The sequence below is a fragment of the Thioclava sp. F36-7 genome, from assembly GCF_002020075.1.
In the GTDB taxonomy this organism is placed as follows: Bacteria; Pseudomonadota; Alphaproteobacteria; order Rhodobacterales; family Rhodobacteraceae; genus Thioclava; species Thioclava sediminum.
Genome location: NZ_MPZR01000004.1, coordinates 389,082 through 443,016, shown reverse-complemented (window position 1 = coordinate 443,016; position 53,935 = coordinate 389,082). Strand labels below are relative to the sequence as shown.

59 protein-coding genes and 1 tRNA gene (2 of these 60 only partly in view) are annotated in these 53,935 nt (G+C 63.7%); 34 read left to right on the top strand and 26 right to left on the bottom strand.

From position 1 onward, the window contains the following. A protein-coding gene (gene msrP, locus BMI89_RS10190) for a protein-methionine-sulfoxide reductase catalytic subunit MsrP (RefSeq protein ID WP_078570823.1) crosses the window boundary here: on the bottom strand, positions 1–314 show its 5' end (the start). Its footprint begins 616 nt before the window's first position; only the first 314 of its 930 coding nucleotides appear in the window; its start codon is at positions 312–314; its stop codon lies off the left edge, out of view. A 166-nt stretch (positions 315–480) separates the two neighbouring features. On the opposite strand from msrP, the gene BMI89_RS10185 reads away from it, so the two are divergent. After that, positions 481–933 carry a hypothetical protein gene (locus BMI89_RS10185; protein ID WP_078541740.1) on the top strand — a complete coding sequence of 151 codons (453 nt, stop codon included), beginning with the start codon at positions 481–483 and terminating at the stop codon, positions 931–933. A gap of 46 nt (positions 934–979) precedes the next feature. Here the strand turns inward: BMI89_RS10185 and BMI89_RS10180 are convergent, their stop codons facing one another. Next, positions 980–1,429: an ion channel gene (locus BMI89_RS10180; protein ID WP_078541739.1), complete on the bottom strand. Its 450-nt coding sequence runs from the start codon at positions 1,427–1,429 to the stop codon at positions 980–982. Positions 1,430–1,532: 103 nt separating this feature from the next. Here BMI89_RS10180 and smpB point away from each other — a divergent pair, with 103 nt between their 5' ends. From smpB to BMI89_RS10150, 6 genes are all read left to right on the top strand, one after another. Further along, positions 1,533–2,006, top strand: a complete 474-nt coding sequence (gene smpB, locus BMI89_RS10175) for an SsrA-binding protein SmpB (protein WP_078522393.1) — start codon at positions 1,533–1,535, stop codon at positions 2,004–2,006. Between the two features lie 83 nt (positions 2,007–2,089). Beyond that, entirely contained in the window at positions 2,090–2,947 is an 858-nt protein-coding gene (gene sseA, locus BMI89_RS10170; protein ID WP_143593878.1) for a 3-mercaptopyruvate sulfurtransferase, read from the top strand. Then, positions 2,947–4,128, top strand: a complete 1,182-nt coding sequence (locus tag BMI89_RS10165; RefSeq protein WP_078570822.1) for an amino acid aminotransferase — start codon at positions 2,947–2,949, stop codon at positions 4,126–4,128. The genes sseA and BMI89_RS10165 overlap by 1 nt, the downstream gene beginning before the upstream one ends. A 141-nt stretch (positions 4,129–4,269) precedes the next feature. Continuing rightward, a complete protein-coding gene (locus BMI89_RS10160) occupies positions 4,270–4,722 on the top strand; it encodes a MarR family transcriptional regulator (protein WP_078570821.1) in 453 nt (150 codons plus the stop codon). After that, positions 4,715–5,845: an HlyD family secretion protein gene (locus BMI89_RS10155; protein WP_078570820.1), complete on the top strand. Its 1,131-nt coding sequence runs from the start codon at positions 4,715–4,717 to the stop codon at positions 5,843–5,845. The genes BMI89_RS10160 and BMI89_RS10155 overlap by 8 nt, the downstream gene beginning before the upstream one ends. A 3-nt stretch (positions 5,846–5,848) precedes the next feature. After that, a complete protein-coding gene (locus BMI89_RS10150; RefSeq protein ID WP_078570819.1) occupies positions 5,849–7,411 on the top strand; it encodes a DHA2 family efflux MFS transporter permease subunit in 1,563 nt (520 codons plus the stop codon). Positions 7,412–7,483: 72 nt separating this feature from the next. Here the strand turns inward: BMI89_RS10150 and BMI89_RS10145 are convergent, their stop codons facing one another. Then, complete coding sequence (locus tag BMI89_RS10145; RefSeq protein ID WP_143593877.1) at positions 7,484–8,821, bottom strand: ammonium transporter; 1,338 nt, start codon at positions 8,819–8,821, stop codon at positions 7,484–7,486. A 25-nt stretch (positions 8,822–8,846) separates the two neighbouring features. After that, entirely contained in the window at positions 8,847–9,185 is a 339-nt protein-coding gene (locus BMI89_RS10140) for a P-II family nitrogen regulator (RefSeq protein WP_078522388.1), read from the bottom strand. A 270-nt stretch (positions 9,186–9,455) separates the two neighbouring features. Between BMI89_RS10140 and BMI89_RS10135 the strand changes: the two genes are divergently transcribed. Further along, positions 9,456–11,675, top strand: coding sequence for a transglycosylase domain-containing protein (locus tag BMI89_RS10135; protein WP_078570817.1), 2,220 nt, complete (start codon positions 9,456–9,458; stop codon positions 11,673–11,675). Positions 11,676–11,766: 91 nt separating this feature from the next. On the opposite strand, the gene BMI89_RS10130 is transcribed toward BMI89_RS10135, so the two are convergent. Together BMI89_RS10130 and BMI89_RS10125 are read right to left on the bottom strand one after the other, a co-directional pair. Continuing rightward, positions 11,767–12,390, bottom strand: a complete 624-nt coding sequence (locus BMI89_RS10130; RefSeq protein ID WP_078570816.1) for an ABC transporter substrate-binding protein — start codon at positions 12,388–12,390, stop codon at positions 11,767–11,769. Continuing rightward, a complete protein-coding gene (locus tag BMI89_RS10125; RefSeq protein WP_078570848.1) occupies positions 12,353–13,066 on the bottom strand; it encodes a VacJ family lipoprotein in 714 nt (237 codons plus the stop codon). Before BMI89_RS10125 ends, BMI89_RS10130 begins: the two co-directional genes overlap by 38 nt. A gap of 280 nt (positions 13,067–13,346) precedes the next feature. Here BMI89_RS10125 and BMI89_RS10120 point away from each other — a divergent pair, with 280 nt between their 5' ends. Continuing rightward, positions 13,347–15,110 (top strand): type I secretion system permease/ATPase, encoded by a 1,764-nt coding sequence (locus BMI89_RS10120; protein WP_078570815.1) that lies wholly within the window; start codon positions 13,347–13,349, stop codon positions 15,108–15,110. Next, positions 15,107–16,441 carry an HlyD family type I secretion periplasmic adaptor subunit gene (locus BMI89_RS10115; protein WP_078570814.1) on the top strand — a complete coding sequence of 445 codons (1,335 nt, stop codon included), beginning with the start codon at positions 15,107–15,109 and terminating at the stop codon, positions 16,439–16,441. Before BMI89_RS10120 ends, BMI89_RS10115 begins: the two co-directional genes overlap by 4 nt. Positions 16,442–16,459: 18 nt before the next feature. On the opposite strand, the gene BMI89_RS10110 is transcribed toward BMI89_RS10115, so the two are convergent. Then, positions 16,460–17,638 carry a lytic murein transglycosylase gene (locus BMI89_RS10110; protein WP_078570813.1) on the bottom strand — a complete coding sequence of 393 codons (1,179 nt, stop codon included), beginning with the start codon at positions 17,636–17,638 and terminating at the stop codon, positions 16,460–16,462. A gap of 195 nt (positions 17,639–17,833) precedes the next feature. Between BMI89_RS10110 and BMI89_RS10105 the strand changes: the two genes are divergently transcribed. Then, complete coding sequence (locus BMI89_RS10105) at positions 17,834–18,181, top strand: hypothetical protein (protein ID WP_078570812.1); 348 nt, start codon at positions 17,834–17,836, stop codon at positions 18,179–18,181. Between the two features lie 46 nt (positions 18,182–18,227). On the opposite strand, the gene BMI89_RS10100 is transcribed toward BMI89_RS10105, so the two are convergent. Further along, complete coding sequence (locus tag BMI89_RS10100) at positions 18,228–19,403, bottom strand: MalY/PatB family protein (RefSeq protein ID WP_078570811.1); 1,176 nt, start codon at positions 19,401–19,403, stop codon at positions 18,228–18,230. A gap of 129 nt (positions 19,404–19,532) precedes the next feature. Between BMI89_RS10100 and def (BMI89_RS10095) the strand changes: the two genes are divergently transcribed. The 8 genes from def (BMI89_RS10095) to BMI89_RS10065 all read left to right on the top strand — a co-directional run bounded on the left by def (BMI89_RS10095) (position 19,533) and on the right by BMI89_RS10065 (position 23,727). Beyond that, positions 19,533–20,078: a peptide deformylase gene (gene def / locus BMI89_RS10095; protein WP_075775430.1), complete on the top strand. Its 546-nt coding sequence runs from the start codon at positions 19,533–19,535 to the stop codon at positions 20,076–20,078. After that, a complete protein-coding gene (gene def / locus BMI89_RS10090) occupies positions 20,078–20,578 on the top strand; it encodes a peptide deformylase (protein WP_078570810.1) in 501 nt (166 codons plus the stop codon). Before def (BMI89_RS10095) ends, def (BMI89_RS10090) begins: the two co-directional genes overlap by 1 nt. Positions 20,579–20,581: 3 nt before the next feature. Next, positions 20,582–21,478: a methionyl-tRNA formyltransferase gene (gene fmt, locus BMI89_RS10085; RefSeq protein ID WP_078570809.1), complete on the top strand. Its 897-nt coding sequence runs from the start codon at positions 20,582–20,584 to the stop codon at positions 21,476–21,478. Positions 21,479–21,573: 95 nt separating this feature from the next. Further along, on the top strand, positions 21,574–21,732 hold the full coding sequence (locus BMI89_RS20845) for a hypothetical protein (protein WP_168175220.1): 159 nt from the start codon (positions 21,574–21,576) through the stop codon (positions 21,730–21,732). A gap of 21 nt (positions 21,733–21,753) precedes the next feature. Next, on the top strand, positions 21,754–22,635 hold the full coding sequence (locus BMI89_RS10080; RefSeq protein WP_078541726.1) for an SPFH domain-containing protein: 882 nt from the start codon (positions 21,754–21,756) through the stop codon (positions 22,633–22,635). Continuing rightward, on the top strand, positions 22,635–22,910 hold the full coding sequence (locus BMI89_RS10075; protein ID WP_078570808.1) for a hypothetical protein: 276 nt from the start codon (positions 22,635–22,637) through the stop codon (positions 22,908–22,910). The genes BMI89_RS10080 and BMI89_RS10075 overlap by 1 nt, the downstream gene beginning before the upstream one ends. 112 nt (positions 22,911–23,022) lie before the next feature. Further along, the gene (locus BMI89_RS10070; protein ID WP_078522375.1) at positions 23,023–23,331 is read left to right on the top strand and encodes a hypothetical protein; all 309 of its coding nucleotides are present in this window, start codon (positions 23,023–23,025) and stop codon (positions 23,329–23,331) included. Between the two features lie 156 nt (positions 23,332–23,487). Next, positions 23,488–23,727: a hypothetical protein gene (locus BMI89_RS10065; RefSeq protein WP_078541725.1), complete on the top strand. Its 240-nt coding sequence runs from the start codon at positions 23,488–23,490 to the stop codon at positions 23,725–23,727. 10 nt (positions 23,728–23,737) lie between these two features. Here the strand turns inward: BMI89_RS10065 and pyrF are convergent, their stop codons facing one another. Together pyrF and BMI89_RS10055 are read right to left on the bottom strand one after the other, a co-directional pair. Beyond that, a complete protein-coding gene (gene pyrF / locus BMI89_RS10060) occupies positions 23,738–24,439 on the bottom strand; it encodes an orotidine-5'-phosphate decarboxylase (protein ID WP_078570847.1) in 702 nt (233 codons plus the stop codon). Between the two features lie 81 nt (positions 24,440–24,520). Further along, a complete protein-coding gene (locus BMI89_RS10055; RefSeq protein WP_078570807.1) occupies positions 24,521–24,730 on the bottom strand; it encodes a hypothetical protein in 210 nt (69 codons plus the stop codon). Between the two features lie 197 nt (positions 24,731–24,927). Between BMI89_RS10055 and clpB the strand changes: the two genes are divergently transcribed. Continuing rightward, positions 24,928–27,549, top strand: a complete 2,622-nt coding sequence (gene clpB, locus BMI89_RS10050; protein ID WP_078570806.1) for an ATP-dependent chaperone ClpB — start codon at positions 24,928–24,930, stop codon at positions 27,547–27,549. 156 nt (positions 27,550–27,705) lie between these two features. Then, the gene (locus tag BMI89_RS10045; RefSeq protein ID WP_078570805.1) at positions 27,706–28,968 is read left to right on the top strand and encodes a DNA polymerase IV; all 1,263 of its coding nucleotides are present in this window, start codon (positions 27,706–27,708) and stop codon (positions 28,966–28,968) included. Position 28,969: 1 nt separating this feature from the next. Here the strand turns inward: BMI89_RS10045 and BMI89_RS10040 are convergent, their stop codons facing one another. Then, positions 28,970–29,836 (bottom strand): N-formylglutamate amidohydrolase, encoded by an 867-nt coding sequence (locus BMI89_RS10040; RefSeq protein WP_143593876.1) that lies wholly within the window; start codon positions 29,834–29,836, stop codon positions 28,970–28,972. A 180-nt stretch (positions 29,837–30,016) separates the two neighbouring features. Between BMI89_RS10040 and BMI89_RS10035 the strand changes: the two genes are divergently transcribed. Together BMI89_RS10035 and ykgO are read left to right on the top strand one after the other, a co-directional pair. Further along, positions 30,017–30,091 (top strand) — tRNA-Val (locus tag BMI89_RS10035). A gap of 81 nt (positions 30,092–30,172) precedes the next feature. Next, positions 30,173–30,298, top strand: a complete 126-nt coding sequence (gene ykgO / locus BMI89_RS10030; RefSeq protein WP_038074920.1) for a type B 50S ribosomal protein L36 — start codon at positions 30,173–30,175, stop codon at positions 30,296–30,298. Positions 30,299–30,393: 95 nt separating this feature from the next. On the opposite strand, the gene BMI89_RS10025 is transcribed toward ykgO, so the two are convergent. From BMI89_RS10025 to BMI89_RS09985, 9 genes are all read right to left on the bottom strand, one after another. Further along, on the bottom strand, positions 30,394–32,043 hold the full coding sequence (locus BMI89_RS10025; RefSeq protein ID WP_168176788.1) for a peptidoglycan-binding protein: 1,650 nt from the start codon (positions 32,041–32,043) through the stop codon (positions 30,394–30,396). Between the two features lie 52 nt (positions 32,044–32,095). Then, positions 32,096–33,316, bottom strand: coding sequence for an AMP-binding protein (locus tag BMI89_RS10020; RefSeq protein ID WP_078570803.1), 1,221 nt, complete (start codon positions 33,314–33,316; stop codon positions 32,096–32,098). An 89-nt stretch (positions 33,317–33,405) separates the two neighbouring features. After that, positions 33,406–34,230: an ABC transporter ATP-binding protein gene (locus tag BMI89_RS10015; RefSeq protein ID WP_078550806.1), complete on the bottom strand. Its 825-nt coding sequence runs from the start codon at positions 34,228–34,230 to the stop codon at positions 33,406–33,408. A gap of 58 nt (positions 34,231–34,288) precedes the next feature. After that, positions 34,289–35,575, bottom strand: coding sequence for an ABC transporter substrate-binding protein (locus tag BMI89_RS10010; RefSeq protein WP_078570802.1), 1,287 nt, complete (start codon positions 35,573–35,575; stop codon positions 34,289–34,291). Positions 35,576–35,648: 73 nt separating this feature from the next. Then, a complete protein-coding gene (locus BMI89_RS10005; RefSeq protein ID WP_078541718.1) occupies positions 35,649–36,725 on the bottom strand; it encodes a branched-chain amino acid ABC transporter permease in 1,077 nt (358 codons plus the stop codon). A 40-nt stretch (positions 36,726–36,765) separates the two neighbouring features. Next, the gene (locus tag BMI89_RS10000) at positions 36,766–36,948 is read right to left on the bottom strand and encodes a hypothetical protein (protein WP_078541717.1); all 183 of its coding nucleotides are present in this window, start codon (positions 36,946–36,948) and stop codon (positions 36,766–36,768) included. A 148-nt stretch (positions 36,949–37,096) separates the two neighbouring features. Continuing rightward, positions 37,097–38,086 carry a branched-chain amino acid ABC transporter permease gene (locus BMI89_RS09995; protein ID WP_078570801.1) on the bottom strand — a complete coding sequence of 330 codons (990 nt, stop codon included), beginning with the start codon at positions 38,084–38,086 and terminating at the stop codon, positions 37,097–37,099. A 38-nt stretch (positions 38,087–38,124) separates the two neighbouring features. Next, on the bottom strand, positions 38,125–38,946 hold the full coding sequence (locus tag BMI89_RS09990) for an ABC transporter ATP-binding protein (RefSeq protein WP_078522363.1): 822 nt from the start codon (positions 38,944–38,946) through the stop codon (positions 38,125–38,127). Further along, positions 38,943–40,919, bottom strand: a complete 1,977-nt coding sequence (locus tag BMI89_RS09985; protein WP_078570800.1) for a long-chain fatty acid--CoA ligase — start codon at positions 40,917–40,919, stop codon at positions 38,943–38,945. The genes BMI89_RS09990 and BMI89_RS09985 overlap by 4 nt, the downstream gene beginning before the upstream one ends. Positions 40,920–41,130: 211 nt before the next feature. Between BMI89_RS09985 and BMI89_RS09980 the strand changes: the two genes are divergently transcribed. The 3 genes from BMI89_RS09980 (at position 41,131) to BMI89_RS09970 (ending at position 44,092) form a co-directional block, all read left to right on the top strand. Continuing rightward, complete coding sequence (locus BMI89_RS09980) at positions 41,131–43,035, top strand: PAS-domain containing protein (RefSeq protein ID WP_078570799.1); 1,905 nt, start codon at positions 41,131–41,133, stop codon at positions 43,033–43,035. Beyond that, positions 43,032–43,742 (top strand): response regulator transcription factor, encoded by a 711-nt coding sequence (locus BMI89_RS09975; protein WP_078570798.1) that lies wholly within the window; start codon positions 43,032–43,034, stop codon positions 43,740–43,742. Before BMI89_RS09980 ends, BMI89_RS09975 begins: the two co-directional genes overlap by 4 nt. Before the next feature lie 104 nt (positions 43,743–43,846). Continuing rightward, on the top strand, positions 43,847–44,092 hold the full coding sequence (locus BMI89_RS09970; protein ID WP_078541711.1) for a WGR domain-containing protein: 246 nt from the start codon (positions 43,847–43,849) through the stop codon (positions 44,090–44,092). Positions 44,093–44,099: 7 nt separating this feature from the next. Here BMI89_RS09970 and BMI89_RS09965 read toward each other — a convergent pair whose 3' ends face one another. From BMI89_RS09965 to folK, 4 genes are all read right to left on the bottom strand, one after another. Further along, complete coding sequence (locus BMI89_RS09965; protein WP_078570797.1) at positions 44,100–44,774, bottom strand: DUF2062 domain-containing protein; 675 nt, start codon at positions 44,772–44,774, stop codon at positions 44,100–44,102. Between the two features lie 34 nt (positions 44,775–44,808). Next, positions 44,809–46,941, bottom strand: coding sequence for a bifunctional (p)ppGpp synthetase/guanosine-3',5'-bis(diphosphate) 3'-pyrophosphohydrolase (locus tag BMI89_RS09960; protein WP_078570796.1), 2,133 nt, complete (start codon positions 46,939–46,941; stop codon positions 44,809–44,811). 27 nt (positions 46,942–46,968) lie between these two features. Next, the gene (gene rpoZ / locus BMI89_RS09955) at positions 46,969–47,325 is read right to left on the bottom strand and encodes a DNA-directed RNA polymerase subunit omega (RefSeq protein ID WP_078522357.1); all 357 of its coding nucleotides are present in this window, start codon (positions 47,323–47,325) and stop codon (positions 46,969–46,971) included. A gap of 98 nt (positions 47,326–47,423) precedes the next feature. After that, positions 47,424–47,969, bottom strand: a complete 546-nt coding sequence (folK, locus tag BMI89_RS09950; RefSeq protein WP_246832008.1) for a 2-amino-4-hydroxy-6-hydroxymethyldihydropteridine diphosphokinase — start codon at positions 47,967–47,969, stop codon at positions 47,424–47,426. Between the two features lie 165 nt (positions 47,970–48,134). Here folK and BMI89_RS09945 point away from each other — a divergent pair, with 165 nt between their 5' ends. The 7 genes from BMI89_RS09945 (at position 48,135) to BMI89_RS09915 (ending at position 52,384) form a co-directional block, all read left to right on the top strand. Next, complete coding sequence (locus tag BMI89_RS09945) at positions 48,135–48,698, top strand: NYN domain-containing protein (RefSeq protein ID WP_078541707.1); 564 nt, start codon at positions 48,135–48,137, stop codon at positions 48,696–48,698. An 83-nt stretch (positions 48,699–48,781) separates the two neighbouring features. Then, the gene (locus BMI89_RS09940; RefSeq protein WP_078570794.1) at positions 48,782–49,228 is read left to right on the top strand and encodes a YqaA family protein; all 447 of its coding nucleotides are present in this window, start codon (positions 48,782–48,784) and stop codon (positions 49,226–49,228) included. A gap of 60 nt (positions 49,229–49,288) precedes the next feature. Continuing rightward, entirely contained in the window at positions 49,289–50,236 is a 948-nt protein-coding gene (gene ispH / locus BMI89_RS09935; protein WP_078570793.1) for a 4-hydroxy-3-methylbut-2-enyl diphosphate reductase, read from the top strand. Further along, entirely contained in the window at positions 50,236–50,664 is a 429-nt protein-coding gene (locus BMI89_RS09930; RefSeq protein WP_078570792.1) for a DUF3429 domain-containing protein, read from the top strand. Before ispH ends, BMI89_RS09930 begins: the two co-directional genes overlap by 1 nt. A gap of 4 nt (positions 50,665–50,668) precedes the next feature. After that, positions 50,669–51,274: a glutathione S-transferase family protein gene (locus BMI89_RS09925; protein WP_078550827.1), complete on the top strand. Its 606-nt coding sequence runs from the start codon at positions 50,669–50,671 to the stop codon at positions 51,272–51,274. Further along, on the top strand, positions 51,267–51,731 hold the full coding sequence (gene rnhA / locus BMI89_RS09920) for a ribonuclease HI (protein ID WP_078570845.1): 465 nt from the start codon (positions 51,267–51,269) through the stop codon (positions 51,729–51,731). The genes BMI89_RS09925 and rnhA overlap by 8 nt, the downstream gene beginning before the upstream one ends. After that, positions 51,728–52,384 carry a trimeric intracellular cation channel family protein gene (locus BMI89_RS09915; protein ID WP_078522350.1) on the top strand — a complete coding sequence of 219 codons (657 nt, stop codon included), beginning with the start codon at positions 51,728–51,730 and terminating at the stop codon, positions 52,382–52,384. The genes rnhA and BMI89_RS09915 overlap by 4 nt, the downstream gene beginning before the upstream one ends. 10 nt (positions 52,385–52,394) lie before the next feature. On the opposite strand, the gene BMI89_RS09910 is transcribed toward BMI89_RS09915, so the two are convergent. Both BMI89_RS09910 and BMI89_RS09905 read right to left on the bottom strand, forming a co-directional pair. Continuing rightward, a complete protein-coding gene (locus BMI89_RS09910) occupies positions 52,395–53,111 on the bottom strand; it encodes an LrgB family protein (protein WP_078522349.1) in 717 nt (238 codons plus the stop codon). Beyond that, on the bottom strand, positions 53,104–53,460 hold the full coding sequence (locus BMI89_RS09905) for a CidA/LrgA family protein (RefSeq protein ID WP_078570791.1): 357 nt from the start codon (positions 53,458–53,460) through the stop codon (positions 53,104–53,106). Before BMI89_RS09905 ends, BMI89_RS09910 begins: the two co-directional genes overlap by 8 nt. A gap of 238 nt (positions 53,461–53,698) precedes the next feature. Here BMI89_RS09905 and smc point away from each other — a divergent pair, with 238 nt between their 5' ends. Further along, positions 53,699–53,935 carry the start of a chromosome segregation protein SMC gene (gene smc / locus BMI89_RS09900; protein WP_078570790.1) on the top strand. The gene runs 3,222 nt beyond the window's last position, so only the first 237 of its 3,459 coding nucleotides appear in the window; it begins with the start codon at positions 53,699–53,701; its stop codon lies beyond the right edge, outside the window.

The window sequence follows — 53,935 nt, the reverse complement described above, 5'->3', positions numbered from 1 at the left end:
CCGGGCTTGTCGACCATACCGTCGATCTCGATCGACCACGGGTCGGTCACCAGCTGATCGGCATATTTCGCCGGGTCGGACTTGTCCCAGCCGAACTCATAGAAGTTGTTGTAGGAGGTGATCTCCTTGAGCGTGTTCGGCTTGGCCTCGGTCGAGAATTTCGAGGGCTTGGCGTCGATGCTGGCAAAGCTGGGCCCGGCAATCGAGCCAAGCGCCATGGCCCCCGCGCCTGCCATGATTTGGCGGCGGTTCAGGAAGTCGGCCTTCGGCGTCACATCGGCCCAGCTCGGATCGTTCGGTCTTATGTTGCGCATGGAATTCTCCTCTCTGCCCCTACATATGGGGCGGTGCCCGTCGCTTACACTTCGGAGCTTACAGCGACATTGTTACCTCTAGGCACGTATAAAAATACGCGCCAGTATCGAGACTGGATCAACGGACGGCGCAAAGTCGTCTGATCGGGAGACAAGGGAGAGAGAGATGAAACGCTTCATCGGCGCCGCACTCGCGGCGGTCATCACAGTGGGGGCGAGCGCGGCAACGGCCGGGGACGCCCATACCTGGACCACCGAAGACACCTTCGACAACGTCACCTTCGCAGTGCAGAACGCAATCATCGGCGCGGGGCTCGTGGTGGATCACGTCAGCCATACCGGTGACATGCTGGAGCGCACGAAAGACGCGGTCGGCAGCACCAAGACGCTGTTCACCGGCGCGGACGTATTCTCCTTCTGCTCGGCGCAGACGTCGCGCGAGGTGATGGAGGCGGATATCACCAACTTCCAGTACTGCCCCTACACGATCTTCGTCTACCAGACGCCCGAGGACACGGATCACGTGACGGTGGGCTTCCGCTCCTATGACGAAGAGTCGATGCAGCCGGTCACCGATATGCTGACCGGGATCGTCAAAGACGCACTGATGCTCGACTGACGGATATATAGCTCGCGTGCGCACCCGCGCGCGCGAGCACAGCAGCTCAGCTCGCGCCGCGCTCGGCCCGGGCCTCCAGCTGGCTCTTGCGCACATGGCGGATCACCTCGACCAGCAGCGCGGTCAGAAGCCCCACATTCAGCAGCCCGTTCGCCGCCGCCATCCCGCCAAGGATGCGCCATTGATGCGAAAGCAGGATGTCGCCGTATCCCAGCGTGGTGAAGCTCACGAGCGAGAAGTAGACGGACTGCTCCATCGTGTTGAACACGCCCAGGATGCGGAAGCAGAACGCCCAGAGCCAGACGCCCGCCGTAACCATCGCCAAGGCCCAGAGGGCGGCGACGACAACCATCAGCATCAGTTTCGGACGGTGCGGCTCACGCAGCATCCACCAATGCAGCCGCGAGAACGTCGCCTCGATCGCCCAGGCGCTGAGCGCGGCGATGCACACAGTCAAAAGCATCATCACCGAACCGATGGCGATCTGAATGATCATGGGCGTTCCTCCTGCCCTAGCTATTTCGCGCCACCGCACGGGCGTCAAGCGTAGCGGTGCCGCACTGGACAGAGCCGCTTGCCTGCCCTATCTCGATGCGACTATGGCAAAGCATTCAGACCCCAATTCCAAGCTGATCGCCGAGAACCGGCAGGCCCGTTATCACTACGCCGTCGAGGACACCCTCGAGGCGGGCATCGTGCTGCAAGGCTCCGAGGTGAAATCGATGCGCGTCGGGCAGACGAACATCGCCGAGAGCTACGCCTCGGTCGAGGATGCCGAATTGTGGCTGATCAACTCCTATATCGCGAGCCTGAACCAAGCCTCGCATTTCGGCCATGAGGAGCGGCGCAAGCGCAAGCTTCTGGTGTCCAAGCGAGAGCTGGCGCGCCTGTGGAACGCCACCCAGCGCGAGGGTATGACCATCGTGCCGCTGAAGATGTACTTCAACGAGAAGGGCATCGCGAAGGTTCTGATCGGGATCGCCAAGGGCAAGAAGCAGGCCGATAAGCGCGAAACAGAGGCGAAACGTGACTGGAACCGCCAGAAACAGCGCCTTCTGAAGCAGAATTACTAGGGGCACGGGGCGGATTTACCCGCCCTGCCCTTGCGTCTTGCGCGCCGCTGAGTCTAAGCAATCCCGACCGGCAAAAGAGGCGCATGACGATGGATGACCCGAAAACGCTCGTATCGACGGATTGGCTTGCTGCCCATCTGAAGGACCCCGACCTGCGCATTCTGGACGCTTCGTGGTTCCTGCCGCAGATGGAGCGGGATGCGAAGGCGACCTATGACGCCAAGCACATCCCCGGTGCGCGCTTCTTCGACATCGACGATATCGCCGACAATCGCTCGGATCTGCCGCACATGGCGCCACCGCCCGAGAAGTTCATCTCTCGCATGCGCGCAATGGGCGTCGGCGACGGCCACCAGGTCGTGATCTACGATCAGCATTCGATCTTCTCCGCGCCGCGCGTCTGGTGGACCTTCCGCCTCATGGGCAAGACGGATGTGGCGGTGCTCGATGGCGGTCTGCCGAAATGGGAGGCCGAGGGCCGCCCGCTCGAAGACATGCCGCCGATGGTGCGCGACCGTCACATGACGGTGCAGCGCCACCCCGGTCTAGTGAAAGACGTCACGCAGGTCGCCCATGCCAGCAAGCTCGGCGATCACGAAATCATCGACGCGCGCCCGAACGAGCGCTTCCTCGGCAACGGCACGGAGCCGCGCCCGGGGCTGCGTTCGGGTCATATCCCCGGCTCGCGCAACCTGCCCTTCGGCGAGCTGCTGACCCCCGAGGGCACCTTCAAATCCCCAGAAGAGATCAAGGCCCTGTTCGAAGCCGCCGGCGTCGACCTGTCGAAGCCCGCGATCACGACCTGCGGCTCCGGTGTCAGCGCCGCGATCCTGTCGCTCGCGCTCGAGCTGATCGGCAAGTCCGACTGGTCGCTCTATGACGGGTCTTGGTCGGAATGGGGCATGTATAACGACCTCAAGGTCGCAACGGGAGAAGCATGATGCTGAACAATCTCAAGCCGCAGGCGCCAGACAAAATCCTTGCGCTGATGGAAGAATACCGCGCCGATGAGCGCGACCAGAAGGTCGATCTCGGCGTCGGCGTCTACAAGAACGCCGAAGGCGAAACCCCGATCATGCGCGCCATCCACAAGGCGGAAAAGCAGGTCTGGGACAATGAGACCACGAAGAAATACGCGGGCCTCGCCGGCCAGCCGGAATTCCACGCGGCGATGGCCGAGATGGTTCTGGGCAAGGGCTACCCGGCCGATCGTCTGGCCTGCCTCTCGACCGTGGGCGGCACCGGCGCCTGCCGCATGGGCTTCGAGCTTGCCCGCATGGCGAACCCCGGCACCAAGATCTGGGTCTCCGATCCGACCTGGCCGAACCACCTCTCGATCCTGAAATTCATGGATCAGGACTTCACAACCTATCGCTATTTCGATGCCGAGACCCGGTCGGTCGATTTCGACGCGATGATGGAAGACCTAAAGGGGGCCGCGGAAGGCGACATCGTGCTGCTGCACGGCTGCTGCCACAACCCGACCGGCGCGAACCTGACGCTCGAGCAGTGGGGCAAGGTTGCGGACCTTCTGAAAGAGACCGGCGCCGTGCCGATGATCGACCTCGCCTACCAGGGCTTTGGGGACGGTCTTGAAGCCGATGCGGCAGGCACCCGCCTGATCGCCGAGCGTCTGCCGGAAGTGCTGATCGCGGCGTCCTGCTCGAAGAACTTCGGCATCTATCGCGAGCGCACCGGCTGCCTGATGGTTCTGGGTTCGGAAGAGACCAAGAAAACCGTTCAGGGCAACCTCGCCTATCTCAACCGCCAGACCTACTCCTTCCCGCCCTATCACGGGCAGGCGCTGGTCACCCGCGTGCTCACCGATCCCGAGCTGCGCGCCGATTGGGAAGCCGAACTGGAAGAGGTTCGCACCGGCATGCTGGAATTGCGTCAGCAACTCGCCGACGAGCTGCGCAAGCTGTCCAACTCCGACCGCTTCGACTTCGTGGCAGAGCACCGCGGCATGTTCTCGCGCCTTGGCGCCACGCCCGAGCAGGTCGCTGCGATGAAGGAAGGCAACGCGATCTATATGGTCGGCGACTCGCGTATCAACATCGCGGGCCTCAACAAAAACAGCGTGCCGCTGCTGGCCCGCGCGCTGATCGACGCTGGCGTCTAAACCATTCCGACAACAAGTGAATTCAGAACGGCGGTCCATTCGGGCCGCCGTTTTTCATGGCGGATTTTTCCGCGTTGCGCCCTTGAAATAATAAGCAGGCTCATAATATAGAGGCTTACTTTAATTTCAACGGAGCCACGGATGCCCGATCAGAGCCTAGGTTTTCTCCTGCATGACGCGACGCGGTTGATCCGCCGTCGCTTCGAGGCACGCGCCAACGAGTTCGGCCTGACGACCGCGCAATGGCGGCTGCTCGTCTACCTCAAGAAGGAGGGCGCGCTGGCGCAGGCCCGGCTGGCCGAGCTGCTCGAAATCGAACCGATTTCGGTCTCGCGCCTCGTCGACCGCATGGAAGAAGCCGACTGGGTCTGCCGCAAACCTGATCCGAACGATCGACGCGTCAAGCTCGTGCATCCCTCGGCCAAGGCGCGCAACGCCTTCGAGAATGCGCGCTCCATCGCGGATGACATCTACGAACAGGCGCTGGCCGGACTGAGCGATGACGAAGTCGCGACCGCACTGAACACCCTGCGGGCGATCATCCGTAACCTCTCCGAAGACACCTCCTCCACGTCAGAGACAAATCATGAGTGACCAGAACCCGACCGCGGACAGCGCGGCAAACCAACCGAAACAGAAACAGAAGAAGGGGCCGAAATTCTGGCTCCTTATTCTCGTGCCCGCCCTCATCGTACTGGGCGGCGCGTGGTACTGGCTGAGCGCCGGTGGCTCGCAAAGCACCGAGAACGCCAACTATCAGATGGCGCGGATTCCCGTGGCCTCGCAAATCTCGGGCCGCGTGACCGAGGTGTTCGTGCATGACAACGAGCACGTAAAAAAAGGCACACCGCTGTTCGAGCTCGACAAGAAGCCCTACGAATTGGCGCTGGCCAAGGCAGAGGCCGCACTGTCGCAGGCCCGCCTGCAGGTCGAACAGCTTCGCGCCTCCTACAAGGCTGCGCTCGCCGACGAGAAACAGGCGGCGGATAACGCGGCTTATCAGGAGAAACAGCTGAACCGTCAGGAAAAGCTGATCAAATCCGGCACCACGACGCAGCAGGCGCTCGACCAGCAGCGCACGGCGACGCAAGCCGCGCAGAACACGCTGGCCGCCGCGAAGCAGAAAGTGGCGTCGGCGAAAGTCGCCCTCGACGGCAATCCCGAGATTCAGGTCGATGAACACCCCTCGGTGAAATCGGCAATCGTGGCGGTCAACGACGCCAAGTACAATCTCTCGCAGACCGAGGTCGATGCGCCCACTGACGGCATCATCTATCAGGCCTCCTCGTTCAAACCGGGCGAGATGGTCGGTGCAGGCGCCAGCCTCTTCACGCTGGTCGATACCAGCGACGTCTGGGTGATCGCGAACTTCAAGGAAACCGCGCTGACCCATATGCAAGAGGGCCAGTCGGCCACCGTCGAATTCGACGCCTTCCCGGATCGCGAATATCACGCGACGGTTGAAGCGGTCGGCGCAGGTACGGGGGCCGAGTTCTCGATCCTTCCGGCGCAGAACGCGACCGGCAACTGGGTGAAAGTAACCCAGCGTGTTCCGGTGCGCCTGCGTCTCGACGAAGGCGCGAACCTCGACGGCCTGCGCGCAGGTCTCTCGGCCAGCGTCACCGTCGATACCGCCTCGCAGCCGCGTTACAAGCGCATCCTCGACAAGGCCAACAGCTCGGCCGCGGTGGCGGGCACGACCCAACAGGGGCAGTAAGTCATGGCCGAGGCCGCAGAGAAACAACCCAAGGGGATCGATCCGCATAACGTGCCGCATCGCGCGCTGATCATGGCGTCGCTGATGCTGGCCGTGATCATGCAGGTGCTCGATACCACCATCGCGAACGTGGCCCTGCCCGACATGCGCGCCGACCTCGGCGCGTCGCGCGATACGATCAACTGGGTGCTGACTTCCTATATCGTGGCCGCGGCCATCGTGACGCCGCTGTCGGGGTGGCTCGCCAACCGTTTCGGGCGGCGCGAGATCTTCATGGTCGCGGTGATCGGCTTCGTCGTCTTCTCGATGCTTTGCGGGATCGCGTGGTCGCTCGACGTGATGGTGATCTTCCGCCTCATGCAGGGCGTGTTCGGCGCGGCCATCGTGCCGCTCGCGCAGAACTTCATGCTCGACATCAACCCGCGCGAGAAGCACGGGCAGGCGATGGCGATGTTCGGTGCCGGCATCATGCTTGGCCCGATCATCGGCCCGACGCTGGGCGGCTATCTGACCGAGGTGATCAACTGGCGCTGGGTGTTCTACATCAACGTGCCGCTCGGGATGATCGCGATCGCGGGCTCCGCCTTCTTCCTGCCCGAGACGCCCAAGAAGAAGATCGGCTTCGACTTCTTCGGCTTCGCGGCGCTGGCGGTGGCCATCGGGTCGTTGCAGATGATGCTCGATCGTGGGTCCGATCTCGACTGGTTCGCCTCGCGCGAGATCTGGATCGAGGCCGCGCTCGCGATCAGCGGGTTCTGGGTCTTCCTCGTGTGGATTTTCAGCGCGAAAAAGCCTTTCCTCGAGCCGAAGATGTTCCTCGACCGCAACCTCTCGATGGGGCTGCTGTTCATCTTCGTGATCGGGATCATCCTGCTCGCCTCGCTGGCACTGCTGCCGCCGATGCTGTCGAACATCTTCAGTTATCCGACGCTGACGACGGGCCTCGTGATGTCACCGCGCGGCGTGGGAGCGATGATCATGATGCTGCTGATCGGGCGATTGGTGAAGGTCATAGACCTGCGCATCCTCGTGGTGGTCGGGCTGTCCTTAACCGCCTATTCGCTGCACATCATGTCGACCTTCTCGCCGCAGATGGGGCCGAAATGGATCATCATCTCGGGCGTGATTCAGGGCTTCGGGTTGGGCTCGGTCTTCGTGCCGATCTCGACGCTGGCCTTCGCCACGCTCGCCCCGGAATATCGCGGCGACGGCACGGCGCTGTTCTCGCTTCTGCGCAATATCGGCTCGTCCATCGGGATCTCGATCGTGACCGCGCTGCTCACCCACAATATCGCGGTGAACCATTCCGAGATCGTCTCTGCGATCAATCCGCAGAACCTGTCGGGCGTGATGAACGGCGCGAGCGGCATGTCGCGGGAGGCGGCCCTGACGGTGCTCAACAACCTCGCGACGCAGCAGGCGGCGATGATCTCTTACGTGGACGATTTCAAGTTCATGATGTGGGTCACGCTGGCGGCCATCCCGCTCGTCTTCTTCCTGCGCAAGCCGGATTACCAGAACAGCGGCGGCGGCCAGAAGCCGCAAGGCGCTCCGGTCACCGAGTAAGCCGACACCAGACGCAATGAAAAAGGCCCGGGATCGCTCCCGGGCCTTTCGCTTTGTCTTGGATGCGGCGCCTTAGTTGACGAACTCCGGATAGGCTTCCATGCCCAGTTCCGCCTTGTCGAGGCCCATCATCTCGTCCTCGGCCGGGGCGCGGATGCCCATGACGGCTTTGAGGATGAACCAGATGATTGCCGAGACCGCGAAGACGAAGATACCGACGATGATGATCGAGACGATCTGACCGTAGAAGGTGCCGTCGGGGTTGGTGATCGGAACAGCCAGCGTGCCCCAGATACCAGCGCCGAGGTGGACCGGGATAGCGCCCACGACGTCGTCGATCTTCAGCTTGTCGAGCATCGGAACCAGCAGGACCACGATGATACCGCCGATCGCGCCGATGATGGTCGCTGCACCGAGGCTCGGGGTCAGCGGCTCAGCCGTGATCGACACGAGGCCAGCCAGAGCGCCGTTGAGAACCATGGTCAGATCCGGCTTCTTGTAGAGGATCTGGGTCAGGATCAGCGCTGCGATCGCGCCACCGGCAGCTGCCGTGTTGGTGTTGGCGAAGATGCGCGAGATATCGGCGACGTTGCCTACGGTGTTCATGTAGAGCTGCGAACCGCCGTTGAAGCCGAACCAGCCGAGCCACAGGATGAAGGTACCGAGCGTGGCGAGCGTCAGGTTCGAACCCGGCATAGCCTGGACCTTGCCGTCCTTATACTTGCCGATACGCGGGCCGAGGATCAGAGCGCCTGCGAGAGCTGCCCAGCCACCGACCGAGTGCACGACGGTCGAACCAGCGAAGTCGAGGAAACCGAAATCGGCGTCCAGGAAGCCGCCGCCCCATTTCCACGAAGCCTGGATCGGGTAGATGAAGCCCGTCAGGATCACGGTGAAGATCAGGAACGGCCACAGCTTGATGCGCTCGGCCAGGGTGCCCGAAACGATCGACGCGGTGGTGGCGCAGAACATCAGCTGGAAGAAGAAGTCCGAACCGACCGAAGCGTAGGTCAGGTCGACCGAATCCGCGCCGACGCCAACGGGCTCGAGCGAGGTGGTCGAGAAGGCACCGAGCACGCCGTTGATCGACCAGCCGTCGCCCGGGTACATCAGGTTGTAGCCGATGAGGTAGTACATGATCGCCGCGATCGCGAAGAGCGCGATGTTCTTGAGCGACTGCATGGTCACGTTCTTCGAACGCACGAGGCCAGCCTCGAGCATCGAGAAGCCCGCGCCCATCCACATCACCAGGAAGCCGGTGACGAGGAACATGAAGGTGTTCAGGATGAAGCCGATCTCATTGGCCGGCGGATCCATCGCCGCGGGCGCGGCGGCATCCTGCGCCAGCGCCGGCAGAGCCACCGCGGTCAGAGCGACCGCAAGGCCGGTGATTTTCGAAAGCTTGTTCATTTTCCTACTTTCCCCCTGTCGCGCCTTAAAGCGCGTCGTCATTGGATTCGCCGGTGCGCACGCGAACCGCCTGCCCGACATCGAGAACGAAGATTTTGCCGTCGCCGATCTTGTCGGTTTTCGCGGCTTTCATGATCGTGTCGACAACCTCGTCGGCGAGGCCGTCCGCGACGACGATCTCCAGCTTGACCTTCGGCACGAAGTTCACGGCGTATTCGGCGCCACGATAGATTTCCGTGTGACCCGACTGGGCACCGAAGCCTTTGATCTCGGTCACCATCATTCCGCGCACGCCGATGGTGGTGAGCGCCTCGCGCACCTCCTCCAGCTTGAACGGCTTGATTGCTGCAATGATGAGTTTCACCTGACATCCCTTCCTTGTTCAGCCCTTTCGATGCCCGCTTGGTGACATCGCACGGTGTTAAAAGGCCCGCTGTGCCCCTTTCGCACAAGGAAACGAGGTTCCGCCCGAGTAGCAGCCTCAGCGGATTCTGGCTCAAATTTGCACAATTTGTGCGCTTTGCCGCTTTTTTAATCACATTGCAAATCTGAAACGTGATTTTTCGCGGGTGCACATCTCGGGTCGGCCCGTGTAGATTGCGCGCAATTAAAACGCAGGCAGCGGAACAGGCAGATGACTCAGAAAGGCGGAGGGCGCGGGCGCCTCGTGGCCGACAAGCGCTATTCCTCGTCGAAGCAGCCTCCCAAGGCATCGAAACCCACCAAGCCGCGCAAGAATGCGCGCCGGGGTGGCGGTAACGGCGGAGGTGGCGGTGGCGGCCGAGGCAAGCCGCCGCGGCGCAACGGGCCGATCACCGGTCTGATCATCGGCCTCGCTCGGTTGATCTGGCGGGTCGTCTGGGGCGTCGGCTGGCGCCTCGCGATGATCGTCGCCCTCGTGGTGGGCGCAGCGACGCTGTATTTCTACTCGACCCTGCCTGACTACACGAAGCTGCTCGACGGCCGCACCCGCGGCTCGGTGACGATGCTCGACGATCAGGGCAAGGTTTTCGCCTGGCGCGGCGAGACCTTCGGCGGCCAGATCGATGCGAAAAACGTCTCGCCCTATCTGCGCGACGCCGTGGTCGCGACCGAAGATCGCCGCTTCTACCACCACTTCGGCATCTCGCCGCGCGGCATCGCCTCGGCGATGGCAATCAACATGCGCGAGGGGCGCGGACCGTTCGACGGCAACGGCGGTTCGACCATCACGCAGCAGACCGCGAAGCTCCTGTGCCTCGGCGTGAAGTTCGACCCGAAGAAATGGAAGAACGAAGCCGCCTATGAGAATGACTGCCGTTCGGGCGGTCTGCGCCGCAAGATCAAGGAAGTGCCCTACGCCTTCGCGCTGGAACTGAAATACTCGAAAGATGAAATCCTTTCGATCTACCTCAACCGCGCCTATCTCGGTGCGGGTGCGCGCGGCTTCGAGGCCGCGTCGGAGCGTTATTTCGGCATCTCGGCGGCCAATGTCGATCCGCAGCAGGCCGCGATGCTGGCCGGTCTTCTGAAAGCCCCTAGCTATTACGCCCCGACTTCGAGCCTCGAGCGTTCGCAGGAACGGGCCGCGACCGTGCTCAGCCTCATGCATGAGCAAAATTACCTGACGGACCGGCAGTATCTCGACGCGAAGAACAACCCCGCCACGCTGAGCCAGGCGGCACAGAAACGCGCGGGCGGCTATTTCGCGGACTGGGTGATGGACACGATCCCGGACTTCCTGTCACGCGACACGACCGAGGATGTGGTCATCAACACAACGCTCGATCAGCGCATCCAGTCGGCGGCCGAAGACGCGATGAAGTCGGTCTACGACAACAAGGTCTCCAAAGGCTCGAAGGCCGAATCCGCGATCGTCGTGATGAGCGCAGATGGCGCCGTGCGCGGCATGGTTGGCGGTCGGGCCACGAAGGTCTCGGGTGCGTTCAACCACGCGACCATGGCGCAGCGGCAGACCGGCTCGACCTTCAAGCCCTTCGTCTACGCGACCGCGCTAGATCTGGGCTACACCCCGGATTCGATGGTGGATGACGCGCCGGTCACGGTGAAGATGCCCGGCTCGCCCGATTGGAGCCCGCGCAACTACGAGCGCAGCTACATGGGGCCGATCACACTGACGACCGCGCTGGAGCATTCGGTGAACGTCGCCACCGTGCGCGTTTCCGAAGCGGTGGGACGCGAGAATGTCATCAAGGTCGCGGAAGGGTTCGGCTTTGCGCAGGACCTGCCGAACCTCCCCTCGGTGGCGCTTGGCGTTGGGGAATCGGACCTGCTCGACATGACAGGGGCCTATGCGGGCATCCTCAATGGCGGCTCTTCGGTGCAGCCCTATGGCCTGACCTCGCTGACGCTGAAAGGCGACGACCAGCCGCTCTTCGGCAAGCCCGGCGGCATCGGCGAGCGCGTGATCTCGAAGAAAGCGGCGCAGGAACTGACCTACATGATGCGTCAGGTGGTGCTGCACGGCACCGGCCGCCGCGCCAACATCGACGGCTACGAGATCGCAGGCAAGACCGGCACCACGCAGAGCGCGCGCGATGCTTGGTTCGTAGGCTTCACCTCGGATTACGTCGTCGGCGTCTGGATGGGCAATGACGACAACACGCCGCTGAAAGGCACGACCGGGGGTGGCCTGCCCGCCGAGATCTTCCACGAGACGATGAAGCGTGTGCTCAACGGTGAAGATCCCAAGCCGCTCCCGATGGCCCATCCGGGCGACTGGCAGGTGCCGGCTCAGCAGTCTCAGGGTCAAAGCCAGAGCGCGGGTCAAGCGCCCGCCCAGCCCCAGCGGCAGCGGCGCGATCCGTCGCAGTCGATCCTCAACGAGTTGCTCAACATCTTCGGCAGCAACTGAGCGACCGACCCGAAACGAAAGAAACGCCCGGACCACTGGCCCGGGCGTTTTCATTTGGTGCGGTGTCTTGCCAGGCCGAAGCCCGCGCCGGTTACCCCGCCCGTTTCAGATCCTCGATCATCGCGTTGATATTGCCGCGCCGACGGTCGAGCATCGCGCCGATCTCGGCCCGTTCGGAGGCGAGCATGTTCACGCCCTCGACGATCAGGTTGAAGAACTTGTCGCTGCCCGAGCGATCCGAGACCTGCCACAGCACCTCGAACGGCGCCTGCCCCGGCAGGGTCGCGAGCGTCTTCACCTCGTAGAAGGTTTTGATCGGGCGGGCGCCCTGAATCTGGAACTTCGCGCCCTGGAACTCACGGAACCGCTTACCGTATTTGCGCGAGAGGTAGCCCTGGAACGCCTTGGTGAAGGCCGCGAGCTGCGCCGGGCTCGCCTGCCGCGCCGCCACGCCCAACGCCGAACGCGCGATGACGTTCACATCCGCATATCGCGCGAAAATCCGTTCGAACATCGCATAGAGCGCGGGCCCGGTGCGCCCCGAGGCGATGGCTGCGTTGACCTCGTTCACCGCTTTCTGGATGAGCGCGCGCGCCTGCGCATCCGTCAGCGCATATGCCGACCCCGGCACCATCGCCGCCACCAGACCCGCCGCGCCGAGGCCCAGAACCTGCCGCCTATTGCGGCAGAAGGTCTTCGTAGGGATCGTAGGCATTCGCATCGGTGGCCTCCTCGCCATTGAGTTCGTAGCGTCGGTTCTGCAGATACAGAAGCCGGCTTTGAGCATAGCTGTCGGCACTGTCGTACAGGATCGAATCGACAGTGGTGCCATACATGTTGCGCTTCGCGACATTGCCGCCGAAGCGTAGCGCCCCTGCGGCGATGCGCTCCTTGTCGGGCAGCGCGCCCAGCGGGTCGATCACGAAATCGACGACCATCCCGACTGTATCACGCGTCGTGGACGGCCCGAAGACCGGCAATTCCTGATAATTACCCTCGCCCACGCCCCAGACATGCAGCGTCTCGCCGAAATCGGTATCCGTCTCGGGCAACGAGAAATCCGTCCCTGCCGGATCGAAAATCCCTCCCAGCCCGATCGTCGAGTTGATGAAGAATCGGAAGGTGTTCTTCACGGCCGGCTCGGGTCGTCCTTGCAGCAGAGAGTTGAGCACCTTCCCCGGAAGGCTGAGATTGCTGCCGACATTGTAGAGCGTTTTCGTCACCGGCCCGGGGCCACTGCCATCGGTCGAATCGGAGCGGAAGAAGGCCGAGTCGAGCTTCTTGTTGAACTCATGCGTCTTGCGATTTGCCGCCTCGTAAGGGTCCTGAATGCCGGTCGCGGGCGGCGCAGGCGCGCAGGCGGCCAACCCCAGCGCAAGCGCCGTCATCATAGCCACCGCAGACCACCGCACACCGATGCGCGCCGAGGCCTTCTGTTCTAATTCCTGCGCCAAAGTCGCTCCCCCCTGCGTTGCGGCTTAGGTCCTGAAATAGATAGGGCGCATCCGGTCTTGCCGCAACGCGAGTCGCTCAGAACTCCGGAGTTCCGGAAGAAATGGATCGAATTGACGGGAAAAGGCGCGGGGAAATTAACGCCCCGTTCAGCGCCCTCGCACCACCCTTGCCTAGCGCGGCGCTCCGATCAGTGCCCGTCATCGCGGGGAGAGCACGATGCCATATTCCAACACCGATCAAGCCATCATCAAACGCAACATCGTCAAAGGACGACGGGAGATGGCCCGGCTGCTGGGCCGGGTACGAAGGCAATTCGTGCTGGTCGCAATATTTGCGGCCTTCATCAATCTGCTCGTTCTCGCGGGGCCGCTGTTCATGCTGCAGGTCTATGACCGCGTGCTGCCCGCGCGGTCCTTGCCGACGCTGATCAACCTGTTTCTGCTGGTGGCCTTTCTCTTCACGATGATGGGCGTCATTGATTGGGCTCGAGGTCGCCTGCTAGCCCGAATCGGGGCGGATCATCAGCGCGGTCTCGAGCGGCGCGTGTTCGACGCCGCCATCATCGACGCCACCATCAACACGCAGGAGCGGTCCTCCAACAACGCCCTGCGCGACCTGGAAATCGTCCAGCGCTATTATGCCTCCCCGGTCGCGGCAGCGGTGTTCGATCTACCCTGGACGCCGCTCTATCTCGGAGTGCTGTTTGTGTTCCACCCGTGGCTCGGCGCTCTGGCCTTCGCCGGAGGGGCCACGTTGATCCTGCTGTCTCTCGCTACGCAATTCGTCACGCGCGGGCGAATGGAAGAGACCACGCAGCTCGAAAACAAAGCCCGGTATCTCGGAAACGATTTTCTCCGCCAGATCGAAACGGTCGTTTCGCTCGGAATGCGCGAAAGCGGCTTCAAACGCTGGCAGGCGGCACGACATGAATCGATGAACAACGCGATTCGGGCCACCGATCTCAGCGGCAGCTTCCATGCCTCGATGCGTGCGCTGCGGATGCTGCTGCAAACCTCGATGCTGGCGCTTGGCGCCTATCTCGTCCTGCAAGGCGAGTTGAGCGCGGGGGCGATGATCGCCGCCTCGATCCTGATGGGTCGATCGCTCGCGCCGGTCGAGCTTGCCGTGGGTGGGTGGACGCAATGGCAGCGCGCCACCGTCGCCCGCGACCGGCTCGCGGCCCTGCTCGGCGCTCACCCGGCCGCGCAAAAGGGCACTGAGTGGGTGAGCCCGAAGGCGCGCCTCGCCGTCGAAGACATCACCGTCCGGCCCGCCAATTCCGACCGAGCGGCGATCGAGATGATCAGCTTCTCGCTCGAACCCGGGGAGGCGCTCGGGGTGATCGGCCCGCTCGGCGCAGGCAAATCCGTTCTCGCGCGCAGCCTGTGCAACTTCGCCCATCCAAGCTCAGGCACGATCCGCCTCAACGAGGTGCCGCTGGATCAATACGGCCGCGACAATTTGGGGCGGCTGATCGGCTACCTTCCGCAATCGGTCACCTTTTTCCCCGGCACCGTGGCCGAGAATATCGCCCGGCTCGACCTCGCGCCCGACATGGACCGGGTCATCGCCGCAGCCGAACGCGCCGGCGCGCATCAGATGATTCTCAAAATGCCCGCGGGCTACGACACGCCGATCGAGTTCGAGGGGGCTTCGCTCTCCGATCGCCAGCGTCAGCTCGTCGCGCTTTCGCGGGCGCTCTATCACGATCCGATCCTCCTCATTCTCGATGAGCCAAACCTCTTACTCAGTGGAGATGGCGGCGCGTGTCTGCACACGATGCTGAGCGATCTGAAGGCGCGCGGCGGCGCGGCGATCGTGATGACCAACAGCCCCGGCGCGCTCGCCGAATGCGAACGCATCCTCGTACTCGATCACGGGGCGCAGCGCGCACTCGGCGCGCGTGACGACGTCCTCAAGCGCATGATCGCCTCGGCCACGAAGGCCCGCGTGGTTCCACGCGCGGACAACGCCGCGTGAGCGACGCCTGCATCCATTCCGGGCAAGGGGGCACCTGCTGCACCCCTTCGCAACATGGCGTCCCGATCAGCTTCGGCCTCGCGGCGATCGTCGCCCTCTTCATCGGATCCGCCCTTTGGCTCACCGTCACGCGGCTCGCCGGATCGATCCAGGCCTCAGGACGGATCGAAGTCGACAGCTCCCGCCATGTGATCGAGCATCCGACCGGCGGGACCATCGAACAGATTTATGTCAAAAGCGGCGATCACGTCACCCGTGGCCAAGTGCTGATGCGCCTTGCCTCGGACGACATCCGGACCGAGCTGGCCATCGTCGAAGCCTCGGATTTCGCCCTGCAGGCGCAGCGCGCGCGGCTGCAAGCCGAACGGGACGGCGCGAACACGGTCCCTTATCCGAGGCAGCTTTTGGAGGCGGCCAAGCTCCGCGCGGATGTCACCGATCTGGTCGAGGGGCAGAATTCCCTGTTCGAAGCCCGCAAACAGTCCTTCGCTCAGCAACGCGCCGAAATGGCGCGGCAGCTGCAGCAAATCCGCGCGCAGCGCGACGGGCTCGATGCGCAGGTCACGGCGCTGGAACGCGAAGAGCGGTTGATCGAAAAGGAACTCGCGCTCCGCGAACGGCTGAAGGATCGCGGCCTCGCCACATCGGCGCAAATCCTCGCCCTCACCCGCGAACAGGTCTCGCTGGAGCGACAACTCGGCGCGTTAAGCGCCCAAAAAACGCAGCTCACGGTGCAAAGCGGCGGCGTGGTGCTCACCGCGTCGCGGCTGCAATGGCAACGCCGGGAGGAAATCGAATCGCAACTCGAATCCAGCAATGCCCGCGCCAACGAGCTCTCTGCCCGCACCACACATCTGCGCCACGAATTGGCGCGGCGCACCCTACGCGCGCCAGTCAGCGGCACGGTGCACGATGTGCGCTTGCGCGGCGCACACGCGGTGCTGCGCCCGGCGGAGATGGCGATGGCAATCGTCGAGACGGGGAGGCCGCTCATCATCAATGCGCAGGTCGATCCGACCAATATCGACGGCGTGGCGGCAGGCCAAACTGCGATCCTCCGCTTTCCGGGACTGTCACGGCGAATCTCGAGCGACGTGACAGGCACGATCACGCGTATCTCCCCGGACACGCTGACCGATCCGGCGACCGGCGCAAGCTATTACAAAGTGCGGATCACCTTCGATATGGGCGAGCTCGACGCGGAGGAACGCAGGCTTCTCGTGCCCGGTATGCCCGCCGAGGTTTTCCTGCAGACCGCGCCGGTCTCTCCGATCCGCTACCTGCTCAGCCCGTTTCTCGATTTCTTCGCACTTGGCGGCGCAGCGGGGTGACCGCCCGCCCCGACGCGGTCACAACCGATCGAGCAAGGCGCGCGTCGGCCAACCATCCGCGGACAGTCCGAACCTCTCTTGCGCGCTCTGGACAGCGTTGCGGGTGTTGGCGCCGAGGATGCCGTCGACCGCACCCACGTCATAGCCCTTTGCGACCAGCTTCTCCTGCAACCGCTTCATCTGCGACACGCTCAGCCCCGGTTCGGGCGCGCCGGGATCGAGGCGCGGCGCCCCTTCGAGGCGCGTGGCGAAATAGGCCGCGCTTGTGACGTAGACGAAGCTCTTGTTCCATTCGAACAGCACGCGGAAATTCGGATAGACGAGAAAGGCTGGCCCCTTGCGCCCCATCGGCAAAAGGAGCGATCCGCGCAGATTGCGCGCAAGCTGCCCCTGCCGCGCACGCACGCCGCGCGCCGCCCATTCGGAGACCGGCAATTCGGTGGTGAGCCCGGTCTGGGACCAATCGAGATTGTTGGGCACAGTCACTTCCTGCATCCACGGCTCGTTCGGGCGCCACCCCAGATCGCGCAGCATCTTCGCCCCCGACATCAGCGCATCGGGCGCCGAGGTCTTCAGGCGCACATGCCCGTCGCCATCGCCATCGACCCCGTTGTGCAGGATGTCCTCGGGCAGCATCTGCACCTGCCCGATTTCCCCGGCCCAGGCACCGGTGGTTCGCTTGGGATCGAAATCGCCGCGCCGGAACAGCTCGCCCGCGGCAATCACCTGCGGGCGGAACAGCTCGGGTCGGCGGCAATCATGGGCCAGCGTCAGCAGCGCATCGCGCGTGTTGAAATCGCCCTGCACCGCGCCGTAATCGGTCTCGAGCGCCCAGAAGGCCAGCAGAACCCCGCGCGAGACGCCGTAGGTCTGCTCCATCCGTTCGAAGGTTTTCGCATAGCGCTTGGCGTTTTTCGCCCCGTTGACCATCCGGTTCTTGCTGATCACCGCGCTCGCGAATTCGAGAAAGGTCTTGCGAAACACCCCCTGCGCCCGGTCCGCCCGCAACACGGCCTGATTCTGCCGCGCACCGGCGAGGAACGCGTCGGCCTGCTGCGCGTTCAATCCAGCCGCCTGCAGATCGCTGCGAATCCCGGACAGGAAACCGGACCAGCTACCGCCGCACTCGGCTTGTGCCAAACCGGGGGAGAGTACGGGCGAGAGAGCGAGGGTCAGGGTGAGCAGAGCTTTACGCATGAGAGCCTCCGGGTTGCGCGGTCACCCTCGACGCTATCTCGCGCGGCCCAGCGCGACAACCCGATGCGGCGGCCATGCAAGCCGTTGCAATTTCAGCACTCTTTGCAGCCGCAGAATCGGATCGTCTGAATGGTTAACTTGCTTTTTACATTGAGGTGATCAGCATGGATCACGGGGAAGCTGTTGGAGGATGTCATGGAATTCCTGCCTAAGGAGGTCCTTGAAGGACTGCGCGCCGCGCAGAAACGCGATGCGGCGAAAAAGGCACGCCTGCGTGTTCTCGCAGGCGGTCAGATCTGGCCGGTGCTGCGCCGGGTGCCGGGTGGCTTCGCGTTGGATGCCGACGAGGTCTCGCATCTACGCGGCCATGTCGATCTCTATGACGGACCCAAGCACGTCGCGACCTGCCTGATCGTGGCCTCGGAAATTCAGGGGAACGAACTGATCTGCACGGTGAAGCGCGAAACGCCCGTCAGCGATCGCGCGGCGCTCGATTTTGCGCAGGAAGGGCCGACGCTATCGGGCTACCTGACGAAGATCTGAGCGAGACCGAGATTTCAAAGGAAAGGGCCGGAAAACCGGCCCTTTTTCATTGCAGATCAGAGAAGGCGGCTTGCAGGCGATCGACCGCCTCGCGCACCCGCGCCCGCGGCGTGGCGAGGTTGAAGCGCAGGAATTTTTCTCCCCCCGCGCCGAAAGTCGCCCCGAAATTCACCGCGATCTTCGCGTCCTTCAAAACACGCGACTTGTATTCCTCGGGCTCCATTCCGGTGCCGGAGAAATCGACCCAAGCGAGATAGGTCGCTTCGAGCGGCATCGAATGCAGCCCCGGAATCTCGGCGACCCCCTGATCGAAAATCCGGCGGTTCTCATCGAGATAGGCGTTCAACTCATCGACCCACGCCGCCCCCTCGGGGCTGTAGGCCGCCGTCGCCATCGCGATGCCGAAACTATTGGGCGAGATCCCCAAGGCCGCCATCCGCGACGCGAATCGGGCGCGCAGATCCGGGTCCGAGATGATCACGTTGCCCGTATGCGTGCCCGCGATGTTGAAGGTCTTCGTGGTGGCCGTCATCATCACCAGCGGCAGATCGGGCGCGGCATTCGCCATCGGAATATGGGTTTCGCCCGGCATCACGATGTCATGGTGAATCTCGTCCGAGACCAGCACCAGCCCGTGGCGCTTCGCGAACACCGCCGTGGCCTCAAGCTCCGCGCGGGTCCAGACGCGCCCGCCGGGATTATGCGGTGAGCAGAGGACGAGCATCTCCTCGGCCCCCGTCATCAGACCGTCCCAGGCGTCGAAATCCATCTCGTAGCGGCCATCGACCAGTTTCAGCGGGCATTCGCGCACCTCGCGCCCGGCCGCGCGGATGACCCGCGCGAAGGCGTGATAGACCGGCGTCATCAGAACGATGGCATCGCCCGGATCGGTATAGGCATCGACGCAAAGCGCCGTGCCGTTGACCAGACCGTGGGTCGTGAAGATCCAGTCCGGCTCGATCTCCCAGCCGTGGCGCTCGCGCATCCACCACTGGATTGCGGCGCGATACTCGTCATCGCCGCCCCAGTACCCATAGATACCCTGACCGACCATGTCCTCGAGCGCGCGCTGCACGCAGGTGGGCGGGCGGAAATCCATGTCCGCGACCCACATCGCGATCCCGTCTTCCGGCGAAACCCCGTAATACTTTTCCATCCCGTCCCATTTCTGCGAATGGGTGCCTACGCGGTCGATGATTTCGTCGAAGTCGGGTTTGCTCATCTGGGCCTCTCATTGGTCGGATCGGGCGCATCTGAGCAAAAGCAAAGCCGGGTTACAAACGGCGTTTTGTCACTGGCACAATCACCGCTGCCATTGCACAGACGCATTGCTTCGCCTAAATCCCTGCCCATGACGCTACGACCGATCCTGATCCATCCCGATCCGCGCCTGAAAAAGGTTTGCGAGCCGGTGCCCGAAGTTAACGACGAGATCCGCAAACTCGCCGATGACATGCTCGCGACCATGTATGACGCGCCCGGCATCGGCTTGGCCGGGCCGCAGGTCGGCGTGATGAAGCGGATCTTCGTGATGGATTGCGTGAAGGACAAGGAAGCGGCCCCCGAGCCGATGGTCCTGATCAATCCCGAGATCAGCTGGACTTCGGAAGAGACCAATGTCTACGAGGAAGGCTGCCTGTCGATCCCGGATCAATATGCCGAGGTGACGCGCCCCTCCGAGGTGCGGATGAAGTGGCTCGGCCTCGACGGGCAAAGCCATGAGGAGCAGTTCGACGCGCTCTGGGCGACCTGCGCGCAGCACGAGTTCGACCACCTCAACGGCAAGCTGTTCATCGACTATCTCGGTCCGATGAAGCGCAAGATGATCACCCGCAAGATGGAGAAGCTCAAGCGCGAGCGCGCCCGTGCGGGCGCCGCCAAGGATCCGATCCTCTGATGGCTTCGCGCGCCTTCATCCCCTATGACGACCGCCGCCTGCATCGCCCCGCCGAGCCGGTCGAGACGATCACTGAGACCGTTCGGATGATCTGGGACGACATGGTCGAGACGATGGACGCGATGCCGGGCGTCGGGCTTGCAGCCCCCCAGATCGGCATCATGATGCGCCTCGCCGTGGTCGATGCATCCGACAAGCGCGGTCAGGCCGTGCGGATGGCGAATCCGGAAGTGCTTCATGCGTCGGTGCAGATGCGCAAGCATGAAGAGGCGTCGCCGAACCTGCCGGGCATCTCCGCCCCGATCAAGCGGCCCCGCGCGGTTACGGTGCGCTTCCTCAATGAAGACGGAGAGATGGAGGACCGCGACTTCGTGGGCCTCTGGGCGACGAGCGTCCAGCACCAGATCGATCACCTCAACGGCAAGATGTATGTCGATCATCTCTCGCCCTTGCGCCGCAAGATGCTGGTGCAGAAGTCGAAGAAACTCGCGAAAGGCTAAGCGATGCGCGTCATCTTCATGGGAACGCCGGAGTTCTCCGTCCCCGTTCTGGAGGCGCTGGCCGGCGCGCATGAGGTTGTCGCCGTCTATAGCCAGCCGCCCCGACCCGCCGGTCGCGGCAAGAAAGAGCGCCCCTCGCCGGTCCATGCCAAGGCTGAGGAACTGGGGATCGAGGTGCGTACCCCGCGGAATTTCAAAGCCCCCGAGGATCGCGACGCCTTTGCCGCGCTGAATGCCGATATCGCGGTCGTGGTCGCCTACGGGCTGATCCTGCCGCAGGCCATTCTGGATGCGCCCGCGAAGGGCTGCCTGAATATCCACGCCTCGCTTTTGCCGCGCTGGCGCGGGGCGGCCCCGATCCACCGGGCGATCATGGCCGGCGACAGCCAGACGGGCATCTGCATCATGCAGATGGAAGCCGGACTCGATACCGGGCCGGTTCTGCTGCGCGAAGCGACCGAGATCGGCGCGACCGAGACCACCGGCGAGCTGCATGATCGGCTGAGCGCGATGGGCGCGCGGCTGATCCTCGACGCGCTGTCGGAGATCGACTCGCTGATCCTGCAGCCGCAGCCCGAGGATGGCGTGACCTATGCCGCGAAGATCGACAAGGCCGAAGCGCAGGTCGACTGGACGCGCCCGGCCGACGAGGTGATCCGGCATATCAACGGGCTCTCGCCCTTCCCGGGTGCCTGGACCGAAATCGCGGGTGAACGGATCAAGCTGCTGCGCGCCGCCCCGGCAGAGGGAAGCGGCGCACCGGGCGAGATCCTCGACGGGTTTACCATCGCCTGCGGCACGGGCGCGCTGGAAATCCTCGAAGCCCAACGCCCGGGCAAGCGTCCGATGTCCGGCGCCGACGTATTGCGCGGCCTGCGCCTGCCTGCACGCCTAGGCTGAGCGCAACAGCCTTCCCAAATCGCGGAAGTTGCGGCAAACTTGTGGAAAAACCACAAGGAGCAGTCGATGACCCCCAATTTGATGGAATTCGCCTGATGGGCGTGCTGTTCGGCTTTCTCGCAACGGCGAGCAGTCGTATCGTCGGGATAGGCTTCGCGCTCGCGGTCTGGCTCATCTCACGGCCCGGTGGCTGGGCCGTGCTCGTGGTGCTGACGCTGCTCGCCTTGCGCGTCTTTCCCGGTAATCAAGTGTGAGTTCAGAAGGTCGAGGCCCAGATGTATTTCCTTAATTCCCTAACCGGCAGCGATATCGTGATGATCGCCGTCGCGGTTCTGTTGATCCTGTCGGTCTTCCTCGGCGTGCGGATCGTGCCGCAATCCGAGAAGCACGTCGTGGAGCGCTTCGGGCGGCTGCGCGCGGTGCTCGGCCCCGGCATCAACTTCATCGTGCCGTTCCTCGACCGAGTGCCGCACAAGATCTCGATCCTCGAGCGTCAGTTGCCCAACGCGATGCAGGACGCGATCACCGCCGACAACGTGCTGGTGAAGGTCGAAACCTCAGTCTTCTACCGGATCACCGAGCCGGAAAAGACCGTCTACCGTATCCGCGATGTCGACGCCGCGATCGCGACGACCGTTGCGGGGATCGTGCGCTCCGAGATCGGGGTGATCGAGCTCGACGAGGTGCAATCGAACCGTGCCCGCCTGATCGAGAAGGTCCGCGAGCAGGTCGCCGTGATGGTCGACGATTGGGGGATCGAGGTGACGCGCGCCGAGATTCTCGACGTCAATCTCGACGAGGCGACCCGCGCCGCGATGCTGCAACAGCTCAACGCCGAGCGCGCGCGCCGGGCGCAGGTGACCGAGGCCGAGGGCAAGAAGCGCGCGGTCGAACTCGCCGCCGAAGCCCAGCTGTTCCAGGCGCAGAAAGAGGCCGAGGCGCGCCGCATCTCGGCCGATGCCGAAGCCTATGCTACGGAAGTCGTCGCGCTGGCGATTGCGAAGAACGGCTTGGAAGCCGCGCAATATCAGGTCGCGCTGAAACAGGTCGATGCGCTGGCTCAGGTGGCCAAGGGCGAAGGCAAGCAGACCGTGATCCTACCTGCAGCAGCCCTCGAGGCCTTCACCGACGCCTTCCAGCTTCTGAGGAAAGCGTGATGGACCTCTGGCAACTTCCGTGGGTCTGGGTTCTGGCCGGTCTGGTGCTGGGCGGAGCCGAGATGATCATCCCCGGCTTCATCTTCCTCGGCTTCTCGATCGGGACGGTGGTCACCGGCGGCCTGATCTGGATCGGCATCGTCGGAAAGTCGGTGCCGATCACGCTGATCACCTTCGCGGTTCTGTCGATCATCGCATGGCTCGCGCTGCGCAAACTGATGGGCGTGCGGCGCGGTCAGGTGAAGCAATGGCATGACGATATCAACGAGAACTGAAGACGTGTGACGAAACCGCTGCCGGCGACTTCCCGCGCATCGCGGGAACTGGAAGCGGCCTATCGATGTTCTCTCGCCAATACAGAGAGATGAAAATCGACAGGAGATCATCATGTCTGACACGCATAATCACGAACGCTCGGGTCTGGGCGGCATCTATTTCGTTCTGGGCGCGGTCGTCGTCGCCCTCGGCATCGTTCTTTGGCTCATGATGTCGCCCGGCGACGAAAGCGCCAGCACTGCGCCCACCGAGAGCGATGCGAGCGCCACCTCGGTCACGATCGAGAACAACGACAACGCAGCCCCGGCGGATTCGTCGAGCGCCGACGCCTCGGGCGATGCGGCAGCCAGCGACAGCGGCAGCACCGACACGAGCGGCGCGTCGGCTGAGGCCACCACGCAAAGCGGCGGCTCGAACTGATCCCGCTTTCGAAGATCACGTGCAAGTGAAGCGGCGTCCTGCGGGGCGCCGTTTCATTTTGCGCCATGCTCCGCCTATCTGATGACGGGAGGAGGAACGCAGGTCAAAGCCTCGCGTTTCCTTTACCGAGGGATCAAAGCGAAGAGGCGAGCAAGAATGGCCAAGGATTCGAACCGACAGAGCAGTATCGGCGGCCTGATACTCACCCTAGTTGCGCTGGTCGCGGCACTGGGTGTCGTGGTCTGGCTCGTTGCCGATACGCCAATCGACGGGGGTGACGACGCCGCCACCGATCCGCCGAGCGAGCAGCAGATGTCCGACCCGAACGCCGCGAAGGTCGACGTGGCGCCCGAATCGAAGACGAGCGGCCCGGCGACAGGCGGCGACGGCCAGTAAGAAATGTTAATCAGCCGCGCAGCTCTTGAAGGATCGCTTCCGCCGCAGCCCGCGGATCGGGCGCGCGGTGAATCGGGCGACCGACGACGATATGGTCGGCCCCTGCGCCCACGGCCGCCGCCGGGGTCGCGATCCGCTTCTGATCGCCAAGATCGGCCCCGGTCGGACGCACGCCCGGCGTCACGATCAGACGGCCCTCCGCCTCGGGCAGCGCGCGGATCATGGCGGCTTCCTGCGGCGAGGCGATCACGCCATCCGCACCCGCCTCAAACGCGCGCCCCGCACGTTCCGCCACGAGATCGCTGATCGCGCCATCCTTGATCAGCGCACCGTTCAGGTCCTCGCGGTCGAGCGAGGTCAGGATCGTCACGGCGAGGATTTTCAGATCGGTGCCCGCCGCGCCTTCCTTGGCGGCCTTCACCACATAGGGGTCGCCATGCACGGTCAGGAAGTCGAGATCGAACTGTGCCAGCCCGCGCACGGCGTTCTCGACCGTCGCGCCGATGTCAAACAGCTTCATGTCGAGGAAGATGCGCTTGCCCTGATCCTGCTTCAGCTCGCTGGCCAGCGCGAGGCCGCCGCCCGTGAGCATCCCCAGACCGATCTTGTAGAAGGACACCGAGTCGCCCAGCTGGTTCGCCAGCACGAGGCCTTCATAGGCGCTCGGCACGTCGAGGGCGACGATGAGACGGTCGTCGGCGGGCAGGGTCATGTCGGTCATCGCTGGGGCGCTCCTTTTCAAGATCGCCCCCTGATGCGGATCAATCACCGCTACGTCAAGCCGTTCGCGGGATCACAGCTCGCCGATGCCACGACGTTGCGCTTCGCGGGTCAGCGCGCGGGCAAGCTGGCGATGCGAAATGTTGGGGCTGGCTTCGACCCGAACGGGCACCCGCAGCGGCTGCGCGATCCCGGGGGTGAAGAATTCGACGACCGCCTCGAAACGGCGTTGCGCGGCGTTGTAAATCAGGCGCGCGATGCGCGTGGCGCTGGCATGATGCATCCTCGGAGCCTCCTGCATGGGTGTCCCTGCGTAAACGCTAAACCTTGCGTTTTGGTTTCCACCTGCGGCGAAATGGTCGCCATAAAGCTCTTGAAGCGGGATGCGCCACATCCCATTTTTCATATCGAGACCCGGTCAGGACGGCGCCTAATATAGGGCCAGACACATCCCGGGGGCTTTAAAAAAGGAGAATGCCGATGAACATGGAGAAGTTCACGGAGCGGTCTCGCGGTTTCCTTCAGGCCGCGCAGACGATCGCGATGCGCGAGGGTCATCAACGTGTGGTGCCCGAGCATCTTCTGAAGGCTTTGATGGATGACGATCAGGGGCTGTCGGCCAATCTGATCAAGCGCGCCGGCGGCGAGCCTGCCCGCGTGCTCGAAGCCGTCGATCTGGCGGTGTCGAAACTGCCGAAAGTGTCGGGCGGCGACGGGCAGGTCTATGTCGAGCAGAGCCTCGTGCGCGTGCTCGACGAGGCCGAGAAGATCGCCAAGAAAGCGGGCGACAGCTTCGTGCCGGTGGAGCGTGTGCTGATGGCTCTGGCCATGGTGAACACGCGCGCCAAGGATGCGCTCGATGCGGGCGCGGTGACGGCGCAGAAGCTCAACGCCGCGATCAATGATCTGCGCAAGGGCCGCACGGCGGATTCGGCCTCGGCCGAAGAGGGCTACGAGGCGCTCAAGAAATACGCGCGCGATCTGACCGAAGCTGCCGAGCAAGGCAAGATCGACCCGATCATCGGCCGTGATGACGAGATTCGGCGCACCATGCAGGTGCTGAGCCGTCGGACCAAGAACAACCCGGTTCTGATCGGTGAACCCGGCGTGGGTAAGACCGCGATCGCGGAAGGCCTTGCGCTGCGCATCATCGACGGGGACGTCCCGGAGAGCTTGCGCGACAAGCGACTCCTCGCGCTCGACATGGGTGCGCTGATCGCCGGTGCGAAATATCGCGGCGAGTTCGAAGAGCGTCTGAAAGCGATTCTCAAGGAAATCGAGGCCGCTGCGGGTGAGATCATCCTCTTCATCGACGAGATGCACACGCTCGTCGGCGCCGGGAAATCCGACGGCGCGATGGATGCGGCGAACCTGATCAAGCCGGCGCTGGCCCGCGGTGAGCTGCATTGCGTGGGGGCAACGACGCTCGACGAGTATCGCAAGTATGTCGAGAAGGACGCGGCTTTGGCCCGGCGTTTCCAGCCCGTGATGGTGGAAGAGCCGACGGTCGAGGACACGATCTCGATCCTGCGCGGTATCAAGGAGAAATACGAACTCCACCACGGGGTGAAGATCTCCGACTCGGCGCTGGTCTCGGCTGCGACGCTCTCGCATCGCTACATCACCGACCGCTTCCTGCCCGACAAGGCGATCGACCTCGTGGACGAGGCCGCCTCGCGTCTGCGCATGGAAGTGGACAGCAAACCCGAGGAGCTCGATGCGCTCGACCGTCAGATCCTGCAGATGCAGATCGAAGCGGAAGCGCTGAAGAAAGAGGATGACACCGCGTCGAAAGACCGACTCGAGAAGCTCGAGAAGGAACTGGCCGATCTGCAGGATCGCGCTTCGGAAATGACTGCCAAGTGGCAGGCCGAGCGGGACAAGCTGGAATCGGGTCGCAACCTCAAGGAGCAACTCGACAAGGCCCGGGCCGAGCTCGATCAAGCCAAGCGCGAGGGCAATCTCGCCCGCGCGGGTGAGCTGAGCTACGGCATCATCCCGAGTCTCGAGAAGCAACTCGCCGCAGCCGATGAGGCCGAAGGCGAAGAGCTGATGGTCGAGGAATCGGTGCGTCCCGAACAGATCGCCGAAGTGGTCGAACGCTGGACCGGCATCCCGACCTCCAAGATGCTCGAGGGCGAGCGCGAGAAGCTGCTGAAGATGGAAGACGAGCTGCACAAGCGCGTCGTCGGTCAGGATGCGGCGATCACCGCCGTGTCGAACGCCGTGCGCCGGGCGCGTGCGGGGCTGAACGACGAGAACCGGCCGCTGGGTTCGTTCCTCTTCCTCGGCCCGACCGGCGTGGGTAAGACCGAGCTGACCAAGGCCGTCGCGAATTACCTGTTCGACGACGATCAGGCGATGGTGCGGATCGACATGTCCGAGTTCATGGAGAAACACTCCGTGGCGCGGCTGATCGGTGCCCCTCCGGGCTATGTCGGCTATGACGAGGGTGGCGTTCTGACCGAAGCGGTCCGGCGGCGTCCCTATCAGGTCGTGCTGTTCGACGAGGTCGAGAAGGCGCACCCGGACGTGTTCAACGTGCTGCTGCAGGTGCTCGACGATGGTGTGCTGACCGACGGTCAGGGCCGCACGGTCGACTTCAAGCAGACGCTGATCGTGCTGACCTCGAACCTCGGCTCTCAGGCGCTCAGCCAGCTGCCGGAAGGCACGGATGCGGGCGAGGCCAAGCGTCAGGTGATGGATGCGGTGCGGGCGCATTTCCGCCCCGAATTCCTGAACCGGCTCGACGAGATGGTGATCTTCGATCGCCTGAACCGCGAGAACATGGACGGGATCGTGGAAATCCAGCTCAAGCGGCTGGAGACGCGTCTGGCACAGCGCAAGATCACGCTGGAGCTGGACGAGTCGGCCCACAAGTGGCTCGCCGATGCGGGCTACGACCCGGTCTATGGCGCACGTCCGCTGAAGCGGGTGATCCAACGCGCGCTGCAGGACCCGCTGGCCGAGGCGATCCTTGGCGGCGAGATCATGGATGGTGCGACGGTCGAAGTCACCGCGGGCCCGAACGGCCTGATCGTCGGCGGCCACAGCGCGCCTCTGGGTGGCACGAAGCCTGCCGATGGCGTGCCGCTGCACTAAACCCACCTGAAAATCGATTGAGAGGGGCGGAGCGATCCGCCCCTTTTTCGTCAGCATCAGGGGCGCTGCCCCTCTTGGCTACGCCAATTCACCCCGGGATATTTCCGCCAAGAGGAAGAAGGAGTATCTAGGGGATATTCCCCGGATCGAGTCCCCATGCCCGCCCTTTGCCGCCATTGCCTGAAGAGTTTTGACGAGGCGCCGAAGCGTTGCCCCGCCTGCGGCAAGGCGCGGATCGTGGCGCATCCGGAGTTGTTCGACCTGCCCATCGCGCATATCGATTGCGACAGCTTCTACGCCTCGGTCGAGAAGCGCGACAATCCCGAGCTGTCCTCGCAGGCGGTGATCGTGGGCGGCGGCACGCGCGGGGTGGTTACGACCTGCTGTTACATCGCGCGAATCTCCGGCGTGCGCTCGGCCATGCCGATGTTTCAGGCCCGCAAGCTTTGCCCCGATGCGGTGATCGTCAAACCGCGTATGGAGCATTACGCCAATGTCTCGCGCGAGATCCGGGCGAAGATGGTCGAGCTGACGCCGCTGATCGAGCCGCTCTCGCTCGACGAAGCGTTTCTCGATCTGGGCGGGACGGAGCGGCTGCATCATGCGCCCCCGGCCCTTCTGATGGCGCGGCTTGCGCGCGAGATCGAGACGGAGATCGGGGTGACGGCCTCGGTGGGTCTCTCGCATAACAAGTTTCTCGCCAAGATCGCCTCGGATCTCGACAAGCCGCGCGGGTTTTCGGTGATCGGGCGCGGCGATACGGAAGAGTTTCTCCGCGACAAGCCGGTGTCGATCCTTTGGGGCGTGGGGGCGGCGACGCGCTCGGCCCTGGGGCGCGCGGGCATCCGCACGCTTGCCGATATCCGCCGCGCGGGGCTGTCGCGGATGGAGGACCGCTTCGGCGCGTCGGGGCGGCGGCTGTTTGAGTTGGCCAGCGGGCTCGATGCGCGGCGCGTCTCTCCCGACTCGCCGATGAAATCGGTGTCGAACGAGACCACCTTCAACACTGACATCGCCGATCGCGAGGCGCTGATGGGCAAGCTCTGGCATCTGGCCGAGAAGGTCTCGGCCCGGATGAAGGCGCGCGATCTGGCGGGGCGGACGGTGACGCTGAAGCTCAAGAAGGCTGATTTCGCGACCGTGACCCGGCAGACCCGGCTGGAGGAGCCGAGCCAATTGGCCGACACGCTCTATCGCGCGGGCGAGACGCTGTTCGACAAACTGCCGAAGGGGCAGGCCTACCGACTCATCGGCATCGGATTTTCCGACCTCACGGCGGCCGATGGGCGCGATCCGGCGGGTGACCTGCTCGACCCCGATGCGGGCAAGCGCGCAAGCGCGGAGCGGGCGAAAGATGCGATCCGGGCGCGATTCGGGGCGGATGCGATCCGCAACGGGCGCGGCTGGGACGGGGAGTGAGTCACTCCGCTGCGTGACGCAGCGGATGTGCCCCGAGATCGGCGATCTGACGCGCCGTCCGGCTCATCAGCGCTGCGAACGCATTGAAATTCTCGTTCGGCGCGATGCGGTGCTGATCCATGTAGAGCGCGCGGTCGATCTCGATCTGGATCGCGTGATACCCCTCGCGCGGATGCCCGTAGCGCTGGGTGATATAGGCCCCGGCAAAGGGGCTGTTGCGCGCCACGTTCAGCCCTTCGCCTTCGAAGATCAGTTCGATCTCGCGCACGATCTCCCGGTCGGCGCTGGTGCCGTAGCGATCGCCAAGCACGATCTCCGCGCGGCGCGGCCCGGTCGCGGCCAGAGCCTCGGAGGGCATCGAATGCATATCGAGCAGAATCGCCTGCCCGAAAGCCCCATGCGCCTCGGCCATCAGCGCCTCGAGCTGCGCGTGATAGGGCCGCCAGACATGGTTGATCCGCGCCTCGGCCTCGATCATCGGGATCTTGCCGCGATAGATCGCCCGCGCACCGGACACCACGCGGGGAATCACCCCGAGACCGGCAGCGACGCGCGGCCCCGGATGCGCCCGGTCCAGCCCGGCGATCAGCGCCGAATCAAGTTCGTCCTCCGCCCGGTTGAGATCGACCCAGGCCCTCGGATACTGCGCGCAGAGAAGCGGCGCGCCGAATCGCGGAACGTCCGCCAGCAGCTCATCGACGAAAGCATCTTCGGAAGACCGCAGGCGCAGCATGTCCAGAACGGCCCGTTCCTGCAGGCTATGCGGGTATTGCGCACCGGAATGGGGCGAGGCGAAGACCGCAGCCGTCCGCAACGCCTTGGGGCGAACCAGCCGGAACGGCGGCAAAAGGGCTGGGCTGTCGGACATGAAACCTCTTATGATCGCCTAATATCTTACACTGGAACGCTTTCGCACCAAAACCCTCTTGAAAGCCGTTTCGACTCTTTATATAGACCCCCAGACCGACGCGACACCGCGCCTTTCGGTTCCCTTCGCGGCCTAGCCGCAAGCGCGAATCAAAGGCATCAAACGGGATCGCACGGGTGTGGGCGGTTAGCTCAGCGGTAGAGCACTACGTTGACATCGTAGTGGCCACTGGTTCGATCCCAGTACCGCCCACCATCTATTCACCGCCCCCGGCTTGCAAGCCCGGGGCATTCGTTTTTCAAGGCGCACCGCGCGCCGCGATACAGGAGAAGGCCGATGAAGGTCCGCAACTCGCTCCGCTCGCTCAAGCAGCGTCATCGCGATTGCCAGGTCGTGCGCCGCAAAGGCCGCGTCTACGTGATCAACAAGACGCAGAAGCGCTTCAAAGCCCGCCAGGGCTGAGGCAGCCGAGCCGAAACGAATAAAGGCCGCGCCAGGGATTTCCCGGCGCGGCCTTTTCCTTTGTTCAGCGATCTGAGGCTGAGAGGGATCGGCGCTTAACGCGCGCCGATCGCCCCGGCCAGAAGCTGCGCCACGGTGGCCTGATCGAGATAGCCGGTCGCTTCCAGCCCGCCTGCGGTCTGATAGCGGCGAATCGCGCGGCGCGTATCTTTGTCGAAGACGCCGTCGACCTTGCCGGGCTTCAGGCCCATTTGGGCGAGGCGTTGCTCCACCAGCGATTTCGCGACGCCGGGCAGGTTGAGGGCGGCCTCTTTCGCGGCGGCCGCGTCCATCGCGTCGCTTTGCTGATTCTGTTGCTGCAGCTCAGCGATGCGTGCCTCGGCCTCAGCTTTGAAGGCCGGGTCGGAGCGGCTTGCCAGATAGTCACGGTAGCTGGCGATGGTGTCGGCTTTACGTGCGACGTCCCAATCGGCGCGATCGGCCGACTGCGCTTCATCGCGGCGATCCGCTTCGATCTTGTCGAGCCGCTCCTGCGCGAGTTCCGCGAACAGACCATCGGGATATTTCTTGAGATAGGCGCGCAGCCCGGCCTCATCACCCGCCTTGCCGGTCTGCTCCCAATAGGCGCGGTCCTGCTGGTCGATCTTGGCCTGACGGGCCTCGGCCTCGGCCTTCAGCTCGGCGGCGCGTTTTTCGCCCTGCGCCGAGAGCGCAGTCAGCTGGGCGCGGGTCAGATAGCTGGTGTCGTCGAAGCCGTTGGCTTTCTGCCAGCGCGCGATTGCCCCGCGCGAGCCAGGCCCGAAGATACCATCGACGCCTTTCGGGTCGAATTTCAGGATCGTCAGGTTCTGCTGCACCTCGCGCTTCTGATCGCGGCTGAGGTTCAGCGCCTCTTCGGTAGCCTTTGCTTGCCGCTGAGGCTCGTCACGCAGCTGCTGGATACGCTGCTTCGCCTGAGCGGCATTGGTGCCATTCGGATAGCGGTCGAGATAAAGCTGATAGGCGGTGATCGTGTCCTCGGAACGCGCCATGTCCCAATAGGGGGCTGACGGGTCAGCCGCGGGGGTCTTCACCGGGGCGGGTTTCTTGCCCGTCGGCTCGGTGACCAGTACGAAATCACTCGGCATGTAGCCACTCGCGCGCAGGTCTTCGGACTGCGCCGACTGCATCAGCGAGGCGCCGGGCTCGGTCAGATCGCCCGACATGAGGCTGGCCACATCCTTCGGGCTGCCGCGCAGCACGGTCACGCCCTGCGGAATGTCGAGCGTCCCGATCCCAGGCTGGGTCAGGCCCTGGCCATTGCCCGCGTCATCCGCCGACCCAAGCAGCAGAAGGGCACGCCCCGGATGGGCGGCGAGCACGGTCATCACGGCCGACAACGGCAGCGCCTCGCTCACCGCTTCGGGCAGCGAGGTGTCGCGGGCGTCGACCGGCAGATACCATGTCTCGCCGTCGGAATGGACAAAACGGCCCGAGAGCGCCACGACCAGCCGCTCGGCCTCGGGTGCGCGGGTCACGAAATCACGGAAGCGGGACCGGATCTCGGCCGCGTCGGCGTCATCCTCGATCAGCACCGAGAAGCCCGCCGTCTGCAGCTTTGCCTCGCTATCGGTCAGGGCAGTGCCCGAGCGAAGATCGTCGATCCGTTGATAATCGGAATTGCCCAGCACCAGCGCCAGATCGGCGGCATGGGCGGGAAGGCCAAGCGCCGCGATCGCGGCACCTGTCAGAAGAAGTTTACGCATGGGGTCCTCCACTCTCTTTCCGGAGAAACCCCTTGAGTGCGCGCGCGGTTCCTCAGTCGTATTTCCGCTGGTCGTCGATGACCTTCCCATCATTAGGCAAAGAGCCGGGCGACACCAGTTCGATCACGCCCTTCATCTTCAGCGCCTCGCGGATGCCGCCGTCGAAGCGGGCGGGATCGTCGGCCTCGGTTTCGATCTGCACGGTCATCACGTCCATCTCGCCATCGCGGGTGGCGATGACACGGGCCTTTTGCACCTCTGCATGGGCCGAGACGAAGCTGGCGACCTGCTCAGGACGGACGAACATGCCCTTGATCTTGGTGGTTTGATCGGCGCGGCCCATCCAGCCCTTGATGCGCATATTGGTGCGCCCGCAGGGGCTGACGCCTTCCATCACCGCCGACAGATCGCCGGTGGCGAAACGGATCAGCGGGTAGTCGGGATTGAGCGTGGTCACGACGACTTCTCCAACCTCGCCGGGGGCAACCGGATCGCCGGTGCCGGGGCGGACGATCTCGACGATCACGCCCTCGTCGACGATCATCCCCTCCATCGCGGCACTCTCATAGGCGATATTGCCCAGATCGGCGGTGGCGTAGCATTGCAGGCATGCGATGCCGCGATCCGCATAATCCTGACGCAGGCTCGGGAAGAGCGCACCGCCCGACACGGTGGCCTTCGTGATTTTCAGCGCCTCGCCCATCTCCTCGGCCTTCTCGAGAATGATGCGCAGGTAATCGGGCGTGCCCGCGTAAGTCGTGGTGCCGATATCGACGGCGGCGCGGACCTGCAATTCGGTCTGGCCGGTGCCCGCAGGCAGAACGGCGGCACCGACCGTGCGCGCGGCATTCTCGAACATCATGCCCGCGGGGGTGAGGTGATAGCCGAAGCAGTTCTGCACGATATCGCCGGGACCGACGCCTGCGGCATGGACGAAACGCCCCAACCGCCACCAGTTGTGGCTGGTATCGCCGGGCTCGTAGATCGGGCCGGGCGACTGGAAGATATGCGCGAAGGCATGGGCGGGTTTCGTGACCAGCCCCCCGAAGGGCGGCGCGCCTTTCTGCGCAGCCCCGAGGTCGGACTTGCGCAGCACCGGCAGCTTCGCGAGCGCCTCGCGCGAGGTGATCGCGCTCGGGTCGACGCCTTGCAGATGCGCCGCGATCCCCGGAGCCTTCATCGCCGCGCCGATCAGCGCCGGCAGGCACTCCGCCAGAGAGGCCTCACGCGCGTCGGCGCTGCGGGTTTCCAATTCGTCGAAATGTTCGCGCATCTCTCGACCCTTTCCGTTCAGCGGACAAACCGCTCCTATTCCGCGCCCAAAATGCTGCGCAGCAATTCAATTGAATCAGTAAGTTACCGTTACGCCAGCCAGCGCTTGCGGCGGCGATAGCTGCGCACGTCGCGGAAGCTCTTGCGGCCTTCGTCAGACATGCCGAGGTAGAATTCCTTCACGTCCGGGTTCTCGCGCAGCTCGGCTGCGGGACCGTCCATCACGATGCGACCGCTCTCGAGGATGTAGCCGTAATGGGCGTAGCGCAGCGCGACATTGGTGTTCTGCTCGGCCAGAAGGAAGGTCACGCCCTCGTTCTCGTTAACCGATTTCACGATCTCGAAGATCTGCTCCACCAGTTGCGGCGCGAGACCCATCGAGGGCTCGTCCAGCAGGATCGTCTCGGGGCGGCTCATCAGCGCGCGGCCCATCGCGACCATCTGCTGCTCCCCGCCCGAGGTATAGCCCGCCTGCGATTTGCGGCGCTCCTTGAGACGCGGGAAGTAGTCGTAGACCATCTCCAGGTCGGCCTGGATCGCGGCGCGGCCGTCCTTGCGGGTATAGGCGCCGGTCAGCAGGTTTTCCTCGACGGTCAGGTGTTCGAAGCAATGGCGCCCCTCCATCACCTGGATCACGCCCTTGCGGACCAGATCGGCGGGGGAGCCGTCCTGCACCCGTTCGCCGCGATAGGTGATCGAGCCTTTCGTCACCTCGCCGCGCTCGGATTTGAGCAGGTTGGAGATCGCCTTGAGCGTCGTCGTCTTGCCCGCGCCGTTGCCACCCAGAAGCGCGGTGATCCCGCCCTTGGGCACGCTCAGGCTCACCCCTTTCAGCACGAGGATGACGTGATTGTAGATCACCTCGATATTGTTGACCTCGAGAAGGGTGTTATCGGTTTTCGAAGCGTCGAGCATGGTTCTCTCCGGGACGTTGGGGTGGCCCCCGGCGGCGCGCGCCGGAGGCCGTTTTCGATCAGTTACACTGGTCGGTGATGTTGTTTTCCGAAGCGAAGGCTGCGGAATCTTCTTCGATCAGCGGGTTCAGCACGTCCTTGTCGGATTCGATCCAGTCAGAGGCTTCGTTCCACTTCTTCGCACCGGCATCCCACTGGAAGACCTTGGCGGAGCCGGGGCCCCCGTGGTTCTCGCAGCTCGCCTTGATCGGCTGGGCGAAGTTCGGCAGGCCGAGCTCTTCCAGACGGGCTTCGGTGAGGTCGAGGTTCTCGAAACCGTCGCGCACTTCAGCGGCGTTGACGTTCGACTTGCCGGCCATCTCCTGCGCCTTGCGGATCGCTTCCGAGATGATCATCGCCGCGTACATGCCGCGCGAATAGAGCATCGTACCGACCTGATCGCCTGCGCCCGACGCCTTGCCGGCATCGACGACATATTGCTTGAGGTCCGCATAGACCGGGTAGTCCATACCGGTGCCGTGGAACGAGAGCGCCTTGTAGCCAGAGGCCTTGTCGCCTGCCGGAGCCACGTCGTTCTCCGAACCCGACCACCAGACGCCGATGAAGTGATCCATCGGGAAACGGATGTTCACGGCTTCCTGGATGGCGACCTGGTTCATGACGCCCCAGCCCCACATCAGGACATAGTCGGGCTTGTCACGACGGATCTGCAGCCATTGCGACTTCTGCTCCTGACCCGGGTGGTCGACGGGCAGGGTCGAAAGCTCGAAACCGTGCTTCTTGGCCAGCTCTTCGAGTGTGCGGATCGGCTCCTTGCCATAGGCGGAGTTGTGATAGACCAGCGCGATTTTCTTACCGCTGATGTCGCCACCTTCCTGATCGATGATATGTTTGATCGCGACCGAGGCGCCATCCCAGTAGTTGGCCGGGAAGTTGAAGACCCACTTGAACACCTTGCCGTTCGCAGCCGAGGTGCGGCCGTAGCCCGGGGTGTAGAGCGTGATGCCGTCAGCGGTGACCTTCGGGATCAGCTGATAGGTGATGCCGGTCGAGAGCGGGTTATAGGCCAGCGCGCCTTCGCCCTTGGTCGACTCGTAGCATTCCACGCCCTTCTCGGTGTTGTAGGCGGTTTCGCATTCGGGCGTCTTGACCATCTCGCCGCCGATGCCGCCGTCACGCTCGTTGAGCAGGGTGAAATAGTCGTTGAAGCCATCGGCATAGGGAATGCCGTTCGCGGCATAGGGCCCGGTGCGATAGCTGAGGTTCGGCACCACCAGTTCAGCGAAAGCCGGGGCCGTGGTCAGCGTCATCGCCGCCGCGACCAGTGCGGTTAGGGTCTTCTTCATTCGGTTCTCCTCCCAGAATGTTCGAGTGTTGCGCCGGGCGTGTCCCGGTTCTTTGTGTTGGGCGGCCCGGCCGTCAGTGCGGGAAGGGCCAAAGCCGGAGTTTTTCTTTCGCGACGCGCCAGAGCTGCGCGAGGCCATGCGGTTCCGCGATCAGGAAGGCCACGATCAGCCCGCCGACGATCATCAGTTCGATATGCGCGGCGAGGTCCGTGGGCCAACCGAGCGTGCCGACGAGCACGTTCTTGAGGAAGACCGGCAGCAGCACGAGGAAGGCAGCGCCCGCGAAGGATCCGAAGATCGAGCCCAGACCGCCGATGATCACCATGAAGAGGATCAGGAAGGACTTCTGGATGCCGAAGGCTTCGCCCACTTCTGCCGCACCCAGATAGACCGCGAAGAACAGCGCGCCGGCGATGCCGATGAAGAACGAGCTGACCGCAAAGGCCGACAGTTTCGTCGTCAGCGGGTTCACCCCGATGATCTCGGCGGCGATATCCATGTCGCGGATCGCCATCCATTTGCGTCCCACCGTGCCGCGCGTCAGATTGCGCGCGACCAGCGCCACCAGCGTCAGCATCACGAGGCAGAACATGTATTTCGCCATCGCCGAGGTCTGCGCGCCGGTCACGAAGACGCCGAAGACGGTGCGCTCGGGCGCGTTGATCTGACCCGAGGCCGAGTAGTTGTAGAACCACGGCACCTTGTTGAAGAGCCACACGAGGAAGAACTGCGCCGCCAGCGTTGCCACCGCGAGGTAGAAACCTTTGATGCGCAGGCTCGGCAGGCCGAAGATCACGCCCACAGCGGCGGTGATGAACCCCGCGATGATGACGTGGAAGAAGATGTTGATGTCGGGGAAGGCCGTCATCAGCTTGTAGACGGCATAAGCGCCCACCGCCATGAAGCCCCCGGTGCCAAGGCTCACCTGCCCGGCATAGCCCACGAGGATATTCAGCCCGATCGCCGCGATGGCGTAGATCAGGAAGGGCACCGCGACCGCGTTCGCCCAGTAGTCGTTGATGAACAGCGGCACGATCCCGAAAGCGACCACCAGCACCGCGTAATAGCGCAGCCGGTCGAATTTGATCGGAAAGGTCTGACTGTCCTCCCGGTAGGATGTCTTGAAATCACCTGCTTCGCGGTAAAACATCAGCCTCTCCCTTTCGTCAGGGAGAGCGCGTCGTCTCCCGTCAGCAGTTGCCGCGCCGGATCCTCACCCAGGCCCAGAGCCCGGCTCCCGCCCCCAAGGCGGCCAGCACGATATTCAGTGTTTGCAAGGTGGTCGGTTCTTCCGGCGGCGCGGCCAGCGCGATCCATCCGAATGCGAGCGCGGCTCCCCAGCCAATCGTGAACACGGTTGCACAGGTCTTCATCGGTAACGGTCCTCCCAATGATCGTCACATCAGCGCGACGACACTGGGCTCCCCTCCCCTTGACGCCACGACATGTGGCAGCTTGTCGCACCCCTGCGGCTCGATCAAGGAATTTCTCACCGTGGCGTGAAAGCGTCGTGATCATCGGTCAGACCCTCTCGATAATCTTCTCGCCGAACAGGCCCTGCGGCCGGAAGACGAGGAAGACGAGCGCGAGCACATAGGCGAACCAGTTCTCGGTCGCGCCACCCAGGAAGGGGGCCCCGATCAGCAGTTCGAACAGTTTCTCGCCCACACCGATGATCAGACCGCCGACGATGGCGCCCGGGATCGAGGTGAAGCCGCCCAGCATCAGCACCGGGAGTGCCTTGAGCGCGATCAGCGACAGCGAGAACTGGACGCCCGATTTCGAGCCCCACATGATGCCCGCGACCAGCGCCACGAAGCCCGCGATGGACCAGACGAGGATCCAGATGAAGCGCAGTGAGATCCCGACCGACAGCGCGGCCTGGTGATCGTCGGCCACCGCGCGCAGCGCCCGGCCCTGCTTGGAGTATTGCGAGAACACGGTCAGCGCCGACACCAGCAGCACCGCGACGATCGCCGCCACGATATCGAGATTGTCGATGAAGAAGCCGTAGCCGAACATGTTGAAGGTGACGGTGTCGATGGTCTCGTTGATGCCCTGCGGCAGCCCCACATCGAGCGTCTTGATGTCAGAGCCCCACATCACGTCCCCGAAACCTTCGAGGAAATAGGCCATCCCGATCGTCGCCATGAAGAGGATGATCGGCGCCTGGTTCACCAGATGCTTGAGCACCACTTTCTCGATGATGATCGCAAGCACGACCATCACGGCCGCCGCCAGCACGATCGCGACGATTGCCGGAACCTCCCACGGGAAATTCGTGTAGTGATTGCCCGTCATCGCGTTGATGAGATGGGCGAAGGGCACTTGCCCCTTCTGGATGCCGACCAGCGTCAGCGCGGCAAAGAGCGCGAGCACGCCCTGCGCGTAGTTGAAGATGCCAGAGGCTTTGAAGATCAGCACGAAGCCCAGCGCCACGAGCGCATAGAGCACCCCTGCCATAAGGCCGTTCAGCGTCACCTCGGCGGCATAGAGAACGATATCAGGCATGACGCGCCTCCGATGTCTGAATTGCGATGCGGATGGTCTCAGTCATGGGCCACCCCCAGATAGGCGTCGATCACGTCTTGATTGCTGCGCACCTCGTCGGGCGTGCCGTCACCGATCTTCTTGCCGTAATCCATCACGACGACCCGGTCGGAGAGATCCATCACGACGCCCATATCGTGTTCGATCAGGACGATGGTGGTGCCGAATTCGTCGTTCACGTCGAGGATGAAGCGGCTCATGTCCTCTTTCTCTTCGACGTTCATCCCGGCCATCGGCTCGTCGAGCAGAAGGATCTTCGGCTCGGCGGCCAGCGCACGCGCCAGCTCCACCCGCTTCTTCAGACCGTAGGGCAGACGCCCCACCGGCGTTTTGCGGATATTCTGGATCTCGAGAAAGTCGATGATCTTCTCGACCTTCTCGCGGTTCTCGTGCTCCTCGGCGGCGGCACCCGTCCACCACCAGCCCGCCTGCGACATGAGACCCTTCTTCATATGGGTCAGCCGTCCGGTCATGATGTTGTCGAGCACCGACATGCCGTCGAACAACGCGATGTTCTGGAAGGTGCGCGCGATGCCGAGACGCGCGACCTGATAAGGCTTCATCGGCCCGCGCTTGATGCCCTTGTAGAACACCTCGCCCTCGGTCGGGATATAGAAGCCCGAGATGACGTTCAGCATCGAGGATTTCCCCGCGCCGTTCGGCCCGATGATCGCGCGGATCTCGCCCTCGCGGATGTCGAAGGAGATATCCTTGATCGCCACCACACCGCCGAAGCGCAGCGTGATGTTCTTCATCTCCATGATGACCCCGCCGATCTGGCGGCCGTCGGCGGTGACGTAACCTTCGTTCATGTCTTTCATTCCGCCGCCTCCGCCATCTGTTTCGGGGCCACGACCTTCGCGTCGGCGATCTTCAGCGTCGCCTTGATCGAGCCTTTGCGCCCGTCCTCGTAGGTCACTTCCGTTTCGGTGTAGATCTCGTCGCGCCCGTCGTAGAGCGCCGCGATGAGGTCGGCGAATTTCTCGCCGATCACGTTGCGGCGGACCTTGCGGGTGCGGGTCATCTCGCCGTCATCGGCATCGAGTTCCTTATGCAGGATCAGGAAGCGATGGACCTGACAGCCCGAGAGCATCGGGTCTTCGGCGATGCTTTCATTCACCTCTTCGACATGCTCGCGGATCATCTCGTAGACGCGCGGATGGCCCGCAAGCTCCTGATAGGAGGCGTAGGAGATGTTGTTGCGCTCGGCCCAGTTGCCGACCGCGGTGAGGTCGATATTGATGAAAGCCGTGCACCGGTCCTTACCCGCACCGAACACCACCGCCTCGAGGATCGAGGGGAAGAATTTCAGCTTGTTCTCGACATATTTCGGCGCGAACAGGCGACCGTCGGCCATCTTGCCCACGTCCTTCGCGCGGTCGATGATCCGCAGATGCCCGGTGTCTTCCTCGAAGAAGCCCGCATCGCCCGTCGCGACCCAGCCTTCCGGATCCTTGGTCGAGGCCGTGCTCTCAGCGTTCTTGTAATACTCCACGAAGGTGCCGGGGCTGCGATAGAACACCTCGCCATTGTCGGCGATCTTCACCTCGACGCCCGGGGACGGCACGCCAACCGTATCGGCGCGCACTTCGCCATCGGGCTGCTGGGTGATGAAGACCGACGCCTCGGTCTGACCGTAGAGCTGCTTCAGGTTGATCCCGAGCGAGCGGTAGAAGGAGAAGATCTCCGGCCCGATCGCCTCGCCCGCCGTGTAGCCCACGCGGATGCGCGAGAAGCCCAGCGTGTTCTTGAGCGGGCCATAGACGAAGAAATTGCCCAGCGCATAGGACATCCGCTTGCCGAAGCTGACGGGCTTGCCGTCGAGAATGTCGGGACCGACTTCGCGCGCGACCTTCATGTAGTGATCGAACAGCTTCTTCTTCAGCTTGCCCGCATCTTCCATGCGGATCATCACCGAGGTCAGCTGATTCTCGAAGACCCGCGGCGGCGCGAAGAAATAGGTCGGCCCGATCTCGCGCAGGTCGATCATCATCGTCTCGGGGCTTTCCGGGCAGTTCACGGTGAAGCCCGACCAATAGGCCTGCCCGATCGAGAAGATGAAATCGCCCACCCATGCCATCGGCAGGTAGGCCAGAACCTCGTCATTATGGTTCAGGTGATCGAATTCCGAGGACGCCTTGGCGGTCTCGATGATGTTGCGGTTCGACAGGACCACGCCCTTCGGCTTGCCGGTCGTGCCCGAGGTGTAGAGCATCACGCAGGTGCTGTCATAGGTCAGCTCGGCGATGCGCTTGTCCAACTCGGCTTCGTAGCGCGAATGGCCCGCGCGGCCTTCGGCCTGCACGTCCTCCAGCGCATTCATGCGCGAATGGTCGTATTTCCGCATGCCGCGCTTGTCGGTGTAGGTGACATGGGTGATCGCGTGGATGCGGTCTTCGATCTCGACGATCTTGTCGACCTGTTCCTGATCGCCGCAGACGACGAAACGCGCGCCGCAATGCTCCATCACATAGGCCATCTCGTCGGCCGCCGCGTCCTGATAGAGCGGCACCGGAATCGCGCCGCACATCTGCGCCGCGACCATCGACCAGTAATGCATGGGGCGGTTGCGCCCGATGATGGCGATATAATCGCCCCGTTCCACGCCGAGGCTCAGGAAGCCCAGCGCCATCGCGCGGATTTCCTCGGCCGCTTCGGCCCAGCTCCAGCTCTGCCAGATCCCGAATTCCTTTTCGCGATAGGCGGGGTAGCCACCATATCGGGCCACGTTCCGCGCCAAAAGCGCAGGAATCGATTGGGCAGATTCCTGCCCCTTCGCGACTGCGTCAGCCAAATTTTCCTCCCTCGCGCCGGTATGTCCGGCGTCCCTCGACCGCCCCGGGCGCTCCTCCGCGCACAGTTCGGCATGGCTCGACAGTCCATGTCAAAGTTTTCGTGATCTTTTCGTGATTGTAACGAATTCTTACGACCTCGCGTCGCCGCGAAACACGCTTTGCCGCGCCGCCCGCCGGTGGTAGCAAAAGCCAAGGAGCGGGAGGGGCGAGGTGAGCGAAACGAGCCGCGAGCGGCTGACACAGGCGGGGCTGAACCTGATCGGACAGGCGCTGTCGATCTTCGACAGCGATCTGCGGCTGGCCGTGTCGAACCGGCAATATCAGCTGATGTTCGACCTGCCCGATACGCTGACCCAGCCCGGCACCACCTTCGAGGACACGATTCGCTTCCTCGTCACGCGGGGCGAATATGGCGAGGTCGACGATATCGAGGCCGCCGTCCGCGAACGGGTCGAGACCGCCCGCGCCTTCGAGGCCCATTACATGGAGCGCCAGCGGGCGAACGGGCGCACGATCTCGGTCGAAGGCGCGCCGCTGCCCGAAGGCGGCTGGGTCACGGTCTACACCGACATCACGCCGGTGAAGCGGCAAGAGGCGCTGTTGCGCGCGCGGTCCGAGGAATTGTCAGACCAGTTGCTCGACCATGCCGAGGCGCTGGCGGCGGCGAACCGGGAACTTGCGGCGACCAACATGGCGCTGGAGGAGACTTCGCGCCAACTGGCCATCACCGAAGCCCGCACGCGGCAGGTGACCGAGATGATGCCCGCTCATATCGCGCGCGTCGATCGCAACCTGATCTACACCTTCTCCAACAGGCGCCTGTCGACCGTGATGCCCGGATCGCTCGCCAATGCGGTCGGCCACCACGCGAGCGAGGCGCTCGGCCCCGAGACCTATCGCAAGATCACACCCGGGTTCCGGCGCGCGCTGGCGGGCGAGGCAAGCGTCGTCGAGATCACCCATGACCCGTCTGGCCGGCGCATCCGCGTCGCGCTGACCCCCGATCTTGCCAGCAAGAACGAGGTGAGCGGGGTCTACATTCTCTCCACCGACGTCACGCATGAGGCGCAGGCCCGCGCAGCACTCGCGCAATCGGCGAAGCGCGAATTGGCCGCGCAGCTCTCCTCGGGGCTCGCGCATGACTTCGCCAATCTGCTGACGATCATCCTCGGTTTGCAGGGGCGGCTCGAACGGATGGAAGGGCTACCCGCCGACGCGCAAGACGCGATCCGGGCGACCCTTGGCGCGGCGCGGCGCGGCGGCACGCTTCTCGACCGGATCGCCGCGATCTCCGGCCCGCGCGAGCTGCGCCCGCAGGCGGTGGTGCTGGACGATCTCTTCGACGATCTCGCCGCGATGGCGGGGCCTACGCTCCATGATCCGGTGACGCTCGATTTCGACAATTGCGACCTGAAAGACCCGATCCTGCTCGATCCCGGCCCGTTGCAGGACAGCCTGCTGAACCTGATCCTGAACGCAAATCACGCGATGCGCGCCGAGGGCGGCACGATCCGGATCGAGGCCCGCGCGGTGCGCGATACATGGGTCGAAATCGCAGTGACCGATCAGGGCGGCGGGTTCTCGGATGAGGCGCTCGAACATGCGCTCGATCCGTTCTTCACGACCAAGGGCAATGAGGGCTCCGGGCTCGGCCTGTCGATGGTCTATGACCAGACCAAGCTCGCGGGCGGCACGCTGCGGCTGGCCAATACCGAGGACGGCGCGCGCGTCACGATGCGCCTGCCGCTGAAACCCGCCGCCCGCCAAGCCGAGCCGATGATGGTGCTGCTGGTCGAGGATGACGAAGACATTCGCGCTAGCACCCGCGACATGCTGCGGGCGATGGATCACACGGTCGTCGAGGCGGGCACGATCGCCGAGGCCGAGGCGCTTCTGAACCTGCCCGATATCGCGCTGGTCCTCTCGGATATCCAGCTGCCCGGACCGCGCAGCGGGGTGGATCTTGCCCGCAAAATCCGCAATCAGGTTCCCATGATCCTGATGACCTCGCTGCCGCCGGGCGATGCGCTGCGCGCGCAGGCCCCCTGCCCGGTCCTTCAGAAACCCTTTACCGCCGCGCAGCTTGCGGCGCTGCTTGCGGGAGTGCCTCGATGAGTGCCGACCATCCCCTTGTCGCGATCCTCGACGACGAGCCCGAAATCCGCCGGATGCTTTCCGACGCGCTCGAAGAGGCCGGGTTCCGCACGACCTGCTACGGCCGCGCGACCGAGTTCGAAGCCGGATTGAAGCGCTCCTCGCCCGATGTCTGCCTCGTCGATCTTGGCCTGCCCGATCGCGACGGTCTGGCGCTGGTGCATCGGCTGGCACTGGAATCCGGCGCCGCGATCATCATCATCTCGGGCCGCGCGCAGGTGCAGGACCGGGTGACGGGGCTGGAGCTTGGCGCGGATGACTACATCATCAAACCCTTCGATCCGGCCGAGGTCGTGGCCCGCATCCGCGCGCGCCTGCGCAAGGGACGCAACGAAGGCCCGGCGCAGGCGCAGACCGCCCATTTCGCAGGCTGGACCGCACATTTCGACCGCTACCTGCTGGTGGCGGAGGACGGGGCCGAGACGTCGTTCTCTCATGCCGAAGGCGAAGTGCTGCGACTGTTTCTAGAAAGCCCGAACCGGCTGATCACCCGCGCGCAGATGCAGGAAAGCTTGGGCGGTGCGGCAGGAGAAAGCTTCGACCGGGCCATGGATGTGCGGATCTCGCGGCTGCGCACGAAGCTTCGCGAAGATCCGAAAAACCCGCGCCTTATCAAGACCATCTACGGCGCAGGCTATATCTTCCTGGGCGAGGTCCGCTGGAGCTGACGACACCGCCTCTAGCGCGGACATCAAGGCGTTAACCTCTTTTCGCTGGCCAAAACTGCCCCGCTCTGATTCACTTCACGAAATCGGGATACAGGGGCACTGCCATGCTCAACCTCCTTCTTCACACGCCGACGTCGCGACGGTTCTATCGCGTGGAAGTCTCCGACAACCTGTTCGGGGAATATACTGTGCTGCGCGAATGGGGCCTGCAGGGCCAGACCGGCGCGTCCTGTCTTCGGTGGTTCTCCAACCTGCGCGACGCAGTCCATGCGGCGGAGCGGTTTCGTCGCCGGGCGCAGCGCCGCGGCTATGCGCTGAGCGAAGCGGGCGCGGGCGAAGCGCAGGCCTGAGCCCTACTCAGTCTTCGGAGTTCTCTGCTTTCTCCGCCGCCGCGCGTTCCTCGCGCTTGATCTTCGCCCGCATCTTCTCCAGCCGCGCCTTCAGCTTGCTGCGGCGACGGTTCTGATAGGCCGTGATGATCGGCAGCGACACGTAGTAGCAAATCGTCGCCGCGATCACGCCGGGACCGATCCCGCCGATCAGATAGGGCAGCCAGACATCGGTGAAGAACCGCTCCAGCCCGCTCCATTCCGCATGCTCGGGGGTGAACATCGCCCAGAAGTTATGCAGCAGATCGTGGCTCGCCGCCTGAAAGGTCTGCAGCAGGCTTTCCGGTTCTCCGCCATGATCGAGCCGGTCGCCGAGGATCTTGTGACCCAGCTTCGTCGAGAAGACCGCGATGATCGGAAAGGTGACCGGGTTGCCGAAGAAGGTGGCAAGGATCGCCGCGAGGATATTGCCGCGCATGATCCAGGCCACGGCCGCGGCGCTGACGAAGTGAAATCCAAAGAGCGGCGTGAAAGAGACCAGGACCCCGGCCCAGACGCCACGCGCGATCCGGTGCGGTCGGTCGGGAAGCCGGTTGACCCGGTGCTTGACGTACTGGAAAGCCCGGGACCAGCCCGAACGCGGCCAGATCGCCTCGCGCAGGTTGGCCCAAACCCCCCGTTTTTCGCGCCGTCTGAAGACCACGCTGCCGTCCTTTCTCCCCCCTGCGCCGTGTGCGTCAGGGTTTGCGCGACAGGTTTCTGATCCGCTCCACCTGTGCCACGTCGCTCTCCGCCTCCAAGGCGGTAAGCAGGCGATGCATATGTTCTGCATCGCACAGTTCGACCTCGACGAGAACCGAATAGAAGTCCGGCTTACGCTCCACAAAGTCGAGGTCCGAAATATTTGCCTTCTGCTGACCGATCAATGTGCAGATATGTCCCAGCACGCCCGCATCGTTCGAGATCGTGACCTTTAGGGTCGCGGTATAGGCGGGCGGGTGTTGCCCGGTCTTCCAATGCAGATCGACCCAGCGTTCGGGCTGATCCTCGAACTCTTCGAGCGCGGGGCAATCGATCGCGTGGATCACCACGCCCTTGCCGCGATAGGTGATGCCGACGATGCGCTCGCCCGGCAGCGGCTGGCAGCAATCGGCGCGGCGGAAGCTCTGATCGGCGCCGAGGCCCAGAACGGCGCGGGTCGGCTCGATCTCGGTGCCTTCGCGGCGTTGGGCAAGCTCCGGATACAGCGCGTCGAGCACGTCCGAGGCCGCCAGTTCGGCAGAGCCGAGCCGGGCGAGAACCTCGTCCTGATCGCCGATCCCCAGCGCCTTGCCGGCGGTGCGCAGCGCCTTGTCGGTCACGCGGCGGCCGACATGCTCGAAGGCCACCCGCGCCAGTTCCTGCCCCAGCTTGATGAAGCGGTCGCGATCTTCCTCGCGCAGTGATTTGCGGATCGCGGCCTTGGCGCGCCCGGTCGCCACTATATCGAGCCAGGTCAGCTGCGGACGCTGGCCCGAGGCGGTGATCACCTCGACCGATTGGCCGTTCTTCAGCCGGGTCCAGAGCGGCACGCGGATGCCATCGACCTTGGCACCGACGCAGCTATTGCCGATCCGCGTGTGGATCGCATAGGCGAAATCGATCGGGGTCGCGCCCTTGGGAAGCTTCACCACATCGCCTTTCGGGGTGAAGCAGAAGACCTGATCGGAATACATCTCGAGTTTGACGTTCTCGAGAAACTCGTCGTGATCGCCATCGCCATCGGGGTCCGAGAATCGCTCGCTGAGCGAGGCGAGCCATTTCGCCGGATCGACCGCGAAGGGGTTCTGCGCCCGCTCGCCGTCGCGATATGACCAGTGCGCCGCGACGCCGGCCTCGGCCACTTCGTGCATCTGCCGGGTGCGGATCTGCACCTCGACGCGCTTGCCGTCACGCCCCGAAACGGTGGTGTGAATCGAGCGGTAGCCGTTGGTCTTCGGCTGACTGATGTAATCCTTGAACCGGGTCGGCACCGCGCGCCAGCGGTGGTGGATCAGGCCCAGCACCCGGTAGCAATCCATCTCGGTGCGGGTAATGACGCGGAAACCGTAGATATCCGACAGGCGCGAGAAGGTGAGCTGCTTCTCCTCCATCTTGCGCCAGATCGAATAGGGCCGCTTCGCGCGACCGAAGACGTCGGCGTCGATGTCCTCGTCTTCGAGCAGCGCGCGGATGTCGGCGGTGATCTTCGGGATCACATCGCCGGTTTCCTTCTGCAGGCTGACGAAGCGCCGAATGATCGAGGTGCGTGCCTCGGGGTTGAGCACCTTGAAGGCGAGGTCTTCAAGCTCCTCGCGCATCCATTGCATACCCATCCGGCCTGCGAGCGGCGCGTAGATCTCCATCGTCTCGCGCGCTTTCTGCGCCTGCTTCTCGGCCCGCATCGAGCGGATCGTGCGCATGTTGTGCAGACGGTCGGCGAGCTTCACGAGGATCACCCGCAGGTCTTTCGACATCGCCATGAACAGCTTGCGGAAGTTCTCCGCCTGCTTCGAGGCCGCGTTCGAAAGTTGCAGATTGGTCAGCTTGGTGACGCCATCGACCAGCTCGGCAATCTGCTCGCCGAACATCTCGGACACTTCGCCATAGGTCGAGCGCGTGTCTTCGATCGTGTCGTGCAAAAGGGCGGTGACGATTGTCGCATCATCCAGACGCTGCTCGGTCAGGATCGCCGCCACCGCGACGGGATGCGAAAAATAGGGCTCGCCCGAATGCCGGAACTGCCCTTCATGCATGTCTTTTCCGTAGGCATAGGCCTTCCGGATCAGATCCGCATCGGTCTTGGGATTATAATTGCGGACGAGCGCGATCAGGTCTTCGACGTCGATCATTCGCGCTCGTTCCAGCCAATCAGTGGATTATTCGCGCCCCTGCGCGTCCATCAGCGCGCGCAGCATACGCTCTTCGCTCATGTCGTCTTCGACGGCACGATCGGGGCTCTCGCCACCCATGAGCATCGCCATCGAGTCCTCTTCGGGCTCGTCGACCTCAATCTGGGTCTGGTTGCTCTCGATGAGACGCTCACGCAGATCCTCGGCCGATTGGGTCTCCTCGGCGATTTCGCGCAGAGCGACGACGGGGTTTTTATCGTTGTCACGCTCGACCGTGAGGGGAGCGCCAGCAGCGATTTCGCGGGCACGATGCGAAGCGAGCATTACCAGCTCGAAGCGGTTCGGAACCTTGTCAACGCAATCTTCAACCGTCACGCGGGCCATGAATCTCTCCAGAAGAACTCGGATTGAGGGCCCTACTTAGGCTTTGCAGTGCAGAAACACAAGCGCCCATCCGGCCCGTCCGCAGGGTTTTGACCACGTTACAGAGGGGAAATCGGGGATTTTTCCGCCTCGGGAAGGGCGGCGAGCATTTCCATCACGCTGTCGCCCGTGATCGGGTGGCGCCAGAGCGGCGCGATTTCGGCCAAGGGAATCAGCACGAAAGCCCTGTCCTGCAAGCGCGGATGCGGCAGGATCAGGTCGGTCGGGGCGTCGCGCTGCTGCGCCTCCGGCGGAAGGTTTTTCCAGCGCAGAAAGCTCTCGCGTTCCGGCAGAACCCGATCCTCCGAGGCGATCAGGTCGATATCGACAACACGCGCGCTCCAACGACCTTCCCGCACACGGCCAAATTCTTCTTCGACTCCATGAAGTTGCGCGAGCGCATCGCGCGGTTGCAAACTGCTTCGCATTTTGCAACAAGCGTTCACGAAATCGGGACCGGACCCTTCGGGAACGGCAGGCGTCGACCAGAACCGACTGGCGGCAACCAAGGAAAACCCCAATTGCTCGAGCCGCTCGATCGCGGCGCAGAGCGTAGTGCGAGGAGACCCGAATTGGCTTGGTAGATTCGCCCCGAAAGCGACCAAATAGTTAGTGTCCATAAAGACAGATTCCGTTTCCCTCGCGAAATGCGATATGTCCTAGATAAATCTGGTCGGCCCTCCCCGCCTGTGCAACACAATTGATGCGGCTATACTTTCCGTATCGGCACCTGCGCGAACTGGTCCACCCTACCTGTGCAAGAGGACTGTATGTTCTACAAGGACGAACGGCTCGCCCTGTTCATTGACGGATCTAATCTCTATGCGGCCGCCAAGGCGCTTGGCTTTGATATTGATTACAAGCTGTTGAGACAAGAATTCGAACGCCGCGGCAAACTCGTCCGCGCGTTCTATTACACCGCTCTTCTGGAGAGTGAAGAATATTCGCCGATCCGACCGCTCGTGGATTGGTTGAATTACAACGGCTTCGCGATGGTCACCAAACCGGCCAAGGAATACACGGATTCCATGGGTCGCCGGAAGGTGAAGGGCAATATGGATATCGAGCTGGCCGTCGATGCGATGGAACTCGCACCGCGCCTCGATCATATCGTGCTGTTCTCGGGCGATGGCGATTTCCGTCCGCTGATCGAAAGCCTTCAGCGTCAGGGCTGCCGCGTCTCGGTCGTCTCGACGATCCGCTCGCAGCCGCCGATGATCGCCGACGAGCTGCGCCGTCAGGCCGACAATTTCATCGAACTCGACGCGCTGCGCGAAGTGATCGGTCGCCCGCCGCGCGAGCCGCGCGAGGACGAGAACGGCGACGAGAGCTGATCCGGGGCCTGACGCGACCCGTAATTCGTGATTGAAGGGGCGTGCGGTTCACCTGCGCGCCCTTTGTCATTGCGGAAAGCTTTATGCTCGAAAACGTCTCCCTCTTCGGCCTCTTCGTCTCGGCGCTTCTGGCGGCGACGCCGATCCCGTTCCAGTCGGAGCTCGTATTCGTCGCGCTGCAGACGCTTGGCACACAAAATATCTGGCTGATGATCCTCATCGCCGCCGTGGGAAACACGATCGGCTCGCTCGTCACCTACGTGATCGGACTGGGCGTCACCCACTGGAAAGACCGCAAATGGTTTCCCGCCTCCGAAGCGCAGCTCGCGCGCGGCCATCGCTGGTTCAAGCGCTGGGGGATCGGGCTGCTGTTGCTGAGCTGGGCCCCCGGCGGCGATCTGATCTGCCTGATCTCCGGCATCCTGCGCATGTCGCTCTGGCTCTTCATTCCGCTGGTCTTCGTGGCCAAGGCCGGGCGCTACGCGGTGCTGGCCTGGCTGACGGCGGAAGCGATCAAACTCGCAAGCTGATCGCCTCTGGACGCGAGGCGGACGGCGCTTTAGGTCTGAACCCGAACAAAGGAGCGCGCGATGAAACCCTCCCTGACCCTTTATCTGGCGGCCCCGCGCGGCTTTTGCGCGGGCGTCGACCGAGCGATCAAGATCGTCGAGATGGCGATCGAGAAATGGGGCGCACCGGTCTATGTGCGCCACGAGATCGTGCATAACAAATACGTCGTCGACAGCCTGCGCGACCAAGGCGCGGTCTTCGTGGAAGAGCTCGACGAATGCCCCGATGACCGGCCGGTGATCTTCTCGGCCCATGGCGTGCCGAAATCGGTGCCCGCCGAGGCGTCGCGGCGCGAGATGATCTATGTCGATGCGACCTGCCCGCTGGTGAGCAAGGTCCACAAGGAAGCCGAGCGGCACTCGAACGAGGGGCTGCAGATGGTCATGATCGGCCATGCCGGCCACCCGGAAGTGCTGGGCACGATGGGGCAGCTGCCCGATGGCGAGGTACTGCTGGTCGAGACGGTCGAGGACGTGGCCAAGATCACGCCGCGCGATCCCGATCGGCTGGCCTTCATCACCCAGACCACGCTGTCGGTAGATGACACGGCGGCGATCGTGGCCGCGCTGCAGGACCGTTTTCCGAAGATCGTCGGCCCCGCCAAGGAAGACATCTGCTACGCCACCACCAACCGTCAGGCATCGGTGAAGGCGATGGCCGATCAGATAGACGCGCTGCTCGTGATCGGGGCGCCGAACTCGTCCAACTCGCGCCGTCTGGTCGAGGTTGGCAAAGCCTCGGGCTGCGCCTATTCGCAACTCGTGCAGCGCGCCGCGGATATCGACTGGCGCGCGCTGGAAGGTGTGCAGACGGTCGGCGTGACCGCGGGCGCGAGCGCGCCGGAAGTGCTGATCGACGAGGTGATCGACTCCTTCCGCCAGCGCTATGACCTGACCGTCGACCAGATCGAAACCGCCCGCGAGGACATCGAATTCAAGGTGCCCCGCGTGCTGAGAGAGGCGTCGTGATGCGCGAAATCGGCCCGAAAATCCCCGGCGGCGCTTTGCTCCTTGGCCTTGCCGGGCTGATCCCGTTCCTCTGGGGCGTGCTGGTCGTGCAGACCGGCCAATTCGCCTTCATCGCGGACCCGCGTGTGGCGGTGCTTGCCTATGGTCTGATGATCTTCTGCTTCATGGCGGGCAGCCTCTGGGGCTTCGCCGCGAGCGCGGAATGGGAGACCGGCTATTTCCTTGCCGTCGCTCCGGTCATCTTCTTCATCGCCTTCGTGGCGCTCGGGATGCCGGTGAATTTCGTGCTGATTCTGGGCTTCCTCGCGCTGCTGCCGCTCGACTGGTTGTTCCAGAAATTCGGCCACACACCGCGCTGGTGGCTCAAACTGCGCATCGGCCTGACGGTCGTCGTCGTCGCCTGCCTGATCGCGCTTGTGAGGACGTAACGAGATGAAGCTTTATTCGATGCCCTCCTCGGGCAACAGCTACAAGGTGCGTCTGCTGATGGCGCTTCTCGGTCAGAGCTACGACAAGATCGATGTCGAGTATGACACCGACGCCTTGGCCGAGGCTCATGAAAGCGGCGCGCTGCCCTTCGGTCGGGCGCCGGCGCTGCATCTCGACGACGGGCGGGTACTCGCGGAGTCCAACGCGATCCTGACCTATCTCGGCGAGGGCTCGCGCTTCATCCCAGAGGACCGGTTCGCCCGCGCGCAGATGCTGTCGTGGATGTTCTGGGAGCAGAACCAGCACGAGGGCGTCATCGCCGTGCGCGCCGCGATCCTGTGCTATCCGCATCGCGCCCATGAGCGCACGCAGGAGACGCTCGACGCGCTGGAAGTGCGCGGCCACGTCCTGCTGGGCATCATGGAACAGCGGCTGGAGCAGGCCGATTGGCTCGCGGGCGACACGATGAGCCTCGCCGATATCTGCCTCTACGCCTACACCCATACCGCCGAGACCCGCGGCGGTTATGATCTCGAGCCTTTCCCGGCGTTGCGCCGCTGGCTCGACCGGATCGCAGCGCTCGACGGCTATGTGGGTCTCGATGCCTGAGCTTTTCGCATGGACGGACGGCGCGTGCAGCGGCAATCCCGGCCCGGGCGGCTGGGGCGTCTTGATGCGCGCGATGGACGGCGACAGCGTCGTCAAGGAGCGCGAGCTGAAGGGCGGCGAGGCCGAGACCACCAATAACCGGATGGAGCTTCTGGCCGCGATCAACGCGCTGGAGACCCTGACCCGCGATACCGCGATCACGATCACCACCGACTCCGCTTATGTGAAGAACGGCGTGACCGGCTGGATCCACGGCTGGAAGCGCAACGGCTGGAAGACCGCGGCGAAGAAGCCGGTGAAGAATGTCGATCTCTGGCAGCGGCTCGACGAGGCGCAACGCCGCCATCGCGTGACGTGGGAGTGGATCAAGGGCCATGCGGGCCACCCCGAGAACGAGCGCGCCGACGAGCTGGCCCGCGCCGGGATGGAGCCGTTCAAACCGGCCAAGCAAAAATGACCGCCCTGCCCGACTGGCTGGGGGAGTTTCCCTTGGGCGCGGCGCTGGATTATGCCTCGGTGCTGGTCTTCGCGCTGACCGGGGCGCTGGTCGCCTCGCGCCAGCAGCTCGATCTCGTGGGCTTCATCTTCATTGCCGCGCTGACCGCTATCGGCGGCGGCACGCTGCGTGATCTGCTTCTGGGGCGCGACCCGGTCTTCTGGGTCGGCGATCCCACCTATGTGCTGATCGCGGCAGGGGCGGCGGTGGTCGTGTTCTTCACCGCGCATCTCTTGGAAAGCCGCTACCGCGCGCTGCTGTGGCTCGATGCCTGCGCCTTGGCGGTCGCCGTGCCTGCGGGCGTCGCGATCACGATGCGGCTGGAGCATGGCCCGGTCATCGTCCTGATCATGGGCATCGCCACCGGCACGTTCGGCGGCCTGATGCGCGACGTGGTCTGCAACGAGGTGCCGCTGGTTCTCAAACAGGGCGAGCTGTATCTCTCCTGCGCGTTTGCCGGGGCCATGAGCGCAGTGATCGCGACGGCGCTCGGGGCGGATACGCTGATCGCGCTTTTGATCTGCGGTGGCGTGACCTTTGCGCTGCGCGCCGGATCGCTGCGTTTCGGCTGGAAGCTTCCGGTCTACAAGGCCCGCCCGCCGCGCCAATACTGACGGAAGTCGATTAACCGAAGTAGCTCAGCACCACCGGCGCGAGGAAAGCGGTCAGCACCGCGTTCAGCCCCATGCCGATGGACGCAAACGCGCCTGCAGTCTCATGCACCTGAAAGGCGCGCGCCGTTCCGATCCCGTGGGCGGCCACACCCACCGCGAAGCCCCGCGCCCGCCAGTCGCGAAAACCCAGCAGGTTGAGCATCGGCGTCACCGTGATCGCCCCGATCATGCCGGTGAGGATCACCAGCGCAGCGGTCAGCGACGGCTCGCCACCAAGCGATTGCGAAATCCCGATAGCCACCGGGGCCGTCACCGATTTCGGCGCGAGCGAGGCGAGCAGTTCAGGCCCCGCGCCCATCGCCTTCGCAATCGCCAGAACCGAGACGATGGCCGTAACCGACCCCGCCGCCAGCCCCGCCGCAATCGGCAGCAGCGCGCGTTTCACCTTGGGCAGGTTCGCATGCAGCGGCACCGCAAGACAGACCGTCGCCGGGCCCAGCATGAAGTGCACGAATTGCGCCCCGTCGAAATAGCGCTGATAGGGCGTGCCGGTCATCAGGAGCACCGCGCCGAGGATCACCACGGCGATCATCACCGGATTGGCGAAGGGGCTGCGGTTCACGCGCCTGAAAATCGTATCCCCGATCCAATAGGCGATCAGCGTCGCCCACAGCCACAAGAGCGGTTCGGAGGACAGGTAGGACCAGAGCTTGAACGGATCAGTCATCGACATCGCTCCGGGTCAGCTTTGCCACCGCGACGAAGGCCGCCGCGCCCACCACGATCGCCAACATCGTCGACACCACCAGCGCGACCGCCAGCCCCAGCCCATGCTCGCGCAACGCACCAAGATGCGCGACGATCCCCACGCCGGCAGGCACGAAGAGAAGCGACAGGTGTTGCAACACGAATTGGCCCGTGGGGCGCACGATCTGCTGCACCTTCCCTGAGACGCTCATTGCGATCAGCAGGAAGATCATCCCCAGAACCGGGCCGGGAAGCGGCAGCTGCAAGGCGCGGGACAGGATCTCGCCAGCGAGTTGGCAGGCGAGGATCAGGGACAGGGCTGGGATCATCGGTCGGCTCCTTGGGACGCACCTGATGCTAAGCCTCCGCGATCAAAAGGAAAAGACAGCGGAGGTGCATACCCGACTGCGTCGGCGGGCATCTCGCGCCCCAATAGCTGCGCAAGAATGCGCCAATATATTGTGGATAATAGCCTCATCATCGCCAGATGCGGTGTCTTCCCATTGACTCGCAGGCCTGCTCTACGGACACTTCTCAGAACTCAGTCAGATTCGGAAAGTTCGGCAATTGCGCTTCTCTCGGCTACGTCTCAACGGTTTCAAGAGCTTCGTGGACCCCACGGATCTCGTGATCCATGACGGGCTGACCGGCGTCGTCGGGCCCAATGGCTGCGGCAAGTCGAACCTCTTGGAAGCGCTGCGCTGGGTGATGGGCGAGAACCGCCCCTCGGCGATGCGCGGCGGCGGCATGGAAGACGTGATCTTCGCCGGTGCCTCGTCGCGCGGCGCGCGCAATTTCGCGGAA

Excerpts from the sequence above, each read along its gene's own strand:
- BMI89_RS10185 (WP_078541740.1), top strand. The coding sequence starts at position 481 with ATGAAACGCTTCATCGGCGCCGCACTCGCGGCGGTCATCACAGTGGGG.
- BMI89_RS10180 (WP_078541739.1), bottom strand. The coding sequence starts at position 1,429 with ATGATCATTCAGATCGCCATCGGTTCGGTGATGATGCTTTTGACTGTG.
- smpB (WP_078522393.1), top strand. The coding sequence starts at position 1,533 with ATGGCAAAGCATTCAGACCCCAATTCCAAGCTGATCGCCGAGAACCGG.
- sseA (WP_143593878.1), top strand. The coding sequence starts at position 2,090 with ATGACGATGGATGACCCGAAAACGCTCGTATCGACGGATTGGCTTGCT.
- BMI89_RS10165 (WP_078570822.1), top strand. The coding sequence starts at position 2,947 with ATGCTGAACAATCTCAAGCCGCAGGCGCCAGACAAAATCCTTGCGCTG.
- BMI89_RS10160 (WP_078570821.1), top strand. The coding sequence starts at position 4,270 with ATGCCCGATCAGAGCCTAGGTTTTCTCCTGCATGACGCGACGCGGTTG.
- BMI89_RS10155 (WP_078570820.1), top strand. The coding sequence starts at position 4,715 with ATGAGTGACCAGAACCCGACCGCGGACAGCGCGGCAAACCAACCGAAA.
- BMI89_RS10150 (WP_078570819.1), top strand. The coding sequence starts at position 5,849 with ATGGCCGAGGCCGCAGAGAAACAACCCAAGGGGATCGATCCGCATAAC.
- BMI89_RS10145 (WP_143593877.1), bottom strand. The coding sequence starts at position 8,821 with ATGAACAAGCTTTCGAAAATCACCGGCCTTGCGGTCGCTCTGACCGCG.
- BMI89_RS10135 (WP_078570817.1), top strand. The coding sequence starts at position 9,456 with ATGACTCAGAAAGGCGGAGGGCGCGGGCGCCTCGTGGCCGACAAGCGC.
- BMI89_RS10130 (WP_078570816.1), bottom strand. The coding sequence starts at position 12,390 with ATGCCTACGATCCCTACGAAGACCTTCTGCCGCAATAGGCGGCAGGTT.
- BMI89_RS10125 (WP_078570848.1), bottom strand. The coding sequence starts at position 13,066 with ATGATGACGGCGCTTGCGCTGGGGTTGGCCGCCTGCGCGCCTGCGCCG.
- BMI89_RS10120 (WP_078570815.1), top strand. The coding sequence starts at position 13,347 with ATGCCATATTCCAACACCGATCAAGCCATCATCAAACGCAACATCGTC.
- BMI89_RS10110 (WP_078570813.1), bottom strand. The coding sequence starts at position 17,638 with ATGCGTAAAGCTCTGCTCACCCTGACCCTCGCTCTCTCGCCCGTACTC.
- BMI89_RS10105 (WP_078570812.1), top strand. The coding sequence starts at position 17,834 with ATGGAATTCCTGCCTAAGGAGGTCCTTGAAGGACTGCGCGCCGCGCAG.
- BMI89_RS10100 (WP_078570811.1), bottom strand. The coding sequence starts at position 19,403 with ATGAGCAAACCCGACTTCGACGAAATCATCGACCGCGTAGGCACCCAT.
- def (WP_075775430.1), top strand. The coding sequence starts at position 19,533 with ATGACGCTACGACCGATCCTGATCCATCCCGATCCGCGCCTGAAAAAG.
- def (WP_078570810.1), top strand. The coding sequence starts at position 20,078 with ATGGCTTCGCGCGCCTTCATCCCCTATGACGACCGCCGCCTGCATCGC.
- fmt (WP_078570809.1), top strand. The coding sequence starts at position 20,582 with ATGCGCGTCATCTTCATGGGAACGCCGGAGTTCTCCGTCCCCGTTCTG.
- BMI89_RS20845 (WP_168175220.1), top strand. The coding sequence starts at position 21,574 with ATGGGCGTGCTGTTCGGCTTTCTCGCAACGGCGAGCAGTCGTATCGTC.
- BMI89_RS10080 (WP_078541726.1), top strand. The coding sequence starts at position 21,754 with ATGTATTTCCTTAATTCCCTAACCGGCAGCGATATCGTGATGATCGCC.
- BMI89_RS10075 (WP_078570808.1), top strand. The coding sequence starts at position 22,635 with ATGGACCTCTGGCAACTTCCGTGGGTCTGGGTTCTGGCCGGTCTGGTG.
- BMI89_RS10070 (WP_078522375.1), top strand. The coding sequence starts at position 23,023 with ATGTCTGACACGCATAATCACGAACGCTCGGGTCTGGGCGGCATCTAT.
- BMI89_RS10065 (WP_078541725.1), top strand. The coding sequence starts at position 23,488 with ATGGCCAAGGATTCGAACCGACAGAGCAGTATCGGCGGCCTGATACTC.
- pyrF (WP_078570847.1), bottom strand. The coding sequence starts at position 24,439 with ATGACCCTGCCCGCCGACGACCGTCTCATCGTCGCCCTCGACGTGCCG.
- BMI89_RS10055 (WP_078570807.1), bottom strand. The coding sequence starts at position 24,730 with ATGCATCATGCCAGCGCCACGCGCATCGCGCGCCTGATTTACAACGCC.
- clpB (WP_078570806.1), top strand. The coding sequence starts at position 24,928 with ATGAACATGGAGAAGTTCACGGAGCGGTCTCGCGGTTTCCTTCAGGCC.
- BMI89_RS10045 (WP_078570805.1), top strand. The coding sequence starts at position 27,706 with ATGCCCGCCCTTTGCCGCCATTGCCTGAAGAGTTTTGACGAGGCGCCG.
- BMI89_RS10040 (WP_143593876.1), bottom strand. The coding sequence starts at position 29,836 with ATGTCCGACAGCCCAGCCCTTTTGCCGCCGTTCCGGCTGGTTCGCCCC.
- ykgO (WP_038074920.1), top strand. The coding sequence starts at position 30,173 with ATGAAGGTCCGCAACTCGCTCCGCTCGCTCAAGCAGCGTCATCGCGAT.
- BMI89_RS10025 (WP_168176788.1), bottom strand. The coding sequence starts at position 32,043 with ATGCGTAAACTTCTTCTGACAGGTGCCGCGATCGCGGCGCTTGGCCTT.
- BMI89_RS10020 (WP_078570803.1), bottom strand. The coding sequence starts at position 33,316 with ATGCGCGAACATTTCGACGAATTGGAAACCCGCAGCGCCGACGCGCGT.
- BMI89_RS10015 (WP_078550806.1), bottom strand. The coding sequence starts at position 34,230 with ATGCTCGACGCTTCGAAAACCGATAACACCCTTCTCGAGGTCAACAAT.
- BMI89_RS10010 (WP_078570802.1), bottom strand. The coding sequence starts at position 35,575 with ATGAAGAAGACCCTAACCGCACTGGTCGCGGCGGCGATGACGCTGACC.
- BMI89_RS10005 (WP_078541718.1), bottom strand. The coding sequence starts at position 36,725 with ATGTTTTACCGCGAAGCAGGTGATTTCAAGACATCCTACCGGGAGGAC.
- BMI89_RS10000 (WP_078541717.1), bottom strand. The coding sequence starts at position 36,948 with ATGAAGACCTGTGCAACCGTGTTCACGATTGGCTGGGGAGCCGCGCTC.
- BMI89_RS09995 (WP_078570801.1), bottom strand. The coding sequence starts at position 38,086 with ATGCCTGATATCGTTCTCTATGCCGCCGAGGTGACGCTGAACGGCCTT.
- BMI89_RS09990 (WP_078522363.1), bottom strand. The coding sequence starts at position 38,946 with ATGAAAGACATGAACGAAGGTTACGTCACCGCCGACGGCCGCCAGATC.
- BMI89_RS09975 (WP_078570798.1), top strand. The coding sequence starts at position 43,032 with ATGAGTGCCGACCATCCCCTTGTCGCGATCCTCGACGACGAGCCCGAA.
- BMI89_RS09970 (WP_078541711.1), top strand. The coding sequence starts at position 43,847 with ATGCTCAACCTCCTTCTTCACACGCCGACGTCGCGACGGTTCTATCGC.
- BMI89_RS09960 (WP_078570796.1), bottom strand. The coding sequence starts at position 46,941 with ATGATCGACGTCGAAGACCTGATCGCGCTCGTCCGCAATTATAATCCC.
- rpoZ (WP_078522357.1), bottom strand. The coding sequence starts at position 47,325 with ATGGCCCGCGTGACGGTTGAAGATTGCGTTGACAAGGTTCCGAACCGC.
- BMI89_RS09945 (WP_078541707.1), top strand. The coding sequence starts at position 48,135 with ATGTTCTACAAGGACGAACGGCTCGCCCTGTTCATTGACGGATCTAAT.
- BMI89_RS09940 (WP_078570794.1), top strand. The coding sequence starts at position 48,782 with ATGCTCGAAAACGTCTCCCTCTTCGGCCTCTTCGTCTCGGCGCTTCTG.
- ispH (WP_078570793.1), top strand. The coding sequence starts at position 49,289 with ATGAAACCCTCCCTGACCCTTTATCTGGCGGCCCCGCGCGGCTTTTGC.
- BMI89_RS09930 (WP_078570792.1), top strand. The coding sequence starts at position 50,236 with ATGCGCGAAATCGGCCCGAAAATCCCCGGCGGCGCTTTGCTCCTTGGC.
- BMI89_RS09925 (WP_078550827.1), top strand. The coding sequence starts at position 50,669 with ATGAAGCTTTATTCGATGCCCTCCTCGGGCAACAGCTACAAGGTGCGT.
- rnhA (WP_078570845.1), top strand. The coding sequence starts at position 51,267 with ATGCCTGAGCTTTTCGCATGGACGGACGGCGCGTGCAGCGGCAATCCC.
- BMI89_RS09915 (WP_078522350.1), top strand. The coding sequence starts at position 51,728 with ATGACCGCCCTGCCCGACTGGCTGGGGGAGTTTCCCTTGGGCGCGGCG.
- BMI89_RS09910 (WP_078522349.1), bottom strand. The coding sequence starts at position 53,111 with ATGACTGATCCGTTCAAGCTCTGGTCCTACCTGTCCTCCGAACCGCTC.
- BMI89_RS09905 (WP_078570791.1), bottom strand. The coding sequence starts at position 53,460 with ATGATCCCAGCCCTGTCCCTGATCCTCGCCTGCCAACTCGCTGGCGAG.